This is a genomic window from Mycobacterium barrassiae (assembly GCF_025822765.1).
Lineage (GTDB): Bacteria > Actinomycetota > Actinomycetes > Mycobacteriales > Mycobacteriaceae > Mycobacterium > Mycobacterium barrassiae.
In genome coordinates this window covers 57025-113693 of sequence record NZ_JACKUK010000028.1, presented here as the reverse complement: position 1 = coordinate 113693, position 56669 = coordinate 57025, and the positions used below count along the sequence as shown (strand labels likewise).

Sequence of the window (56669 nt, the reverse complement as noted above, 5' to 3'; positions counted from 1 at the left end):
ACCCGGCCCCCAAACCCATGGTGAGCATTCCGTGGGCGATCACATCGGGTAGCCCGGCCACCTTGGCGATGGTCTCGTCCCAGTGGATCGGGTTGGCGTCACCGGCCACGCCCGCATAGTTCACCAGGTCACCGCGGGACAGCCGGGTGTGATGCACCGGTAGCTCGTAGCCGATCTGCACGTCGTCGAAGGACGGCGTCCCCGGCGTGCGGGCCATTCCACCGTCGGAGATGCGAAGCTCACCAGCGGGGCGAACTTCCTTCACATAGTTGCCATCGGCGCCGACGTCAAAAATGTTGATGTCGTGCATCATCGCGTTCTGGACGGCAACCTTGACCTCCGCACTGATGTCTTCGGAGGTCACGCCGACGACGGTGGTGTGCAGGGTGTGCACCACCTCGCCGGCGGTGTCGGTGAAGGTGTTGGTGACGGTGATGAAATCTCGGCCTGCGGTCCTGCGCACCGACGTCAGCTCGACGGCGACGGTCAATTCATCGCCCGCCACGATCGGGCGGTGCTGCTCGAATACCTCTTCTGTCTGCAGGTAGGTGTCGTAACCGACGACGATCTGCTCGAACATCCGGCGGTTGCAGCTCATACCCGGTGTCGAGGTGAACGTCAGCGGCGCGATGACGTCCGAGTAGCCCAGTTCAGCGGCGGCGGCGACATCCCAGTGCACAGGGTTGTAGTCCTGCACGGCACGCGCATACTCGCGCAGCTTCTCGCGGCCCACCAGGTAGGTGCCGTCCATCTGGTAGTAGTGGCCGACCCGTTCTTCGAGTAACGAGGAATCTGCTGGTGCAGTCATGAAAGTTCTCAACTTTTCTACCGGCCTGTTCACTGAGGCCGACGAGTGGACCTTAACGTGCGCAGGTAGTGGCCCGACACAGCGGTTCGACCGACCCGCGAGACTCGGTTGCGGCGTCACCCCTGGCGACTGCGCAGACGCCTACTCGCTGCGGCCGTCAGCCTGATATCGCGGACTCGAAGAACTGCACCTCCAGGCGCATCGCGCGCCGGTAGGCCATCGCGACGGCGGCGCGGTCGTCGGCGTGTTGATCGAGTAGGCCTTCGAGCTGGGATGCCAGGTCGCCGAAGTCCGGGTCGGCGTAGGTCTGCACCCATTCTGCGTACTGTCCGGCCTTATCGGCGTCCAATGAGGTCCCGAGCCACGCGTACAAGCGCATGCACGGAGTCATCGCCGCCAGAATCACGCCGAGGTCAGACGTGGCGGCGGTGGCCAGTAGGAAGTCGGTGTACGCCAGCGTTGCCGGCGAGGGTTCGACGCCCGCCATGTCGATGCCCCAGCGCGCGGCATACGAATTGTGCAGGTTCAACTCGTCGGCGACCCCGGCGATCAAGCCCGCCAGTGCGATCAGCGTCGGGGTGTCGTTGCTGCGGGCCAGCGCCAGAGCGTATGCGCGGGCAAAGGATTCGAGGAAGAACGCATCCTGCGCGACATAACCGGCGAAGATCTCGCGGTCCAGCGAGCCGTTGCCGAGTTGTTGGATGAACGGATGCGCCAGGGCGTCGTCGGCCAAGTCGCGGTTGTCGGACCACAGTCGGTGGGAAAGAGTCATGCCAGCGCCATCTCCCAGAACGCCACCTCGTGTTCGAGCACCTCGGCGACCAGTTCGGTGTGGACGTCGGGGGTCGCCAGTTCGCCGAGTGCGTCGACGTATGCGGCGAACTCCGGGGTGGTCCAGTGATCGACGAACTCGCGGAACGGCGACGTGTCCGACACGGCCGACGACCACGCGAGCAGGTACACCCGCTCGATGACCCAGAGCGCCGTGAGCGCCGCATCGGTGGGCATGCCGTCGAGCCGCTGCAGCAGCTCCCGGTACGCGATCGTGGCTGGGAGCGGCTGCTGATCCAGGTCGATGCCCCGTCGGGCGACCTGCACCTCGAACCAGTCCAACTCGTCGACCAAGGCGACGCATCCCCCTGCGAGCACACCCTGAGCCGGGCGCGGCGCTCGCGCGAGCAGCCGCGCCTGGAAGGTGAGCAGGTCGGCGACGAACAGCACGTCCTGGCTCAGCCACTGGTTGAAGGCCGCGTCGGCGATGGTGCCCTCGCGCACCGCATCGAGAAACGGGTGCCGGGTCGCGGCGGTCCACAAGTCATCGACCACGCCCGAAACACTAGTCATGGCGGTTCAGCGAGGCGGCAGCGGGACGAAGCGCTTGAGCTTGCCGCTGGCCTGATTGCGGCCGAGCGTCTCGACCGCGCTGATCCGGACCGACATCAGGTCCGGAACCAGTGATTGCACATCGTTCTTTGTGACGACCAGCATGTCGGCACCACGTTCGGTCTGTACCACCTGGTACTCGATGATGCGGGGATCGGTGGGAGGGCATGCCGAAAAGCGCTGGCGGGCACTGTGTGTGGTCCATAGGTGAAATCGTCGTCGTGACGGCCGCTGATGTCGGCCGCCCGCGCGAACGCGCTTCCGTGTAGAACGGCGAGCGCTCCTGGGCATAGGCGAGCATCGAGCGCAGCTCACGGTCGCGGTGCCGCCGAATCCGCTCGGCCGGCCAGTCGAGGCGGCCCACATGATCGTCGAGAGCAGCCTGAACCGCATGGAGACGAGCGCCGCGGATGCGTTCGTATTCCGACCGTTCCATCGCAGCTCCCGTGTGCCGTCAGATAGCGACCATCAACGGCCGCGCCACTGCGGCGCCCGCTTGTCCTGCCACGCCTTGATCCCCTCGGCGACGTCTTCGGTGGCGGCAGCCACCTTGCGCATCGTCTCGCCGAAGCGAACGGACTCGATCCAGCCCATGTTCGCGGTGCGCCACGCCACCTCTTTGGTGGCGCGTTGCGCCAGGGGAGCCGCCCGCGTGAGCGTCTGCGCCCATGAACGCGCCTGCGCCTGCAGCTCGTCGGGTTCCACCAGGCGCCACACCAACCCGATCTCCTTGGCGCGCTGAGCCGTCATCGGCGCGCCGGTTAGCAGCAACTCCATGGCGTCGGCCCACCGCACCCGCTCGGGTAGCCGGATCGCCCCGACGATGGTGGGTACGCCGAGCGACACCTCGGGGAAGGAGAAGGAGGCGGCGGTGGAGGCGATCACGAAGTCGCAGAACAGAACTCCGGTCAAGCCGTAACCGACACACGGACCGTGGACAGCTGCGATCGTCGGCTTGAACAGTTCCATCCCGCTTTCGAACGAGTTGATGGTCGGCTTCTCCCAGAACGTGCCACCAAAGGTGCCCACTGAACCCTCGCCGTCCTTGAGGTCGCCTCCCGCGCAGAACACGTCTCCGTTGGCGGTCAGAATCCCCACCCACGCGTCCTCGTCATCGCGGAACCGGTCCCAGGCCGCGTTCAGATCGCGACGGAGCGCACCGTTGATCGCATTGCGCGCCTTGGGGCGGTTGAGCGTGATCGTGGCGATGTGATCGTCGAGTTCGTAGGTGACGAGGCTCATGGCTGCACGATAACCACGCCGAAATGCGACCATTTCACCGCAACCCCCACCGGCCGAGGGAGACCCCAATGTCCGACCCGATCGAGACCCTGATGCTGGCGAACCTGCGCGAGGTGTTCAACGAACGCGACGAGACGAAGCGGCGCGCGGCGATCGAACGCACCTACGTGCAGGACGTGCGGTGGACCGACGCCGAGGGAGTGACAACGGGACGTGATGCTCTTGAGGCGAAATGTGTTGCACTACAACAGCAACTGGGTCCCCTGCAGTTCGTCACCGCCGGTCCGGTGCGGCAGCTACCGAACTTCGGCCATCTGGCCTGGAACCTCGTCGACGGCGACGGCAACGTCGCCATGTCCGGCTTCGATGTGGCGTTGGTCAACGACGGCGTGATCGCAGAGCTCTACACCGTGCTGCAGGAACAGTGATTTCGGCGTGCTGGGTCACGCTCAGCGAGACTTAGCACGCCGAAATCGCTTTAGACATACGGTCAGACAATGAACTTCGAGGAGTACCGGCGCTACGACGCCACCGGGCTGGCGAAACTGGTCGCGGACGGCGAGGTATCCCCGGGGGAGTTGCTGACCCTGGCGCGGGAGCGGGCCGCCGCGGTGAACCCGAGGATCAACGCGATCGTGCGCGACATCCCGGCGGCGCAACCTGCCGAACTCAGCGGTCCGTTCGCCGGCGTCCCCTTCCTGATCAAGGATCTGGGGCAGGACTACGCCGGGCTGCCGACGTCGGCCGGGTCGCGTGCGCTGATGTCGCTACCCGCCGCCGAGCACGCGACCGTTGTCCAGCGCTGGATCGACGCCGGGCTGGTCATCTTCGGCAAGACCAACACCCCGGAGTTCGGGGCGAAGGCGATCACCGAGCCCGTCGCCTGGGGGCCTGCACGGAATCCGTGGGGTCTTGGCCATACACCGGGTGGCTCATCCGGTGGGTCGGCTTCGGCCGTCGCGGCGGGAATCGTGCCGTGTGCCGGCGCCAACGACGGCGGCGGGTCGATCCGCATTCCCGCCGGGTGTTGCGGACTGGTCGGGCTGAAAGCCGGTCGCGGGTTGACGCCGATGGGTCCGGCCACCGGCGAGGCCATGCACGGAGCCGGTGTGCAGGGTGTCGTCTCGCGGACGGTGCGCGATACGGCCGCGATGCTCGATGTCATCAGCGGTGGCGAACCGTTCGGGCCGTACATGCCGGGTCTGCCGGATGCCCCGTTCGCGTTTTCCGTGGGAGCAGATCCGGGGAAGCTGCGCATCGGCGTGCGGGTGCCGTCGGCGATCACCCCGTCGCCACATCCCGAGGCCGTCGCTGCCGTGGAGGCGACCGCCGCGAAGCTGACCGAGCTGGGCCACCACGTCGACGAATTGCCGCAGGCGCCCTTCGACGATGCCGCACTCGCCAAGGATTTCCTGCTCGGCTGGTTCGTCTACGCCGCGTTCAACGTCGCCGAGGCCAAGCGCGTCACCGGTGCGGGCAACGAGTCGTTCGAGTTCGACACCTTGATCATGGCGGCGCTCGGTCGGGCGACGCGCGGCGTCGACTACGTGGCCGCCGTCCAGCGCCGCCACGACCACACCCGTCGGCTGACCACCTTCTTCGAGTCGTACGACCTGCTGATGACGCCTACGCTGGCGACCCCACCGCCGAAGATCGGTGAGTTCGAGCTGCCCGCCGCGTTGCAGGGTGGTGCAGAGCTGCTGATCAAGACGCGCACCGCCCGCGCGCTGCGCTTCACCAAGATCGTCGAAACCTTCGTGGACAAGAACCTGGGCTGGGTGCCGTACACGCAACTGGCGAATCTGACTGGGCGACCGGCGATTTCGCTGCCGCTGCACTGGACCGCGGCGGGTCTGCCGCTCGGTGTCCAGTTCGTCGCGCCGTTGGCGGGCGAGTCGCTGCTCATCCGGTTGGCGGCCCAACTCGAGCAGGCCATGCCGTGGGCCGACCGCTTGGCGCCGGTGTAGGGGTTTGACCGGCGGCGTCGGTGGAAATGAACCCACCATGCACCCGCCAAACAAGCCGGTACTCGCGTGCGTCCCGATCCTGACGGTCAGCGTCGCGGCCTTGGTCGGATGTTCGGCGTTCGCCAACCGCGCGGCGACCGAATCGTCGACCGCTAGTTCGCCGACCCCGGTGACCTCGCCCCGGACCGAGGCGACCGCGTCGCCCCACCCGATCCCCTCGACCGATCAGATTCCACCTATCGGAGACGTGTCGCTGGAACTGGACGACCGCGGCGATTTGGGGACGATCATCGTCGACGGGTCGGGCCGCGCCGTTTACGTGTTCAGCGCGGATCAGCTGAACAACCCCAGCTGTTATGACGTCTGCGCCGACACGTGGCTGCCGGTACTGGCCAAAGGCGACCCGTCGGGCGGCGTCGGCATCGACGCGGCGGCCGCGGCAACCGCGCCACGTCGCGACGGCAGCACTCAGGCGACCTACAAGGGACATCCGCTGTACCACTACGCCGGCGACAAGACCGACAAGGACGCCGCCGGGCAGGGCCTGGACCTGTTCGGTGGCGAGTGGCACATCTTGACCAAGGATGGGCAACCGCTGGCGTAACGGCGCACCCCCGGCTCGTAGGTAACGTCGATTGCGATGACCGATCCGGCAGACGTAGTAGAGGAAGCCTTCGACCCACCTCGGCGGCCGCGCAGGGATTGGCGGCGGATGGCCGTCGTCACCGCCATCCTCCTGGCGCTGTTCGGCGTGCCGTGGTGGACGCTGATCGTCGCGGGCGCGGCGTGGCCGCCGGCCGTGGTTGTGACCGGCACCCTGGTCTTCGTCGTGGCTGCGGCCGCTCTGCCGTTGCTGATGATGCTCGGCCACGGGAACAGGCACCTCGACTGGGCCGCCGTCACCGGTGATGCGCTGCTCGGGGTGGCCTGGGTGTTGTTCGTCTGGTCGGTGCTCGGCCTAGTGATCGGACTGCTGCTGTTCTTCGCGGGTGTCGAGGACCCGGTGCGATCGCGGGTGGTGGCCGCGGTCGTGCTGGCGGTGGCCTTGGCGCTTCTCGCGTGGGGCTTCTTCGAAGCGATGCGGGTACCGCGCATCAGGACGGTCGACGTCGAGATGCCCAGGCTCGGTGCCGGTCTCGACGGACTGCGCGTCGCGATCATCACCGACACGCATTACGGGCCGATCGATCGGGCCCGGTGGTCAGCCGCCGTGGTGAAGCGCGTCAACGAACTCGACGCCGACCTGGTTTGCCACGTCGGCGATCTCGCCGATGGGACGGTCGACATGCGCGAGGAGCAGGTCAGTCCGCTGGCGTCGGTACGGGCCGCCGAGGCGCGGGTGTACGTCACCGGCAACCACGAGTACTTCACCGAGGCGCAGGCCTGGCTCGACTACATGGAGAGCGTCGGGTGGACCGCCCTGCACAATCGGCACGTCATCGTCGAACGCGGCGGTGATCGGATCATCGTCGCCGGGGTCGACGATGCGACGGCCGAGGCGTCGCGTCAAGGACACCGAGCGGATCTCGACGCCGCCCTCGAGGGAGCCGACCGCACACTGCCGGTGCTGCTGCTCGCACATCAGCCCAAGCAGGTGGTGGACGCGGTGCGCGCCGGCGTCGATCTGCAAATCTCCGGGCACACCCACGGTGGTCAGATCTGGCCGTTCAATTTCCTTGTCCGACTGGACCAGCCGGTGGTGGCGGGATTGAGTCGCCACGGTGAGGTGACACAGCTCTACACGAGCCGCGGTACCGGCTTCTGGGGTCCACCCTTCCGGGTGTTCGCGCCCAGTGAGATCACTCTCATGACGCTTCGCCGACCGTAGCTATCGCGGGGCGGTGCGGCATGATGCCCGGGTGATATACCGCCCGCCGACGCTTGCCGAGGTCATCGCCACCCTCGATGTCGACCGTGTCGACGACCATCAGTTCCGCGCCACCCAACTGGACAACCCGGCACACCATATCGCCGGCGGGCACATCGCGGCCCAGGCGTTGATGGCGGCGAGCCGGACAGCGCCCGGCCGGACGCCGCACAGCGTGCACGTGTACTACATCCGCGCGGGCGATGCGCGTGAGCCCGTCGACATTCACGTCGACGTGGCCCGTGACGGCGGCACGCTGTCGACGCGCCAGATCACGGCGCGCCAGAACGGCCAGATCCTGCTCGAAGCGCTCGCATCGTTCACGACGCCCATCGAATCCCTCGACTACTACCAGCCGATGCCCGACGTCACCGACCCCGAGGCGCTGCCGCCGATCCAGGAGCAGTTGGCGGACTATGCCGACGAGCTCGGCGGCCACTGGGTGCGACCGCAACCGTTCGATCTGCGCTACGTCGACCCGCCCCCGCGCCTTGTCGTCGACTTGCCGGAGGCGCCTCCGCAGATGCGAATGTGGTGGCGCCCCAACGGTTCCGTCGCGCCCGACGAAGTACTGCACAGCTGCCTGCTGACCTACCTGTCGGGCACCACGATGGTCGAGGTCGCGCTCGCGCGACGGAAACAGACCCCCATCGGTACGTTCAACGCGCTGATCGACCATGCGCTGTGGTTTCACCGGCCCGTCGACCTGACGGACTGGGTGCTGTCCGACCAGGTGTCGCCGAGTGGCGTCGCCGGCCGGGGCCTGACGACGTCGACGATGTACAACCGGGCGGGCCAGCTGGTGTGCATTGCGACTCAGGAGCTGTACTTCGGCCGGGGTCGTGCCTAAGCAGGCGTGAGATCCGGGCGGCGGGGTACCCATGCGGGACTTGTTCCCTCGAGAAAGGTATCCATGACCGCGCCGCTACCCAGGCTTGACCAGCGGGATCTGGCCGAAGCCGAACGAGTGGTGGCGGCGATGTCGTCCGCCTTCTCGGCAAAGGTCGTCGGCCAGGATCGACTCCGGGAGTCGCTGCTGGTGACCCTTCTCGCGGGCGGGCACCTGTTGATCGAGAGCGTTCCGGGCCTGGCCAAGACGACGGCCGCCCGTGTCGTCGCCGAATCAATCCATGGCGTGTTTCGGCGCATCCAATGCACGCCCGACCTGTTGCCCAGCGACATCATCGGCACCCAGATCTACGAGGCCGCCACCAACTCCTTCGCCACCCAGCTCGGACCGGTGCACGCCAACATCGTCCTGCTCGACGAGATCAACCGGTCCAGCGCGAAAACGCAGAGCGCCATGCTCGAGGCGATGGAGGAGCGTCAGACCACCATCGCCGGGGTGGAATACCCGATACCGGAACCCTTCCTCGTCATCGCCACCCAGAACCCGGTCGAGCAGGAGGGCACCTACCCGCTGTCGGAGGCCCAGACCGACCGGTTCATGCTCAAGGACCTCGTCGAGTACCCGTCCGTCGACGACGAGGTCGAGGTCGTCATGCGGATGGACGCCGGACTCTACGAGAAGCACCACCGCGTGCCGCCCGCGGTGGGACTCGACGAGATCCGACGTGTGCAGAGTTTGGTGCAGACCGTGTACATGGACCGTCAGCTGATCGAGTACGCGAGTCGACTGGTGAACGTGACGCGGGCGCCGGAGCGGTATCTGCCGGCGAACCTCGCCCGGTTGATCGAATACGGCGCGAGCCCGAGAGCGACGATCGCGTTCTGCCGCACCGCGCGCGCTCTGGCGGTCGTCCGCAACCGTAACCACGTCGTGCCCGACGACATCGCGCGCCTCGCGCATCGCGTGCTGCGGCATCGGTTGATCCTCGGCTTCGAGGCAGCCAGTCTGCGCATTACACCCGACCTGGTGGTCGACGCGGTGCTGGACGCGGTGCGGGTGCCGTGAGGTCATGGGCAAGCATCTCGACAGCGCCAAGCGGTTTTTCGGCCGCGACACCACCGGGCTGCTCGACGGCGGCCGGTATGCACTGGTGCACACCCGCAGTCTCGAGTTCGACGACCTGCGGCCGTATGTGCCGGGTGACGACGTCCGCGACATCGACTGGAAGGCCACCGCGCGGTCCGGGCACGTCCTGATAAAGCGCTTCGTTTCGGAGAAACATCACAAGATCCTCGTGATCGCCGACGCCGGCAGGAACACGGTTGCCCAGGCGCCGTCAGGCGAGCGCAAGCGCGATGTGGCGTCGAACGTCATCGGCGCGATCGGCCTGATCACCCTCCGCCGGTCCGACGAGATCGGCATGGTCTTCGGCGACGTCCGCGGCTGCGTCGACATCAGACTGCGGCGCGGTGAGACGCACATCGAGAGCATGCTGCACCGGTTCCATCACCACACGACGACCGCGCCCGCGCCGAGCAGAGTGGTGACACAACTGAATTGGGTGGCAAGGCACTACCGACGACCATTGCTGATCTTCGTGGTGTCCGATGAGCCGGAGGTCGACGAGGGCCTCGGAGAGGTGTTGACCCGGCTTACTGCTCAGCACGACGTCATGTGGGCGATGGTCGCCGATATGGCCGCCATCGGGTCCGTCGACGACGAGGGCGACGGCTATGACGTGGCCGGAGGCCGCGTCGTGATGGGCGGCGCGACGCTCGGCCCGCACGTGATCGACGCCTATCGGCGAGCCGAATTCGAACGGCGGGAGCAGCTTTCGACGTTCCTGACGACACACGGGGTGCCCTGCGCGCGATTCACCGGCAGCAGGGGAATCAGAGCCGGACTGACTGCGATGACCGGAACATACGCCCGTGTCCGATGAGCTGATCCGCTTCGTCGGCGGTCCCACGCCGTACTCGTCGTGGTGGCTGTGGCTCGCAATCCTCCTGTCGGTGATCCTGATCGGCTGGTACGCAGCGGTTTACCTGTTCACCATGCCGGAGCGGCGGATCAGCAACCTGCCGGTCATCGGAGCCGCCCGCAGCGAACTGGTCAAGCGAAGGTCCGCCCGCACGGTGCGCGCGATCGGTGAGCGCTACCGCGCCGGCGAACTGGCCGCAGCCCCCGCTGCGGCGGCCGTCAGCCGGGAACTGCGCGCATTCCTCCACGCCGCCACCGGAACTCGCGCCGAATACATGCAGGTGGATGCCATCGCCGCGGGTGAGCTGGCGCCGGCCGCACCCGTTTTGACCGAGCTGAACGACGCGCAGTTCAACGCCGACTCGACTGTCGACGTCGGGGCTGCCACCGACTCCGCCGAGGAGCTGATCCACACGTGGAGCTGACCTGGTGGGTGGTCGCGATCGCCGGGTGCCTGGGCCTGGCGGCGTGTGTCGCGGCGGCGGCGCTGAAACCGATGAACGCCGAACGTCGGCGGTTGCGTCTGCTGGCCAATGTCGAGCGGCTGACCCGTCTGCCCGAGTACCGCCGCGCGGCCCGGCTGCGCACGCTGTCCACCATTGCGGCAATCATCCTGCTGACGGTGACCTTCGGCGCCGCCGTGGTCGCCGCGGCCCGTCCAACCGGATTACCTTCGACTGCACGGCAATCCGATGCCGCTCAGCCCGAGGACATCATGCTGTGCATGGGCGGCCCGCCGACCGACCCGGCCGTCCGCGCAACCCTGCGCTACTTCGCCGAGCGCGTGACCGGGTTCACCACCCAACGCATCGGATTGACCACAGCCAATCGCCGAATCGTGCCCATGACCCGCGACTACCAATATGCCGCAGAGCAGTTCAACGGTTTCGCGGCGGCATCCGAACAGGCGGGCGACGACGCCAGGTGGACGCCCGCGGTCTCGTACGTCAACCACGCCGGCGGCGTCGAAGACGTCATGGCACTGTGCCTCACCGGATTCCCGGAATTCGATGAAGAAGCGGCACAACGCCGCTCGCTCATCTACGTCGGACCCGGCTCGCTCCGCCAGCCCGGCGAGACCCGCCCCGCCCTGTTCACCGCGGACGCGGTCCGCGACCTGGTGGAGGCGGGCAGTGTTCAGGTCAACGTTCTGATGACCGGGCCCGGCGGCGGCGCGCTGGAGGCGCTGGCCCGCGAGAGCGACGGACGCGCGTTCCCGGCGAACTCCGCTACGGCGGCTGACCTTGCCGAGATCAGGGACCACCCGCCGCCACCGACTGCAACGGTCGCCGCGGTCGTCAAGGCCGCCGAAACCCCCGATGTGCTTTTGCTATTGGCGTTGGTGGCGTTGACGGGATTGACGCTCTGGCCACTGGTGGTGCGGCGATGACGCTGCATCCGGTCCTCCCGCCACTACTGCTCGTGACGGCGGCGCTGCTCGTCGGCGCGCAGTTCATCGCGCTGCGCCGGTGGCGCGCGTCGGGACGCAACCGGACAATGCTGTGGCGTTGGCTGCTTGTGACCTGCGCGGCACTTCTGCTCGTCTTCGCGGCTATGCGCGTGGTGATCACCGAAGGTGATGAATCGGCGCCGCGCAGCGCAGGCGACACCGAACCGACCGTCTTCCTGGTCGTCGACCGCTCACCGAACATGGCGGTAGAAGACATCGACGGCCGCAGCCGGATGGAGTTGGCGCGCGACGACATCGAGGCACTGATCGACCGGTATCCGCGGGCCAGATTCGCGGTGATCGGATTCTCGTCGGCCCCGTCGTTGGCGTGGCCGCTGTCGGCGGATACCTGGAGCCTGCGGCCGATCGCGCAGACCATCGACCCCTACGCCTACCGCCAGGACGACATCACCCAGACCAACGCCGGCGCAGCGAGCACCGTGGTGCGCTACCAGCTGATCAGCGCGGTCCAGCAGTATCCGCGGGCCACCACACTGGTCTTCTACCTCGGGGCGGGCGCTCCCGAGTCATCGCTTCCTGCAAGGGAATTCACTCTGCCTGCCGAATCGGTCGACGGCGGTGCTGTGCTCGGCTATGGCACCTCGGCGGGGGGCCCCATTCCCGGCACCGATATCGCACGGTCGCCTGTCGACGAAGCCACGCTGCGAACGGTCGCCGATCAGTTGGGGGTGCCGTACGTCGCGCGCTCCGGCGGCGCACTGCCGACCGCGGAGTTGCCCGAGGCGGGCGGGGCGACGGAGCCGACGGCGGTCGTAGCGTCCGCGGGCGGCCAGACCGAAACGTACTGGTTGCCAGCGCTGGGCGCCGCCGTCCTTGTCCTGATCGAGCTCTACCTGGTGCTGCGCGACGTCCGTCGCAGCAGGTACGTCGGCGGGGACGTGATGCCATGAGCGCAGGGGCACGATCGCCGCTACGCCGTCGCCTGCTGGTGGTCTCCGCGCCGGTGGCGTTGCTTCTCATCGTGGTGATCGTCAAGTCGCTGTCGGTCGTCGTCGCGGGAGAGTCCGCCGTGGCGGCGTATGCGGACCGGGACACCGCCCAACTGCGCCGCGCAGTCGACGCGCTGATGGTGTTCAACGTGATCGAGCCCGGCAGGTCACACTTCGCCGCGGGCGCCCTTGCGGTGCTCGAGAACGAGCTCGAAGAGGCAGACCGCCAGTTCAGCGAGAGCCTGGCCCGCTCGGAGTCCTGCGCGGCGCGGGTCAACCTCGAATTCGTCCGCGAGACGTTGGGTGACCGCGCGGCGGCGCAGTTCGATGGTCGATCCGCCGTCGCCCATTACCTCGATGCGCGAACCGTGGTCGAGCAAGCCCCGCCGGGCTGCTTCGCCGGAAACACCGACCCCGATCCGCAGCGACGCATGCTCCGCAACGACGCACTTGCACGGCTCGATCAGAAGATTCACGCCGCACGGGTGGCACCACCTCCGCCTCCGCCTGCACCTCCGCCGGAGGCAACCGCCCCTCCACCGATCCCGGCTGGCGGGCCAACCACTGACAGCGGTCAGCAACGGTGGCTCGACGCCGGTACACCACTGGAGCGGCTGCAGCAGATACTGCGTGACGCCGTTGCGTGAGATCCGTGTGACCTCGGAACACGTTGGCCGATCTTGAAATTCACACAATCGGTGCGGATTCCACCGTTTGCCTCACTCGACCCCGGGTAAGCGAGTGTCACCTCCGTCTACAGCCCAGCGGACCGAGGCCCTCAATTTCTATTCAGTCGGGAGATGTCGTGTTCACACATAACAAAGATCTGCAATTCGAGGTACGAGTGTCCGAGCCGGACCCACGCTTCGCGAGTCTTCTCATGGAGCAATTCGGTGGTGCCAACGGCGAACTCACCGCGGCTCTGCAGTACTTCACCCAGGCGTTCGTGCTGAGGGAGAAGAATCCCAAGATGTACGACCTGTTCATAGATATCGCCACCGAGGAACTCAGCCACCTCGAGATGGTCGGGTCGACGATCACGATGCTGCTCGACGGTCTCAACGACGACCTCAAGATCGCCAACCAGCGATGCGATTGGATGCCGGCGGTGGCCAGCAAGGACGGCCGTGAGCAGGCGATCCATCAGGTCGCGGTGAATCCGATGTTCCTGGTGCTCAGCGGCGGCGGCCCCGACGTCAAGGATTCCGCCGGTAACAACTGGACCGGCGCATTCATCGACGCCAACGGTGATCCCACCGTGGACCTGCGCAACAACCTCGCCGCCGAGTCGCGGGCGAAGGTGGTCTACGAGTACCTGAAACAGTTCACCGACGATCCCGGCGTTCAGGACACGCTGACGTTCCTGATGACCCGGGAGATCGCGCACTACCAACAGTTCACCGCCGCGCTCAACGAGCTCCCGGTGAACTTCCCGCCAGGCCAGCTGCCCGGCGATCCGCGGTTCCAGAACGTCGCGTTCAACATGAGCAACGGCGCCGGCTCGGTCCGTGGTCCGTGGAACCAAGGCCAGGGTCCGTGGCCCGAAGGTATCGAGTGGGACTACGTCGAGAAGCCGGAAGAGCAGTGGCTGGGAACGTCGTTGCGCGAGAACACCGGCGCCGAGGCCAATCCCGAAGGGGAGCCGGCGATCGACGCCGAGAAGCCCTTCACCCACGAGCAGCACACCGCCACGAGCTGAGTGTCGCTGCAACCGAAAGGACTCAAGCATGGACGCATTGACGTTTTTGCGGCAAGACCACAAGAGCGTGCTGGGCATGCTCGAGGTGCTTGACGGCGCGCCCAGCGGTAGCGGGGCCACAGAAAGCGGCCTGAGCACGATGGTGACGAATCTCGTGATCGCCGAGTCTCAGCACGAAGCGATCGAAGAGCAGTTCTTCTGGCCGGCGGTGCGCGAGCTGGTCGAGGATGGAGATGCGTTGGCCGACAAGGCGATCGAACAGGAGCAGGAGGGAAAGCGGCTCCTGCAGCTGCTCGAGGACGGCGTTCCGGGTGAACCCGAGTATCAGGAGGCCCTGAAGGAGTTCGTCAAGGCCGGACGTGAGCACATCGCCTTTGAGCAGGATGTGGTGTGGCCGGCTTTCGAGGCCGCGATCAGCCGCGAGGACCTGGTCAAGATGGGGGAGAAGTTGGAGGTGGCGAAGAAGATCGCCCCGACTCGCCCGCATCCCGACACCCCGCCGAGCCCGGGGGTGTTGAAGACGATGGGCATGGTCACCGCGACTGTCGATCACATCCGCGACGCGGCAACCGGCCGGGCCGCGGAAAATCCACCCGATCCGCAGATCCACTGAGGGGAAGGCGAAATGACCGCACCCGAACCAGAGTCCACGGAACCGGAAGACCACCAATCAGCTGATTCCGAACAGGTACCGCCGGTCAGCCCGGCGTATTCAACACCGCCGCCGGAGGGTCTGCCGGACGCAGAGCATTCGTGATCACTTGCGCCGGGCGCGTCGTCTATCGACCGCCCGGCCAAGTGTCACGAATGCCGCCGCAACCATGAGCCACGGTCCGGCGACGAGAACCGGATCCAACCAGCTGTGCGCGTTGTCGACCCGGGTGGTGCCGGTGCGCGCCTTCCACCCGCCATGGGTGAACTCGGTCTTGATGCCCGTCTCGGTGATCGGGTTGTCCGGTCGCAACTTCACGAGGGACTCCAGATGGCTCTCGATGGCGTCGATCCGGTCGGCACCGATCAGAAGGAGCCAGTGGGCGGCGCGGCCCTCGCTGTAGCGGTACGCGAACTTGCGCACAGCTCCCGACAACCAGCGCGGGGGTGTCGAGGTGCCGAATACCGGTGTGAGGCGGGCGTGTTCGATCGACCGCTCTCGCGGCCACTTCTCGGGTTGCTGTTCCGGGAGGTCCCAATGCGCGCCCGTGGCGGACGGGTCGAACCGCATTCGCGGCACCGCGGGACGGTCGGCGGGATCGAGATCGGCACCCCAGCCGGGGATACGGGCGCGCAACTCGTCGCTGCTCGGGGTTGGCGGATGCTCTGACGTGTACACCATGATCTGCTCCTTTCAGCTGGCCTGGGGGAGGACGATGGGCTTGATGCAGTCGTCCAACTTGGATGAGAAGATGTGGTAGGCCTCGGCGATGTGCTCCAACGGAATCCTGTGGGTCACAATGTCATTGGGCTTCAAATACCCGTTCTGAATGTGTGAGAAGAGGCGTGGCCACTGACGCTTGACCGGGCACTGGTTCATACGAAGCGTCAAACCCTTGTTCATCGCGTCGCCGAACTTGACCGCGCTGAACATAGGTCCATAGGCACCCATCACCGACACCGTTCCGCCCTTGCGCACCGAGTCGATGGCCCAGTTCAGTGCGACCGGAGAGCCGCCCTGGAGTTTCAGCTTCGTCGCCGTGACGTGCTGCAGGAAGTTCCCGTCGGCTTCAGCGCCGACGCAGTCGATCACCGAGTCGGCGCCGAGGTATCCGGTCGCCTTCTTCATCGTGACGACGATGTCGTCGTACTCGGCGAAGTTGTACGTCTCGGCGTGAGCGAAGCTGCGCGCCTTCGCCAATCGGTTCTCGAGGTGGTCGATCACCAGGACCCGGCCTGCGCCCATCAACCACGCCGACTTTGCGGCGTACAAGCCGACCGGTCCCGCGCCGAACACCGCGACGGTGTCACCTTCGGCGATGTCGGCGAGTTGGGCGCCGAAGTATCCCGTCGCCAGCGCGTCGGTGCACAGCAGTGCGTCCTCGTCGTCCATCCATTCCGGGATGAGCGCGGGGCCGACATCGGCGAACGGTACGCGCACGAACTCGGCCTGGCCGCCGTCGTACCCGCCGCAGGTGTGGGAGTAGCCGTAGATGCCGCCGACCGCGGTGGCGTTCGGATTCACGTTGTGGCAGTTGGAATACAAGCCACGCGCGCAGAAATAGCACGAGCCGCAGTAGACGTTGAAGGGCACCATCACGCGGTCGCCGCGTTTGAGGTTCTGCACCGACGGGCCGACTTCCTCGACCACCCCGATGAACTCGTGCCCGAACGTCATGCCGACGCGGGTGTCGGGCATCAGCCCGTGGTACAGGTGCAGGTCTGAGCCGCAGATCGCGGCCATGGTGACCCGGACGATGGCGTCGTTCGGATGCTCGATCGCCGGCATGTCCTTGTGCTCGACGCGGACTTTGTACGGTCCTCGATAGACCATTGCGCGCATGGTGTGCCTTCCCTAGGCGGTCACCGCGCGCTTACCCGGTGTGGCACCGCCCAAACGGCACGTGCCTGTCGGGCAGTCCAGAGATGTGTCTAGCCGCCGCCGGTGACGATGTTCGACGACAGCGTGAGGAACTGGCCGTTCTTCCAGACGCCCCAGCGGCCGCCCCACATGGACGTCCACACGACGGGCTCGCCGAGCCAGAAGTCGGTGGTCTTCGGCGGTGCGTTAGGCGGCGGAACTTCACCCTGGGCAGGAACCCCTGGGGGCGGTTGGGCAATCGCCACAGTCGTGCCCAGGCCGAGCGTTGTTGCCGCGAGGCCCGCGGCCACTGCGAACGCAGCCACAGTGTTCTTGATCGAAGGCATTCGGCATCACTCCAGAGTCGGGACCCATCCGGCTACTTAGTCCGAGTAACCACCCTACGTCATGGTGAAACGTCCGGGCGGCTCTGATACACCCGACCCGAAGACTGTAACGTCGCCACACTGCGTATACGGTCCACACATGACTCGAGTTTCGGTGATCACGGGCGGTGCGGGCGGCATGGGGCAGGCCACCGCGAAAGTCGTCGGCCAGGACCACACCATCGTGCTGTGCGATGTCAGGCAGGAGCGCCTCGACGCGGCCGCGGCGACGCTGAAGGACCTCGGGGTCACGGTGACGGCGGTGAATTGCGACGTCACCGTTCCCGACGCGGTCACCGGACTGTTCGACACCGCGTTGGGTCTCGGAACGCTCGCCTCGGTGATCCACACTGCCGGGGTCAGCCCCAGCATGGGCGACGCCGACTACGTCATGAGGACCAACGCCATCGGCACGCTCAACGTCAATGAGGTCTTCTACGCGGCCGCTCCCGAGGGCGCGGCGATCGTCAACGTGGCGTCGATGGCGGCCCACCTGCTGCCGGACGAATTCATCCCGGCGATGCACTTCCCGACGGCGTTCACCGACGAGTCCGCTTTCATGACGGCGATGCTGGCGGCCTGCGACATCGCCGGCGAGGAGGCGCGGTCCGGCATCGCGTACGCGGTGAGCAAGAGCTTCGTCCGGTGGTACGCCAGCGCGCAGTGCGAGAGGTTCAACGGTCGGGGGCTGCGCGTCGTGTCGGTCTCCCCCGGGTCCATCGACACCGAGATGGGCAGGCTCGAGGAGCAGGCGGGCGCGGGTGCGATGGTCACCGACGCCGCGGTCCCGCGATGGGGCAAGCCGGAGGAGATGGCCGCTCTGCTCGCGTTCTGCGCCAGCGACAAGGCCGGCTATCTCACCGGCACCGACATCCTCAACGACGGCGGAGTGGTCGCCTCGATGAAGGAGCGTGCCCGGGTGGCCGCCCAGAACGCGTGAGCCTGTTCAGCCCCGATAGTCCGCGACGTGCGCAGCAAGTTTGTCGAGAAGTCGCAACGACTCGTCCAGCGGCTTGGTGGGCAATAGCAGCGCCACCTGTCCGAACCCCAGATCCTCGACCGCGCGCCAGTAGTCGGGATCGTCGGGTGTGCCGAACTGAGCCAGCGGCACGTCATGATCCGCACCGTCGCGGATCTGACCGATGCGTTTGGCCAGATGGTCCACTGGAAGCGGATTGGCGATCCAGCCCGCTTCGTGCCGGATGATCCGCTTGACGGTGGCATCAGAGTCGCCGCCGATGTAGATCGGCGGATGCGGCTTCTGCACCGGCTTGGGCCGCTGGTACGACGAATCGAAGTCGACGAAGCGGCCGTGGTATTCGGCGGGTTCGGTGGTCCACAGCGCCTGGATGGCTTCGATGCGCTCGTCGAGCAGCGCGCCGCGTGTCTTCGGGTCGGTGCCGTGGTGGCGCAGCTCCTCGATGTTCCAGCCGGCACCCACCCCGAACACGAAGCGGCCGCCGGAGATCAGGTCGATGCTCGCGGCTTCCTTCGCGGTGATGATCGGATCGCGCTGGATCAGCAGCGCGATCCCGGTGAAGAGCTCGATCCGGGAGGTCACGGCGGCCGCGGCGGCGAGCGTGACAAACGGGTCCAGCGTCCGGTAGTAGATGGACGGCAGTTCGCCGCCCATCGGGTACGGCGACTCCCGGCTCGCCGGGATGTGCGTGTGCTCCGCGACGACCAGCGATTCGAAACCGCGCTCCTCGACGGCACGCGCCAGCGATACGGGGTCGATGCCGTCGTCAGTAACGAAGGTGGATATGCCGAACTTCATCGCGGCTCCCATCGTCGGCTACGTAAACCTCAAGTCCGTGCCGGGGCGGACCTATTCCTCCTACGGGTGACTACCAGACCTTCACCCAGTCGACGAGCATCTCCGCGGGGTAGGTGCCGCCGCTGGGATCGCCGCCGCCCGACCCGGCGACCGCGAGACCCAGGATCGGGAACAGCGTGTAGCCGGGCGTATTGAACTGGTAATTCGGCAGTTGGTCGGGCGTGACGGTGAAGTACGGCGCCGCACCGTCGGTGTGGTCCAGCCAGAACTTGAAGCCTTCCTCTGTCCACTGGGTGCGCCATCTGTGCCAAGCGCTGTCGGGTGCGATGGTGTGGCTGACGTGTTCACCGCCGTTGAGGTTGGCGTGGACGGTGGTTCCGGGAGCCCAGCTGCCGTTGCCGTACCACTCGATGATGTCGACTTCGCCGCCGTTGGTGGGACTGTTGTTGGCCAGGTACCAGGCCGGCCAGCATCCGGGGGTCAGGCAGTTGAACTTGACCCGGGCTTCCCAGGTGGTGTTGATGCCGCCCCGGTACCTGCCGAAGAGCTTGCCGCTGTAGTAGGTGTCGCCGTCCTTGGCAGCGCGGAGTACCAGGTTGGACTTGCCGTCGAGGAAGAGGTTCCTCCGGTCGTCGCGGTACTGGCCGACGTTCTCGGGCAGCTCCCAGAACGTGGGGTCCTCCATGGTTTCGCGCTCGTACGCGGGCTCCCATTTGGAGAAGTCGGGGGCCGAGCCGGCGGGACCGTCGAAGTCGTCGACGAAGCGATAGTCGCTGGTCGAGGGCTGAGCGTTGGCGGTGGGCAGGGACACAGAGGCGGCCAGGGCGCCGAGGCCGGCGATCTGCATGACGCGGCGACGATTCAGTTCAGGCATCCCATCAGGTAAGCGGTTCTGGCCGCCGAGCGCAAACCCCTTCGATCATGAGGCGCGCGCGGCTAGCGTCGCCTGGATGAGTGAGGCGATGCCGAAAACCGTGCAATCAGGGCCGACGCGTGCGCCGACGAGCACCCGCCGGGCGGTGCTCAACACCATCAAGGGTTCGGCGGGCAACCTCGTCGAGTGGTACGACGTCTACGTCTACACGGTCTTCGCGTCCTACTTCGAGGCCCAGTTCTTCGACAAGGACGACACCAACTCCACGGTGTACATCTACGCGATCTTCGCGGTCACGTTCGTCATGCGACCGGTCGGATCGTGGTTCTTCGGCCGGTTCGCCGACCGGCGGGGGCGTAAGGCGGCGCTGATGTTCAGCGTCACCGTCATGTCGGCCTGCTCGTTCGTCGTGGCGATCATGCCGACGCGCGAAACCCTCGGCTACTGGGCGGCCGTGGTCCTGATCCTGGCCCGGCTGGTGCAGGGCTTCGCCACCGGCGGGGAGTACGGGACGTCGGCGACATACATGTCGGAGGCGGCGACGGCGAACCGGCGCGGTTTCCTGTCGTCGTTCCAGTACGTCACGTTGATCGGCGGACACGTCCTGGCCCAGTTCACATTGCTGATCGCATTGCACTTCCTCGACGACGACGCGATGCACGACTGGGGTTGGCGGATAGGCTTTTTCATCGGTGGCGTCGCGGCATTGGTGGTGCTGTGGATTCGACGCTCGATGGACGAGTCGCTGAGCGACTCGCACCTGGAGGCCATCCGGGCGGGGAAGGACACCGACGCCGGCTCCTTGAAGACGTTGTTCACGACGCACTGGCGTCCACTGCTGCTCGTGTTCCTCATCACCGCGGGCGGCACGGTGGCGTTCTACACCTACAGCGTGAATGCGCCCGCAATCGTCAAGTCCACGTTCGGTTCCGACGGCGCGCTGACGGCCACGTGGGTGAACCTGCTGGGGCTGATCTTCCTGATGCTGCTGCAGCCGGTGGGTGGTCTCATCAGTGATCGCATCGGACGCAAGCCGCTGCTGGTGTTCTTCGGTGTCGCCGGCGTGCTCTACACCTACGTTCTGCTGACGTATCTGCCGAAGACGACGTCGGTCGTGATGGCGTTTCTCCTCCTGGCCGTCGGTTATGTCATCATCACCGGGTACACGTCGGTCAATGCGATCGTGAAGGCGGAGTTCTTCCCCGCTGACATCCGCGCGCTGGGAGTGGGTTTGGGCTACGCGCTGGCGAATTCCGCCTTCGGCGGAACGGCTCCGATGCTGTATCAGGCCTCTAAACCGGATCACGTCACCTTGTTCATCGTGTACGTCACGGTGATCATCGGGGTGAGCCTGTTGGTGTACATCTTCGCGTTGAAGAACAAGGGCGAGACGGTGCTCGATCGCGAGCAAGGCAGTGCGTGGACGGTGCCGGGTCCTTATCGATGACCAGAATGGGAGTGGGTATGGCGCGCTACGTGTTGGTCTCGACGTGCTTGGCGGTTGGGTTGGTGGTTGCGGGGTGCGGCGGGTCTGGCGAGTCGAGAACCACGACTGTCACCGAAACAGTTTCGGACACAGAGACTTCCACGTCAGCGTCTGCCGTGCCGACAACCGCAGGAACTGACCTGCCATCGTTGATCCCGGTACCTGCGAACAGTCAGCGAAAAGACGGGCCGGCGTGGATTCACGACGGTGGTGTCCGCAAGCACTTCCTGGTCACCGGATCGCCAACCGAGGTCATGGACGCGTACAAGACCACACTCGAGGACGCGGGATGGACCGTTGTCGTCGAAAGCGCCGGCGGCGGTGGCGGCGGTGGGGGTGCGACCTACACCGGCACCAACGGCGACGCCTATGGGGTGTTCGTCGGAGGGGGTCACGCTGACACGACTGATGTCAACTCGTGTGTGTGGCCAACCAGACCATCGAACACCAACTGCGGCAACTGATCCGGACGTGTTGTGACACCGGATATTCTGCAGAGCTCGATCCTGGCTGAAGAGATCCTCGAATCGCATCGTCATCGTGCCCACGGAGACGACGCCGGCTATGACGGCTACAAGGCGCATGTGTATCGGGTGATCAACTTCGCTCGCGCGCTCACGCCGGACCAACCAGACCGCGACGACAAGCTGGCAATCGCGTCGGCCTTCCACGATCTGGCGGCGTTCGACACGATCGATTACCTGGTTCCGTCGATCGAGGCACAGAACGCGTGGCTGGCCGACACCGGCCGTGAAAACTGGTCAGACGAGTTGGCGCTCATCGTCGCCGAGCATCACCGGCTGCTCACGTACGGCTCACGCCGACCGTACGCGGCGCTGGTCGAGGCGGTGCGTCGGGCGGATCTCATCGATGTCAGTCAGGGCAGGATCCGCTTCGGCCTGCCACGCTCCTACGTCGACGAGGTCCGTGCGACCTTTGACGCGGATGTCTTCTTCGAGCGTGTGATCCCGTCAGGGGCGCGGCGCGCCATTCGAGAGCTCCAGCAGCCCGGCTTCTTGCGACCCCGTAACGCACTGGTCCGCTCGGGTCATCGCGGAGCCGATCGATAGCTGCGAAACGGCGTCACAGGAGCGACGGCATTGTCGATTGTGCTTCCTATGGTCGAGATTGAACACAGGGTCGTTGGTTTACTCGCGCGTCGCCTGGCCGTCTGCGGTAGTAGATTGCCACGACATGCCCGCCCGTGTATCAATCGCGGTTGAACAGTCGACGTCGGCGACGCCGGTCTCGGTGTACGGCGCTCTGATGGATCTGGACCGATGGCCAGAATTCATGCCGGGTATCTCTGCTGCGTCATGGGAAGTGTCGGGAGAACCCGACACGGCTGTCGGCGGAATCCGGAGAATGCGGATTGGGCGCGGTGTGACCCGCGACCGGATCCTGGCCGGAACGAAACCGCATCATCATGCCTATGCTGCAGAGCTTCCGTGGTACCAGGCCATGCTCATAAAGGACTACCGAGGCGACATTCGTATCGAAGACCGACCGGATGGGTCGCTCATCATATGGACGGCATCGTGTACGCCTCGCCTGCCGGGGATAAGAAATCTGAGTCATACGCTCCGACAAAGCTATTCGGAGCTAGCGGCGGCATTGGTAGAAGAGGCTGAACGCAGATCTGCCCAGTGATATATCCAGACTCAAGCACTTGAGCCTCGGCGGAACATCACGCCGCGCCTTGTCGACTTGTCGGTGCCTGGGCGCAAGCTGGTCGCAACTCACTACAGAAAGGGCGCGGCCATGTGCTGGAAGTGCGACAACCCGAACGCCACCGCCGAGGACTACCTGGACGAGCTTCGCCGTACGGTGTGGGAACACGGATGGGCGGTGCAGTTCGTCGAGCACGACAAGAGACCGTTCGCGTACACCGTCGGATTGCATGACCGCGGTCTGCCCGAACTCTTGATCACAGGGCTCAATCCGCAGATTTCCGCTCGAGTTCTGAACTCGATCGCGCACCAGATGGTCGATGACGGCGAGACCCTGGAGCCGGCGATGCACATCGACTATCAGGACAGGTTCCTCATCGAGGTCGTCGAAGTCGAGCACCCCGACGTCCACCTGAAGTTCGCCGTGCGGATCTGCGGACCCGATGTGCGTGCCCTGCAGCTGGTGTGGGCGGATGATCGCGGACGGTTGCCCTGGGATCCCGGCTGGGGTCACGGCAGGCATCGACAACCGGTGCTCGGAGTGCGTGCACCGGTGGGCTAACTCGCCTCCGCGACGCGGAGCAACACGTCGGCGACCGCCGGCGGCCGGGACAGGAACGGCGAATGGCTGCCCGGCAGTTCGACGATGTCGGCGCCGATTTCACGGGCTGCGCGCCTCGACCAGACCGGGTTGACGATCCGATCGTCACTGCACACCACGGAGGTACACCGCACCGCGGGGTGCTGGGTCAGCGAGCACGGCAGTGTCCACGGGTACCCGGACTGGGGGCGAAGGTGGTCGAACGCGTCGGCGGCGGTGGCTTCGTCGCAGTCGGCGTAGAACACCTTGCGCGCGAAGTCGCGGTCGACCCATTGGGTTCGCAACTGCTCGTCGGGCTCACTCAACGCCCCGAGCCAGCCGTCGGAGAAGGTCGTCGCCACCATGTCGGGCTGGGCTTGCCACTGATCGAACAAGCCGACTTCACCTTGTGGGACTGCGGCGCACAAGTACACGAGATGCCGTACCGGGCGGCGGCCAGGAATCAACGCGCCCGTGGCGCCACCCAACGAGTGGGCCACTACCACCACATCGTCGTCACACCCTCGGAGGGTGGCACACACCAGATCCGCATAGCAGTCGAAGTCCGCCGAGCCGTCCTCGCTCGGCAACTCGGGGGTGACCACGTCGTGGCCGGCCTGCTGTAGGAGCGGTGTCACACGCTCCCAGCACCAGGCGCTGTGCCACGCGCCGTGGACCAGCGCGAACGTCGTCATGCGCAGAGCGTAAAGGCCCGCCAAACGGTTCGGGGGCGAATTCAGTCGAGCCGTCCCGCGTCGACGACGCGCAGCACCGCCGCGCCTTCTTCGTCGGAAGCTTCCAGATCCACCTCAGCCACGAAACCCCAATCATGCTCGCCCGCAGGGTCGTCGAGGATCTGCCGAACTCGCCACAGGCCCGGCTGCCGGTCGATGATCAGCAGCGCCGGGCCGCGCGCGTCCGCGCCCGTCAGCACCTGGTCGTGCTCGGCGAAGTACTCGTCGCCGACCTCCTCCCAGCGTTCGGACGTCCATCCCGACGCCGCGTCCAACTCACCGAGGTCGGACCAACGCCGGCGGGCGAACAGTTCGACCCGCCGAAAGAGCGCATTGCGGACCATCGCGGTGAACGCCCGCTCGTTTCCGGTCAGCGGACGCGGGCGGGCAGGTACCGCGACAGGTACATCCAGCGGCTGGTCCGGGCTGGTGAGCTGTTCCCATTCGTCGAGCAGGCTCGAATCGACCTGGCGCACAAGCTCACCCAGCCACTCGACGATGTCGGTGAGCTCCTCTGTGCGCGCCGCGGCGGGCACCCCGGACCGTAGTGCCTTGAATGCGCCGGACAGGTAGCGCAGCAGGGCTCCCTCGGAGCGCGTGAGCCCGTACACGCTGACGTACTCACGAAAGGTGAATGCCCGCTCCCACATCTCACGCACGATGGACTTCGGCGACAACCGCCCGTCCGCGGCCCACGGATTGCTCTGCAGATACACCTCGAAGGTGTGCTCCAGCAGCTCGGCGAGCGGTCGAGGGTAGGTGACCTCGTCGAGCAGTTCGATGCGCTCGTCGTACTCGATACCCTCGGCCTTCATCGCCGCGATGGCCTCGCCGCGCGCCTTGTTCAGCTGCGCCGCCAGGACCTGCCGGGGATCCTCGAGAGTCGCCTCGATAACCGAAACCACATCCAGCGCATACGTTTCCGATGCCGGATCCAGAACATCGACTGCCGCCAGCGCGAACGTCGACAGCGGCTGATTGAGGGCAAAATCGGGTGGCAGATCGAGCGTGAGCCGATAGCGCCGCCCGTCGGGTTCGGGTGTGCCGAGACGCTCGATCACGCCGGCTTGCAGCAGCGAACGCGCGATGCCGACCGCCTCACGGATGTGCTGTAGCTGTCGTTTGCGCGGCTCGTGGTTCTCGGTGAGGAGACGGCGCATCGCGGCGAACGGATCGCCTGGGCGGTCGACGACGTCGAGGATCATCGCCGTCGACACCCGCATATTGCTGGTCAGCGGCTCCGGTGGCGCATCGATCAGGCGTTTCTGGGTCGACTCGCTCCACGGCACCATGCCTTCGGGAGCTTTGCGGCGCAACAGCTTTCGACGCTTCTTCGGATCGTCGGCGACCTTGGCGAACTGCTTGAGGTTCTCCACCTCGTGGTCGGGTGCCTGCACGACGACGGTGCCCGCGGTGTCGTAGCCTGCTCGTCCGGCCCGCCCGGCGATCTGATGGAACTCGCGGGCGGTCAGCAGGCGCGTGCGGGTGCCGTCGTACTTCGAGAGGGCGGAGAAGACGACGGTCCGGATCGGCACGTTGATGCCTACGCCGAGAGTGTCGGTGCCGCAGATGACTTTGAGCAGACCGGCCTGGGCCAGTTGTTCCACCAGCCGCCGATATTTGGGCAGCATGCCCGCGTGATGAACGCCTATGCCATGGCGCACCAGCCGCGACAGCGTCGACCCGAACGCCGACGTAAACCGGAATCCGCCTATCAGCTCGGCGATCGCCTTCTTCTCCTCCTTGGTGCACACGTTGACGCTCATCAGTGCCTGCGCGCGTTCCTGTGCCGAGGCCTGGGTGAAGTGGACGACGTAGATCGGCGCCTGCTTCGTCTCCAATAGATCGGTGATCGTCTCGTGCATCGGTGTCGTCGCGTAGTAGTGATGCAGAGGAACCGGGCGTTCGGCGTTGGCGACCAGCGCCGTCGGCCTGCCGGTACGGCGCGTCAGATCTTCGCGTAGAAACGTGACGTCGCCGAGTGTGGCTGACATCAAAAGGAATTGGGCCTTGGGCAACTCCAGCAGCGGCACCTGCCAGGCCCAGCCGCGGTCCGGATCACCGTAGAAGTGGAACTCGTCCATGACCACCAGGCCGATGTCCGCGTCGGCGCCCTCACGCAGCGCGATGTTGGCGAGGACCTCTGCCGTGCACGTGATGATCGGAGCGCCCGCGTTCACCGCCGCGTCTCCGGTGAGCATGCCGACGTTCGTCGCACCGAAGACATCGCACAGCGCGAAGAACTTCTCGCTCACCAGGGCCTTGATCGGGGCGGTGTAGTAGCTGCGTCGGCTCCCAGCCAGTGCGGCGTACAGCGCGCCGGTGGCCACCAGCGACTTGCCCGAGCCGGTCGGCGTGGCCAGCACCACGTTCGCGCCGCTGACCAGCTCGATCAACGCCTCCTCCTGCGCGGGGTAGAGCGTGGTGCCCTGGGACTCGGCCCATGCGGCGAAAGAGGCGAACAACTCGTCGGCGTCGCCGCCCTTGGCGCGCAGCGCGGACAGGTCGCTGGGATCGCGGAGCAGTGCCGCGGCGGAGTCGGGGGGCGGACGGGTCATCGTTGACACCAGCCTGCCTTATGTCCTTACGGCCGCTGTGCTGCCCTGGCGCGTCAGTTCGGCCGCAGCCCATCGACGAGTAGATCGACCATGCGGGCGGCACGGTCGGCGTCAGGCGACGCGCAGAGATGGGCGATGGCGTGGAGCAGATCTGCCGGATCGGCGTCCGCGCGTATTTCACCCGCAGCCACCGCGGCTTGGACCAACGTCTGTAGCGCCGGCGTCAAGCGTTGCTCGAAGTAGGTCGGCAGCGCGTCGAAGGCCGGATCGCCGGAGTGCAGGGCCGCAGCGAGCCCCCGCTTGGTACCGAGCAACTCGGTGTAGCGGTGAATCCACTTGGTGAGCGCCTCGCCAGGAGTGTTGGTCTCGGCCAGGGCAGGTGCTGCTGCGGCGCATTCGTCGATCTCGCGCTCGAAAACGGCGACCACCAGGTCAGCTCGGCGCGGGAAGTGCCGGTACAACGTTCCGACGCCGACACCCGCCCTCGCGGCGATCTCGCGGACCGGGGCGTCGACGCCGGACTCGGCGAACACTGCCTTGGCCGCCTCGACCACCGCGCCGAGGTTGCGTTGCGCATCCGCCCGTACGCGGCGTACTTGCGCTTTTTCCACCATAACCGTCCCAATTTGGCCTAAGCGGAACAATGCTCCACTTCACCTAGTTATACGGAGCATCGTTCCACTTAACCGATAGTACTGGGAGGACAGCCATGACCGATCTGCAACGCCCACTGGGTTCCGGGTTCACCGCGGCGTCGACCGCCGACGATGTCCTGCGTGGCCTCGACCTGTCCGGCAAGAACATCATCGTCACCGCCGGTCATGTCGGACTCGGCCTCGAGACCACCCGCGCACTGAGCAAGGCAGGCGCGGCGGTCACCGTCGCCGCCCGCAACCCGGACCGTGCGGCCGCCGCCGTGGATGGACTGACACACGTCGACGTCGATCAACTGGACCTGCTGGATCCGGAATCGATCGACGCCTTCGCCGGTCGGTATCTCGCGTCGGGGCGGCCGTTGCATGTGCTGCTCAACAACGCCGGGATCATGGGCGGCGACCTCGTGCGCGATGCCCGCGGATACGAAGCGCAGTTCGCGACCAATCATCTCGGCCACTTCCAACTGACGCTGCGTCTCCTGCCCGCGCTGCAAGCGGCCAACGGGGCGCGAGTCGTCAACGTCTCGTCGGGCGGCCACATGCTCACCGACATCCGTTGGGACGACCCGCACTTCACCACGGGATACGACGGCATGCTCGGTTACGGTCAGTCCAAGACGGCCAATATTCTGTTCGCCGTCGAGCTGGATCGACGCTGGCGCGGTGACGGTATCCGCGGCTACGCCCTGCACCCGGGTGTCGCTTACGGGACACAACTCGGTCCGTCGATCACCGAGGACGAACTGCGCGCAATGGGAGTCATAGACAACGACGGGAATGCGATCATCGACCCCGACCGCGAATTCAAAACCATTCAGCAGGCGGCCAGCACCTCGGTGTTCGCCGCGACCAGTCCCCTGCTCGACGACATCGGCGGGGTCTATCTGAAAGACAACGATGTTGCTCCGCTTGACCATTCGTCGCAGCCCTTCGACTGGGGTGTCGAGCCGATCGAAATGAAGGGCGTCGCACCGCATGCGGTGAACCCCGAGTCGGCGCGACGGCTGTGGGAACTCAGTGAACGTCTGATCGCCTGAGCATGGTCGGTCACGCGCTGCGGCGGACCGGCCCCAGTGCGTCGGCAATCCGGTCCACCGTGGATTCGATCTCAGCGGCCCTGTCTCGAAGCCGTTCGGGTACCCAGGCCAGCCCGAGTTCAATTGGTGCCCAGGTGCTTTCGTCGACCGGGATCAACTTGAACTCCGGCGGCGAGAACATCTTTCCGATGAACGAATCGGGCGCGTAGCTGACCACCGCGACGAGGTGGCGATTGAACACCTGGGTCGCCATCTCGACCTCGCCGCCACGCTGGTTCGTCGTACGGACAATGCGGTGGACGCCCCTGCGGTTCAGTTGACGCGTCAATCCGGCCAGTACCACCGGGTTGGGACGGGCGACGTCGATGACCACTTCCCGATCGCAGAGCTCCTCGATCGCCACCAGATCCCTGGCGGCCAACGGGTCGTCGAAGCGAACGGCGATCGCGCCCTGATATTGGGCGACGACCTTGTACCGCAAGCGTTTGTCGCTGGCGGGCAGGTGGATCAAACCCAACTCGGCTTGGCCGGCGATCAACTTGGCGGTGACCTCTGCCGCGGACCCCGGCACGCTGAACTCGGTCGGAGCCGGCAGGTTCGCGAGCACCCCCTCCAGCGCGGCGATCAGATCCGACGGGGCATACGCGGTGGCGCTCACCCGGATCGGCAGCTGGCCCTTGACGGTCTGCGCGGCCGTGGCCTTGAAGTCCTCGACCTGCCGCAGAATCTCGCGGGCCGGACCAAGTAGGCGTTGCCCGAGGGGTGTCAGCCGCACATCGTGGTAGCCGCGCTCGAACAGCGGCCCACCGAGTTCCTTTTCCAGCAGCTTGATCTGCTTGCTCAGCGGCGGCGGCGTGATCATCAACTTGTCGGCACCCCGCTTGAAGTGCAGCTCGTCTGCGACAGCCACGAAGTACCGGAGCCTGGTGAAGTCGATGTCCATCCCTGCCGCACTCGAAGGTGGTAGTGCTAACCACCTCGAATGCTACGAGACGGTCGGGGTCTCCAACACGCCGCGCTCGTGCAGCTCCTCGATCTGCGCAGCGTCGAGGCCGAGCAACTCGGTGGCGATCTCAGCGGTCTGCTCACCCAACAGCGGCGCCTGGCCCAGCGGCGGATCCGCCACATGGTCGCAGTGGATCTGGACGTTCTCCATCATGAACGGGACGTCGCCGTGCGGATGCAGCTCTTCGCGGAACGCGCGTCGCTGCTCGTAATAACCCCAGCTGGGCAGCTCGTTGGCATGCATCACGGCGCCCGCGGGCACACCCGCATCCTGCAGGATCTCCATCGCCTCGATCTTCGAGTGTCGCGTCGTCCAGGCGCGCACGGCGTCCAGATCGACTGCGCCGACCACCGTGCGTAACGCTTCGCGGTCGGCCTCGTCTCTCACGGTGATCGCGATCCAGCTGTCCTCACCTGCAGTCGGGAACAGTCTCCAGACGGCGTCGCCAGTCGGTGCGTCGTCCCCGGTGTGTCCGCCTCCTTGCAGCGCGTCGGCGGCGATATCGGCCGCGAGGTGGCTGAGCATGACCTCTGCCTGGGAGATGCTCGCCGACCCGCCTGCACCGGTGCGCTCTCTGCGCAACAGCAGCGCGATTGCCGACAGCGCACCGATCCTGGCGGCGACGTGGTCGGGGTAGACGGTGACGGTGTCGCAGAACGTTTCCGGGTCGTCCGGGTACGTCCACAAGTTGGTGAATCCGACGGCAGCGCGAACCAGCGGACCGTATCCGAGGCGCTTGGCCCACGGGCCGTTCGGGCCGAACGCGGAACTGTCGACGACGACGATGCCGGGGTTGATCTCCTTCAGCGTCGCGTAGTCCATGCCGAGCGCCTCGGCCACGCCCGGCTTGTAATTCGTCAGCACGACATCGGAAAGCTTCACCAGCCGGTGCGCGTACTCCCGGCCCTCCGCGGTGCGCATATCGATGCCGATCGACCGCTTGTTGCGGTGGCCGGCGGCGAACGGCTGAGTCATGGACGTCGGCTTGCCGATCCGCAAGCCGTCGGGATGTGCGGAGTGTTCGATCTTGACGACGTCGGCACCCAGATCTCCGAACAGCCTGCCGGTGTCGGCGCCAACGACGATGACACCCAGATCCAGCACGCGGATACCCTCCAGCGGCAGTCCTTCTCCGGGTCGTTCGCGTGCCTTCAACAGCGGCGCGCCGGCGGGCCGGTCAGCTTCCGCCGGGTCCGGTGCGTTGAGCGCGCTGGCGCGATGACCGTCGATCTCGCTGACGCCCACGGGCATCGGGGCCACCACACCGGACGCCAGCTCGACATCGCGGAAAAAGCCACGCGCAGTGAAGTGTTCGGCGTTCAACGCCTCGGACAGCGTCAACACCGCAGCCGTGGGCACGCCGTGCGCCTGCCCTTGTGCTTCCAACTCCGCGCGGGTCTTGTCCGCGCAGAAGTGCTGGATCGCAGCCAGCAATTCCGGTGACCTGAAACGCTTTCCGAGCTTGTCGTAGGACGGGTCGGCGAACTCCTCGGGACTACCCATCCAGGCGAACATGCCCTGCCACTGCCGCTTGGCCAGGATGCACATGCGGACGTGGCCGTCCTTGCACGCGATGATGGGGTAGCGCTGTTGTTCGGCGTTGAAGTCACGCTGCTGCGCGCTGACCGCGACCCCTGCCGACGCGCTTCCGGCCGAGCCGAACGGCGGGTCGAGGGTCTGCATTGCGCCGTCGAGCACCGAGAAGTCGATCAGATCGCCCTCGCCAGTACGCAACCGGTCCAGATAGACGGCCGTGGTCATCACAGCGGCCTGCGCGGCAGCGACGTGATAAGGCAACTCGGCTGGCGGTATCAGCGGCTCCCGGCCCGGGATGCCGGACCTGGACAGCTCGCTCGAGAGTGCGTGAAAGACGGGCGTCGTCCCCTGCCAACTGCGGTAGTCGTTGTCGCGGCCGAAGTCGCTGATCGACAGGATCACCAGCGCCGGATACCGCTCGCGGAGGCGACGCACCGACAATTCCGTTTCCGCGGCCGATCCCGGTCGGGTGTTCTCGATCAGGATGTCGGCACCGGCGAGCAGACCCTCGAACGCCGCCGGGTCGTCGACGTGGAGTACCGCGATGCCGTGGCGGTTGATGGCCGTCTGGATGGGCACATCGTCGATGTGCGGGCCCACGACGTCGTCGTGGGTGATGCCGGGCACCCGGAGCACCGTGACGTGGGCGCCGAGATCGGCGAAGAGGCGTCCGACGGCGGTCATCGGCCCCGAGGTCAGGTCCAGGATTCGGGTGCCACGCAGTGGTGGATCGTAGGTATCAGTCATGTAGGTCAGCTCCGGCGGGCCTGCCGGAACGGGATGTCGCGGTCGGCCTCGGGTTCCTTGGGCAGTCCCAGTACGCGCTCGCCGATGATGTTGCGCTGGATCTGGTCGGTGCCGCCGCCGATCGAGGTGAAGAACGCGTTCAGCGTCAGGAAGTTGACGTCGTCGGCCACCGGATTGTCGGGCCCGGCCAGCAGCGCCTCGGCGCCGATGATCTGAGTCTTCATCGCCGCCTCGGTGTGCAGGATCTTCGACATCGCGAGCTTGCCGAGCGACATGATCGAGCTCGACGTGCCCACTGACGTACTGGCTTTGGCGCGAGCGTTGTTGAGTTTGTTGAGCTCCCGCATGGCAAGCACCTTGGCCAGGGGATAACGCACGGCGGGGTCGTCGAGCTTGCCGTGTTCGCGGGCCAGCTCGATCAGGCTGTCGGCCTTGCGGTTTCGCGAGCCGCGACCGCTGTCACCCATGATGGAGCGCTCGTAGGCCAGAGCGGTCTGCAGCGCCCGCCAACCGTTGCCCTCGCCGCCGAGGAGGTATTCGTCAGACACTGTGGCGTCGTTGATGAACACCTCGTTGAAGTGGGACTCACTGGTGATCTGCACCAGCGGCCGCACCTCGATGCCCGGCTGCTTCATCGGCATGATGAACAGGCTCAGGCCCTTGTGCTTTGGCACATCCCAGTCGGTGCGGGCGAGCAGCAGCGCGTAGTCGGCGGTCTGCGCGCCCGACGTCCACACCTTCTGCCCGTTGACCACCCACTGATCGCCTTCTCGCACAGCGGTCGTGCGCACGCTGGCGAGGTCGGAGCCGGCGCCCGGCTCGCTGTAGAGCAGGCAGGTGCGGGCCTTCTCAACAAGGAAGCTGCGCAGCAGATCGTCCTTGAGCTTGCCGCTGCCGAGCGCAAGGACGGTGTTGGCGGGGATGTTGTACTTGTCCTGGCGTGAGCCCGGCGCCTTGATGGCGGCGAACTCCTGCCCGATGACGTTGGCCAACTTGTTGGGATATCCGCGGCCGAACCACTCGGTGGGATAGGTGGGCACCGCATAACCGGCCTCGAGCACCTTCTCCAGCCAGGCGATCCGTTCGGGAGACGAGGCCCAGGGGTCGTCTGATTTGGGCAGGGGAGTCCAGTTGTCGCGCAGCCAGTCTCGGACCTCGGCGCGGAGTTCGTCGGGGGTCGGCAGGGCTGGGGTGGTCATGTCAGGCACCTTTCGAGGTGAGGTAGCGCTCGCGATGCAGCCGCGGGCCGCCGAACAAGTGCAGTCCGGTGCGCGCCCGGCGCAGGAAGAGGTGGGCGGGATGCTCCCACGTGAAGCCGATACCACCGTGCATCTGGATGGCGTTCATGGTGATGGTCTCGTACGCCTCGGCACACGCAAACCCAGCCAATGCCGTTGCTCCGTCAGATGTTTCGGTGTCCGACGCCTTCTCGGCGGCCGCGTGCTGGGCGGCCGAGGTGGCGTTCTCGACCTCGAGAAGTAGATCGGCGGCCATGTGCTTGAGTGCCTGGAAGCTGCCGATCTGCCTGCCGAATTGGACGCGGGTCTTGAGGTACTCGACGGTCATGTCGAAGATCTTGCGGGCGCCGCCGACCTGCTCACCTGCCGACGCGATGACCGCGTAGTCGAGCGCCGTCTGGACGGCGTCCCAGCCCGCGGTGCCGAGCCGACGCGCAGGGGTGTTCGCGAACGTGAAGGTGGACAGACGCACCGTCGGATCGAAAACGGTTGCGGCCGTGCGTTCGAAACCACCGGTGACTTCGTAGACACCGATGCCGTCTGCGGTGCGCGCCACCACGAGCACCACGTTCGCCACCTGGCCCCAGGTGACGTAGTGGGCGCTACCGGTGAGCGTGCCGTCGGCGTCGGCCTGCACGTCGACGCCGTCGGCGGTCCATGTACCGGACTTGCCTGTGATCGCAACAGTGCCGATCGAGGTGCCGTCGGCCAGACCGGGCAGCAGCCGATGCTTGTCGTCGTCCGAGCCGGCGGCCTGGATGAGTGCGACGGTCAGCACCGCGCTGGAGATGAAGGGTGCGGGCAGCAGGGCGGCACCGGTTTCCTCGGCCACGGCTTCGAGCTCCAGGGCGCCGAATCCGAGACCACCATGGTCGTCATCGACGAGCATGCCGAGAACGCCCTGCTCGGCGAGGCGGCTCCACAGGTCGCGATCGAAGCCGTCGTCACTGCTCATCACGCGGCGCACGTCGTCTTCGGTGCACTTATCGGCCAGCAGCTCACCCACGGCTGTGCGCAGTTCTGCGCGCTCGGCCACACTGATCGTCATTCCCAAACCGCCTCTCCTAGCGGCATCCATGCTTGGGCCTGCATGGCCCGGTGTCCATCACGAATTTCGACACCGGTGGGTTTCCGATTGCGACATGAGCTCAGGTCAGGTCACATTTGAGACTCCCGCGAGGCCGGTCGCAGCCGGAGGCGGCGACCCAGGTCGAGCTCTCATCGGGTTGGCCCTGGTGACCGGCGGCGACGTCGGCCGACAGTAAGTCCTTGGCCCAGCCGTAGATGTCGCGTGAGACAACAATCGTCGGGATCTGGCCATACCGGGCGACGGTAAAGTTGATGCGGTGACCGATCTGGTTCTGGGCGCGACGTGTTACTGCTGATTCTCAAAATCGCACTCCTGACGTTCATCGTGTGCGGGGCGGTTGCGATTGTGACTGTGTACGCGATTCGCAGACCGAAGATTCACTACCGCGATCTGATCGATGTAGACCCGCTACTGCCGGATACCCGCGGGGTGCCGCCGACTCCGCTTCCGGCGTGGGCGCATTGGGACGAACTGAACTCAGAAGATCCTGACGAGGCGCCGTCTGCCCGGCGCTAGGTCACCGCGGTCTTGTCATGATCGGTGGCGATGGGGGGAGACCACTCTGGCCACCCATCGGAACGCCGCCCTGATACGTGAACTGACCTCCGCAGCCATCGGGTAGGTAGTAGGTGACGGCCGCATTCTTGGCCGACAACGACGCAATCTCGTTCAGGCCGATGGGTTTCCACTCGAAATCCAGGAACGGCGTTGATAGGGCGGCGAGATCACTCTCGCGTCGGTGGTGCACGTCGCCGCCGAACGTGATCTGGGTATGCCGCTGGTATTCGTAAACGTTCTGAATCCAGCGCTGCTGCTGCCAGCGCCCATTCTCGTGAACCATCCGTGTGTAGGTCGTTGCTTCCCGTCCGGCCAGCCGAAACCGGTATTGCTCCTCTAGCCGCACCAACGGTGGGTCGGCGGCCCAGTTTCTGCCCGGCGTGTACCAACCCGTCGTGCCGCCAACTTTCAACGGTGTTCCTTCGGGAAACGGGTGATACTGCTGCGTCGGCGGGGGCGGGGTCGTTCCGGTGTAGGGCAGGGGGATCACGTTCTCCCAGTGACCGAACCGTTGGTCGCCGATGAAGGGATTCGCGGGATCGATCGGCTGGCCCGGCATGAGGGGTGGGGGATCGTCGGGAGTGTCGGTCTTGAAGTCGACAGCCCTGATCGCGGATTGATCCTCGAGTGTCTCTTGGATATCCAAGGCCGTGTATTCGTCGCCAAGGCCGCGGATTCTCCCGGCGATATCGCGGGATTCGGCGATCGAGCGCTGGACGATTTCGCGAAGCTGTTCGAGCCCCCTCTGAGCGATCGCAAGCTTCAGGCGCTCACCGGCTTGACCCTGAGGAGTGGTGGCGACAGCGTCGATCACTTGCTTGCGGACGGTGTCAAGATTGCGTCGCCCGATATCGGTGACGTCGGCGGACCGATCGACTTCTGAGCGGAGTCGATGGTCGACCGCAGCGAACTGGCCAATTATGCGGTGGTGCTTAGTATTTGCCACGTCGTACTCAGTGGCGGCTGAGCCGGACCAGTGTTCGCCTGGCGTTGCCGATGCGAGGACGGTCTCGGCGCTGTTTAGAAGGTCACTGCCGTCGTACTGTGCACCGCCCGCCGGTGCGCCGGTACCGAAAGTCCGGCGCGTGTGCGACCAGGTGGACAAGAACGCGTTGAGAATGCTCATACGGTGGCCTCGGTGTTCATAGCGTCGGACATCAGCACACTCAGGTGCTGCCAGTAGATCCAATCGGCAATGGCGGCACGCTGATCGGCGGGATCGACGGCGATGTGAGCGCGGTGTAAGGCGAGTTCCTGCGCGTGGTCGGCATAGCTCACGAACGCGGCGAGTTGCACGGCGGCGCGTTCGGGAACGTTGCTCAAGAGAGGACGAAACACCTCGAACCACAGCTGAGATCGCCGATCTTCGGGCGCGTTGGCATCGGTTGAGGGTGGAGGTAGGAGGTCGGCCAAGCCGGTGTCGCTCACAGCCGCCAGCTTCATCGCGGCCTCCGGGGCGATCACCTGCAGTCGACGCCGCCCATCGATGGTCCCGTTCTCGGGGATGTCATCCGGTCGTAGGAGGATCTTGGGGGCGCCGGGGTCGAAGCCCTTGAACTGGTCCTCGGTAGCGATGACCGCGCGCAGGTCGGTGTTGTGGTGTTGGGCCCAACCATGAAGGGCGAGAATCGGATACGTGGTCCATGTGGCACGGACGGCGGCGGGGATGGCTTCGTCGGCGGTGGCCATCTTGACGTGGTCGGGCAGGTTCACACCTTCGGGTATGTAGGCGAGCCCGTAGTTGTTGGCGACGACGATCGTGCCGTCCTTCGCCAGGCCGGTGATCCAGAAGAATCCCACGTCGGTGATACCGACATTGAGGGCGGCAGCGATGCGCTGGGCCAACATCGCGGGATCGCTGCCGGAGGCTCGACGCCGCAGAGCGCCTGCTGTCGCTGCTGCGGCCGTGGCTTCACGATGAGCACGGGCAGCCGAAACCGGTACTGGTGCAGGGGCTCCGACGGAGCTGGAACCGGCGGCCGCTGCTGGTGGTGTCGAGGCGACAGGTCCGGCTGGCGCGACGGGCGCTGCGGGCGGGGGTGTCGAAGGCGGACCCAGGGGCATCGATGGGCCTGGCACGGGTGCCGAGGTGCTGGGTGGCGGTGCGACTGGCGCTGCGGCGCCGGCAGGTGGACCCGCAGCGGTGGGAGTTTGGGCTGGGGCTGATGGCACGTCGAGTACCGACGGAGGAGTCGGTGCCGGTGTAACAGGAGCGGGACCCAGCGATGCTGCCGGTTGTGTTGGCAGGATGGGTGTTTGGACGGCCCTTGCCGTTGCCTCGGCCATCGCTCTGTGGAACTCGGTCAGCTGCTGTTGTGGTGTGGCGGGTGACGCATTGGCGGTGCTCGGCACGCTGGGTGCGGATGTCGAGGGCGTCGACGGAGTCGATAGCGGGCTCGAAGGCACGCCGACGCTCGGAGCCGACGGCCCACTGGGAGTCCGAGGCGCGCTGGGCATTCCGGATACTCGGGGGGCACCGGGGGCTGCCGGCCCTGGGGCAGGCGGTGGTGCGACAGGAGGAGGAGCAGCGCTTGGTGGAGGGGGCACCTGTCTACCTTCGCCTTCGGCGCCCAACGTGCTATCTGTCGCATCGATAAGTTGTTCGTCAGCAGGTGATGGCGGTGCTGATTGTCGGTCCAGTGCGGCTGCCCCTGGAGAATTCTGCGGGAGCACTGGTTCGAGAGGCGCGTGATTCGAGACTAGTTGGATTGCCGGATCACCCTCGGATGTCTGCGGTGCATCATGTGCGACTTCACCTGTTAGCGCGAACCGTTCGTGGCCGATCACACCGATATTGTCAGCGCGTGTGCTTCTTACAACGGCCTGAATATCCGTCAACTTTGAATCTGGTGCAGTCTCAGAGTTGTTCCGGATATCGCTGATGCTCTGATTGGCTTCAATGGTGTTGTCGGTGATCGCGTTCTTGGCACGTACTATTGCGTCCCTGCAGTCCTTGAACAGTTGTGCTGACGCCGCAAGACTGTTCACTAGCGAATCAAGGTCTGAAATTTGTTGATCAAGTTTGCGTGCAGCGGCGGTAGAGCCTGCACCAGACCAAGTTCCAACAGCACCGAATAATTCTGCGCGCTCGCCCTTCGCCGATTCCCTTTGGTCTGCAACCAAGTTAGCTGCAGCATCGAATACGTCGGCGCGGGCTTCGAGCATGTCTTCGTCGACATCTGGCCACGCTGGGGGATCCGTCATCCCATAGGGGTCATATGGCCGGCCAAGACCCATCCCTAACCCCCGACTGCCTTACACGCTTCCCAAATAGCGGATGTAGTGGACGACGACACACCGGACAGGTATGAATCAGCTGCGGTGTAACTCGGCAGAGCCTGCGCATAGGCGCGACGGTATTGAGCGGCGAAGAGGGCGAACTCCCGAAACACGACGTTCGCACTGGACTGGCCCAACTCCTCTATGTCGTCAGCGAGCGTTTTCATGATCGGTATCGCGGCGTCCGCGACAGCTCTCTGGCTAGCGTTCCATTTGCTTGCGGGAAGTGCTGGATCGAGTTCTTGCCAGTCGGTCGTATCCAATGCGAATTTGTCTAGTAGCCGTGTCCAGTCTGCGCATACGGGGTCGATGGACCTCATGAATCTGATTGGGCTGTTTGGGTCTTGAAGCGGGGGCACGTTCGACGGTTGTCCAGTCGGTGGGATTAGCGGCCCCCGGGATGCTGCAGATCCGTACTTGATAGCTGAACAGACGTGCGCGATTGCACTACCTATCGAAGTGAAAACCCGGGCCATGTGGTCGTCGGCAGGCGTATAAGTTGCAATCGAGTCGCTATACGCCCTGGCGTAAGCGATGTATTGCTCGTACAACTCACGCATCACGCGGTGCGGCGTCAACTTGGCAACATCGACGGTTTGATCGGCTGCGTTTCGAGCTGCTCGACCAACTTGCTCAAACTGCGCCCGTTGCTCAGGCGTCCAATCGGATGCTGCCACATCAGGATCTCGATCACCCCAGCTGGCGCCATCCTGTACATCCACGAACGTCTGGGCGATCGGTGACCACGCCGCGCAGCTCGGGTCTTCGGTGATTATGTTGGCCGGCCCCTTGTCGTCGGCACTAGCCAGACCGAAGGTCTCACCATTCGGTGTCGAACCTTCGCTGCGATCCTTGGTCACCGAGATCGTCACTGCTGCAGTCACTCCGATGACGACCAGCAGCGCCAGCACGCCCAGTCCCCACTTCCAACCGTTACCGCGCTTCTTCGGCAGCGCCGCAGCACCCCATGGCTGCTGCGGCGGCCACGGCTGCTGAGGACCCGGATAGCCTTGCGGCGGAATGTTATTCCCCGGCGGGGGACCGCCAGGCGGGGGTGTACCGCCGGGCGGCTGAAAGCTCACAGTGCGCCCCTGGTCGTCTCAGCCGGACGCGTCGGCGCGGGTGCGGCAGGGGCCTCGGGTTCGGAATCTTCCGGCGCAGGTTCGGGTACGCGCTCGCCACTGACGCCGCCAGGCGCCGCTTCACCGGAGGTGGGCTCCGACGTCTCCTCGGACGGCTCGTCGACAACACCTTCCGCAAGTTCGGCGTCTTCGTCGTCCAGGGGCTCTTCTGCTGACAACTCCGACATCTGACTTGCCTGCTGCACGGCGCTTTGCACGCCTTGCATCATCGCTTGGGGAATCGCCGCCGCCATACTCGCCAACTGCATCGGGATCTGCGCGGCCTGCTGAGCCAACTGCATCGGCATTTGCATCAGCTGACCCATCTGGTCGGCCTGCCCCGCTCCGGCCGCGGGCGCCCCGGCCCGTTGAGCGCCGCCCGCAGACAAGGGCGCACCCGGCGCACCGCCGCTGGCACTTGTCACCTCGTCGAGCAGACCCAGCCGCCTGAGAATGTCCTCTGCGATCTGGCGATCGGTCGCGTCGTAGCGGTCCGCGGCTGCCATCACATTCTGGGCGTAGCGGGTCAACTCTTCTTTGGTGATCGGCATCTGCGCGATCACCGGGTCGACCACCTCGGCCACCTTGCCCGCAATCGCCGTCGACAGCGCATCGGTGCCCGCCGGACTGAACGTCGCGGGGGGCTCGGGGAGCAATCCGGCGATCGTCTGCAACTTGCTGCCGGACTGACGGACCAACGCGGTATCGACCCGCAAATCCTCAGTCACAATCGCTCCGCTCGGCATTCAGCTCCCCACTGAATGCTCGCCGAGCCCCCTCAGGCGTCACGCGGAAAATGCTACCGGACCTGTCGTGTCACCAAATGCACTAAATCCACCGACCCGACGTCGACAAATGCGCCGTCAGACACCGCGTTTACCAGGCACGTGACCGTCAAACACGGCCCACCGACAGACCGTCCGTCGAAGCTTCGCCATGCCGGCCAGAGCAGCATCGGCGGCCGCCGAGCAAACCGACGGTCACCGCCGCATCGGAGGTTGTGTCGCACGAATCGCGACCCCGAGGATGCCTCAACCTCCCACTTGCGCAACGAGCAAACGCGAGCAAAATACGTCGCGCGGGGAGCCCACAACGCCGAGATTTCGGGCGGTTCAATTTCAACGGACATGGGTAGGTTTGAAGACTGTATGGACGTTAGCGACCACGACCCCACGGAAGGCAGCCACGTCGAGGACGGCGTGGTCGAGCACCCGACCGCCGATGACTTCGAACATGCGCGGGCGCTGCCTGAGGACCGCACCTGGTTCAAGCATGCGGTTTTCTACGAGGTGCTGGTGCGCGCCTTCCACGACTCCAATGCCGACGGCATCGGTGACCTGCGCGGGTTGACGGAACGCCTTGACTACCTGAAATGGCTTGGGGTCGATTGCCTTTGGCTGCCACCCTTCTACGACTCCCCGCTGCGCGACGGCGGCTACGACATCCGGGACTTCTACAAGGTGCTCCCCGAGTTCGGCACCGTCGAAGACTTCGTCGAACTCCTGGACGCGGCGCACCGTCGCGGCATCCGCATCATCACCGACCTGGTCATGAACCACACGTCGGATTCACACGAGTGGTTCCAGGAGTCGCGCCGCAATCCAGACGGCCCCTACGGCGACTTCTACGTCTGGAGCGACACCAGCGAGAAGTACCAGGACGCGCGCATCATCTTCGTCGACACCGAGGAGTCCAACTGGACCTACGACCCGGTGCGGCGGCAGTTCTACTGGCACCGCTTCTTCTCGCATCAGCCCGACCTGAACTACGACAACCCTGCGGTTCAGGAAGCCATGATCGACGTGCTGCGATTCTGGCTCGACCTCGGCATCGACGGCTTCCGGCTCGACGCGGTGCCCTACCTGTTCGAGCGGGAGGGCACCAACTGCGAGAACCTGCCCGAGACGCACGCGTTCCTCCGGCACTGCCGCAAGGTCATCGACGATGAGTACCCCGGTCGCGTGCTGCTGGCCGAGGCCAACCAGTGGCCGGCTGACGTGGTCGAGTACTTCGGCAACCCTGACACCGGCGGCGACGAATGCCACATGGCGTTCCACTTTCCGCTGATGCCAAGGATTTTCATGGCGGTTCGGCGTGAATCGCGGTTCCCGATCTCCGAGATCCTGGCGCAGACCCCGCCGATCCCGGAGATGGCGCAGTGGGGCATCTTCCTGCGCAACCACGACGAGCTGACGCTCGAGATGGTCACCGACGAAGAGCGCGACTACATGTACGCCGAGTATGCCAAGGACCCCCGGATGAAGGCCAACGTCGGCATCCGGCGGCGACTGGCGCCCCTGCTCGAGAACGACCGCAACCAGATGCAGCTGTTCACGGCGTTGTTGCTGTCGCTTCCCGGCTCGCCGGTGCTCTACTACGGCGACGAAATCGGGATGGGCGACATCATCTGGCTCGGCGACCGCGACGGGGTCCGCACCCCGATGCAGTGGACCCCCGACCGCAACGCGGGCTTCTCCACCGCCAACCCCGGCCGGCTGTATCTGCCGCCCAACCAGGACCCGATCTACGGCTACCAGTCGGTGAACGTCGAGGCGCAACGCGACAGCTCGACGTCGCTGCTGAACTGGACCCGCACGATGCTGGCCGTGCGCCGCCGCCACGACGCGTTCGCCGTCGGCACTTTCCGCGAGCTTGGCGGGTCGAACCCCTCCGTCTTGACGTACGTTCGCGAGATGGAAAGCGAGGAACAGGGCGGCACCGTGCTGTGTGTCAACAACCTGTCGCGCTTCCCGCAGCCCATTGAGCTGAATCTGCAGCACTGGAACGGCTACACGCCTATCGAGATGACCGGGCATGTGGAGTTCCCGCGCATCGGTCAGTTGCCGTACCTGCTCACCCTGCCCGGCCATGGGTTCTATTGGTTCGCGCTGCGTGAACCCGAGCCGGAACCTGGAGTTACGCCGTGAATCTCCCCTTCGACCAATGGTTACCGCTACAACGCTGGTACGCGGGGCGCAGCCGTGAGCTCGCCTCGGCCGAACCGGCCGTCACCGTCCCGTTGCGCGACGACTTGGACCTCGTCCTGGTCGACGTGTCGTACACCGACGGCTCGTCGGAGCGCTATCAGGTGATCGTGCAGTGGAACGACGCCGGACCCATCGAGGAGTACGCCGACGTCGCAACGATCGGCAGAGACGGTGACCGCACCGCCTACGACGCGCTTTACGATCCGACGGCCGGGCAGTACCTGCTGTCGCTGATCGACTCGTCGGCGACCGTCGGCCCTGCGGAGACGACAGTCCGTTTCGTCAAGGAACCCGACGTCACCCTGCCGCTCGACATCGCGCCGCGGTTGATGGGCGCCGAACAGAGCAACACCAGCGTTGTGTTCGAGCAGGAAGCCGTCCTCAAGATCTTCCGGCGCATCACGCCCGGCATCAATCCGGACATCGAACTCAACCGGGTCTTGGCGCGGGCGGGTAACCCGCACGTGGCACGGCTGCTCGGCTCCTTCGAGACGACGACATCGACTGACGAACCGTCCGCGCTGGGCATGGTCACTGAGTTCGCGGCCAACTCCGCCGAAGGTTGGGACATGGCGCTGGCCAGCACTCGCGATCTGTTCGCCGAAGGCGACCTGTACGCCGACGAGGTCGGCGGCGACTTCGCGGGTGAGTCGTTCCGACTCGGCGAAGCGGTCGCCGCGGTGCACGCGACGCTGGCCGACAGCCTGGAGACGTCGACCATCGTGTTTCCGACCGACACCATGCTGGAGCGGTTGGCGGCGGTTGCGAAGGCGGTGCCCGAACTCGAGGAATTCGTCGAGTTGATCGAGGAGCGGTATCGCAAGCTCGCCGAGGAGCGGATCGTCGTGCAGCGCATCCACGGCGACCTGCACCTCGGCCAGGTCCTGCGCACCCCGGAGTCCTGGCTGCTGATCGACTTCGAGGGCGAGCCCGGCCAACCGCTCGACGAACGCAGGCAACCCGACTCGACGCTGCGTGACGTGGCCGGAATGCTGCGGTCCTATGAATACGCGGCCTACCAACGACTGATCGACCAGTCCACCGACTCCCGAGACGAGGATCGCGACCGCCAGCTCGCCGCGCGCGCCCGCGAATGGGTCGACCGCAACGCCGGATCCTTCTGCGAGGGCTACGCCGAGGTGTCGGGCACCGATCCACGCGACGCGGGTGACCTGCTCCTCGCGTACGAGCTCGACAAAGCGGTGTACGAAGCCGGCTACGAGGCCAGGCACCGGCCCAGTTGGCTGCCGATCCCGTTGAAATCGATCGCCCGTATCGTCGGCTGACGTCGACTTTGGCGTGCTAAGTCAACCTGAGCGAGACCCAACACGCCGAAATCGCAAATGAAGTAACGGTCGCGGCGGATCGAAGCACTACCGCTATATGACCACACGACAGATCGACTCCACGTATACGAACACCATCGACAAGGCCGCTGGCCTGATCGTGCGCTACTCCCTGGTCATCGTGCTCTTGTGGTACGGCGGCCTGAAATTCATGAGGTACGAGGCCGAGGGCATCGTGTCGCTGGTTTCGGATAGCCCGTTCATGAGTTGGGTGTACGACATCTTCTCGGTGTCCACGTTCTCGGCCCTGCTCGGCGTCTTCGAGATCACCGCCGCGGTGTTGCTCGCGGTCAAGCCATGGTCGCCGAAGCTGTCCATCGGCGGCAGCCTGCTCGCCATCGTCCTGTTCCTGTCAACGCTAAGTTTCATGTTCACCACGACCGGGGTATTCGAGGCTGCACAGGGCGGGTTCCCGGCACTGTCGCTGACGGGTGGCTTCCTGATGAAAGACATTGCGCTGCTGGGTATCTCTGTCTGGACCCTGGCCGATGCCACGCGGGAGCTGCGTCGGTAGAGAGGAGCGCGCAGGCCATGGCGAAGTACACACTCAACGACGACGCCGTGGCCAAGGCGCGCGAACTGATCGACGCCCGCCAGTACGTCCTCGACAGCGACTGGGGCGACGTGCAACCGCGCGCCGAGGCCCAGAACTCCTACCTCGAATCGCATTCCTGGGAGGAATACGCGCAGTGGCACCTCGGCCTGACCGAGGGCGCCACCGACGGCACCAAAGCGCGCTACGCGTTCGTCTACGGCGACTTCCGCAGGCTCCACCGCACGGGGCTGATCGCGTGCGTCTACCGCGCAGCTGAATGGCGGCACAAGGACATCGAGCTCGCCGCCCACTATCTGCTGCAGTACCTCGACAAGAAGACGGGATTGGAGCCGACGAGGCCTATCGACGGAGCATGAGATCGAGGATGCGTCCGTCCAGCGGTGCGGTCGCCGCCTCGCCGACGGGCGTCTCGTGCACCAGGCCCATGCCGGTGGCGAACAGCACCGACGAGCGCCAGGCCGCCTCTTCATCGTCGAATCCGCAGTCGAGGAACGCCTGCCGGACTTCGGACAGGACCCGCTCATCGCTCAGTCGGACACTGCGCAGGATCGTCTCGTCGGTCAGTGCCCACATCCGCATCGCCCGCTCGAGCGCCCAATGGTCGGGCCGCAGCAGCCCCTGAACCATTTCCTCCAGCCGCTCGCGGCCCTTGGCGCCACGTAAGGCCTCGAATCGCCGGCGCCATTGGTCGTGCAGGCCGGCCCACGCGTCGGCCAGCGCGGTGCGGTAGGCGCACATGTCGGCGAAATGCCAGTAGAAGCTGCCTTTGGTGACTTGGAGGCGTTCGCAGAGCCGACCGATTTTCAGCGCGCTCGGGCCGCCCTCGGTGAGGAGAGCGAACCCCGCCTGGACCCAGTCGTCGACCGTCAGCGGGCTGCGCGCCTGCGTCATGGAGCGCAGCATACGGCGTCGTTTACGCTCGCGAAAATTGAACTGGCGAGTAGTTTGCACGTCTTATCGGCCCCGACGGCTGGGAAAGACTCAGCAACCGCGGCCGCGGGGAGGTGCCGCCGCTCATCGGCTCCTTCTCCGGCCCGCCCGGCCGGCGGCACAGAAAAACACTCTGCGCCGACCCAGCGGCCGCGGTTGCTGATAGGACGTGACCGTACCATACGGATCGGTACGGTATGGGGAACTTGGACGGGAAGAATGCTGGCGCGCAACGCTTCTGCGATGCTTTCGTGATTCGTCGGCTTTCGGTTTAGCCGCGCGCCACGTCGGGCACCATGGCAGACATGGCACGCGACGTATCCGACGACAACCCCCTCACACCCGAGGAGCAGCTCGACTCCGACGAGGTGCGCAACGACGACGGCGACGCGGTGGTCGACCCGCCGGAGAAGTGGATCGACGCCAAAGAGGACGAGACACTCGACGAGCGCCTCGCCGATGAGGTCCCCGACATCGGACCCGACGACATCGACCCCCGCGATGCCGACGACACCGACCAGGAAACCGTCGAACTGTCCGACGACGCGCTCGATCGCATCGATCCGGAGCGACACGGCAGCGAGCAGGGGCAGATCGACGGCGCCCCAGAGGACGGCGAGTCGTTCTTCGACGTCGAGCGCTGACTACTTCTCGTCGACCGGAGCCGACTGCAGCACCAACACCGACCTGGCGTCGACGGACACCTTCGCGGCGGCGCCGTGGCTCTCGGCCTCCTCGTCGCCGTCCGCCGCGGTGTCGATCACCGGAATCCATGCGGTGCCGAACTGTTCTGCGGGCAGCACGAACTCGATCGGCTCGTAGTGGGCGTTGAAGCACAGCACGAACGAATCATCGATGATCCGCTGACCACGCACGTCGAGGTCCGGTATGCCGTGGCCGTTGAGGTACACCGCAATCGATTTGGCGAATCCGGACTCCCAGTCCTCATCGCTCATCTCCGAACCGTCCGGGGCGAACCAGGCGATGTCGGGCAGCTTCTCGCCCCCACGCTGACGGACCGGGCGGCCGGAGAAGAACCGACGGCGCCGGAAGACCGGGTGCGCGGCACGCAGCCCTGACACCGACCGGGTGAACTCGATGAGGTCGGAATCGGCGTTCGCCCAGTCGATCCAGGACAACTCGTTGTCCTGGCAGTACACGTTGTTGTTGCCCTGCTGGGTGCGGCCGAGCTCATCGCCGTGGGCGATCATCGGCACCCCCTGCGACAGCAGCAGCGTGGTCAGGAAGTTGCGTTGCTGACGGGAGCGCAGCGCATTGATCTCGGGATCATCGGTGGGGCCCTCGACACCGCAGTTCCACGATCGGTTGTGGCTCTCTCCGTCGTTGTTGTCCTCGCCGTTGGCCTCGTTGTGTTTCTCGTTGTAGGACACCAGATCCCGCAGCGTGAACCCGTCGTGGGCGACAACGAAGTTGATCGACGCCACCGGTCGGCGGGCAGTGTTCTCGTACAGATCGGCCGAGCCGGTGAGCCGGGACGCGAACTCGTCGAGCGTTGCCGGTTCGCCGCGCCAGTAGTCGCGCACGGTGTCGCGATACTTGCCGTTCCACTCGGTCCATTGCGGCGGAAAGTTGCCGACCTGGTAACCGCCGGGTCCGACATCCCACGGTTCGGCGATCAACTTCACCTGGCTGACCGTCGGATCCTGTTGCACGAGTTCGAAGAAGGCCGACAGGCGGTCCACGTCGTAGAACTCCCGCGCCAGCGTCGACGCCAGGTCGAACCGGAAGCCGTCGACGTGCATCTCGGTCACCCAATAGCGCAGTGAGTCCATGATCAGTTGCAGCGTGTGCGGGTGGCCGACGTTGAGGCTGTTGCCGGTGCCGGTGTAGTCCATGTAGTACTGCTTGTCGTCATCGACAAGGCGGTAGTAGGCGGCATTGTCGATGCCGCGCATGGACAGCGTTGGACCGAGGTGGTTGCCCTCGGCGGTGTGGTTGTAGACGACGTCGAGGATGACTTCGATGTCGGCCTCGTGCAAAGCCCTGACCATCGCCTTGAACTCCTGCACCTGCCCACCGGGATTCGGGCTGGAGCTGTACTTGGAATCCGGCGCCAGGAAGCCGATCGTGTTGTAGCCCCAGTAGTTGGACAGGCCCTTGTCGATGAGAGTGGAGTCGTTGGCGAAGTGGTGCACCGGCATCAACTCGATGGCGTTGACACCCAACGATTTCAGATGCTCGATGATGACCGGGTGGGCCACGGCGGCGTAGGTTCCGCGAATCTGCTCAGGGATGTCCGGGTGCGTCTGCGTGAGGCCCTTGACGTGGGCCTCGTAGATGACGGTGTCGGCGTACTCGTGGCCCGGCGGGCGGTCGACGCCCCAGTCGAAGTACGGGTTGATGACGACGCACTTGGGCATGCTGGCTGCCGAGTCGTCGTCGTTGCGGCTGTCGGGGTCGCCGAAGTTGTAGCCGAACAGCGACTGGTTCCAGTCGAACGTGCCCTCGATGGCCTTGGCGTACGGGTCGAGCAGCAGCTTGTTCGGGTTGCACCGGGCGCCTGCGGCGGGATCGTAGGCGCCGTGCACGCGGTAGCCGTAGCGCTGGCCGGGCTCGATGTTGGGCACGAACGCGTGCCAGACGAAACCGTCGACCTCGGGCAGGGTCAGCCGGGTTTCTCGCAGGTTGCCCGAGCCATCGTCATCGAACAGGCACAGTTCCACCCGCTCGGCGGCCTCGCTGAACAGCGCGAAGTTCGTGCCGGTGCCGTCGTAGGTCGCGCCCAGCGGGTAGGCCTTACCTGGCCAGACCTCGAGCTGGGTGCTGACCTGCGGATTCGCGGCTTGAGTCAAGGTTTCGGCCTCCATAGATTCCCATAGATGTAGACACGGACGACACGGATACGCACGAAGGCGACGTTAGGGAATGCCCAATGCGACAGCATTGCAACCAATGAGTTCCTCACCCGGATACCGGACGTTGCTGCTGGCCATTGATGGTGGTGTGGCAACCATCACGCTGCACCGCCCGAAGCAGCGCAACGCCGTCGGCGACGGGATGCGCGACGAACTCGCGGACGCCTACCGGACCTGCGACCGCGACGACGACGTCCGCGTCATCGTGCTGACGGGCGCACCGCCCGCCTTCTGCGCGGGCGCCGACCTCGGCGGGGGCGAGGACACGTTCGCCGCGCCAGGGCCCGGGTTCACCGCGGCCGGTATCGACGTGCCCGCCTGGACGCTTTCCAAACCGGTGATCGCCGCGGTCAACGGCCATGCCATCGGGCTGGGTCTGACGCTGGCGCTGCAGTGCGACATCCGGATCTTCGCCGCCGACGCGCGCTACGGCGTCGTCCAGGTGCGGCGCGGCGTCGTCGGCGACGCCTACTCACATTGGGTGCTGCCGCGCCTGGTCGGAACCGCCAACGCCGCCGAAATCCTGTTGACCGGTGCGACATTCGACGGCCGCCGTGCGGCGGAGCTGGGTCTGGGCAGCCGCGTGCTCGACGCGGACGATGTGCTTCCCGCCGCCCTGGAAATGGCGCATGACATCGCCGAGAACACCGCGCCGATGTCGGTCGCCGCCAGCAAGCGGCTGCTGTGGGATTCGTTCGATCTCGACCGCGCCGCCGTGGGTCGTCGGGAAACCGAGATCCATCTCGCGCTCATGGGACACGACGACGCGAAGGAGGGGGTGCGCGCCCATCTGGCCCGTCGCCCACCGCAGTGGTCGGGCCGCCCGACGGACCCCACCCGCACTTAGGCGACGTCGACCCCGACGGCGCGCATCGTGTCGACGGCCTTCGCTGTCGACTCCGGCGCGACGCCCGCCGTGAGGTCGAGCAGCACCCGGGTGCGGAAGCCGTTCTTTGCGGCGTCCAGGGCCGTCGCCTGTACGCAGTAGTCCGTCGCGATGCCGACGACGTCGACCTCGTCGACGTCGTGCTGGCGCAGCCATTCGGCCAGCGGTGTGCCGCTGTCGTCGGCGCCTTCGAACCCGCTGTAGGCCGCCGCGTAGTGGCCCTTGCGGAAGACGGCCTCGACCGCGGTGGTGTCGAGGTGCGGATGGAAGTCGGCGCCAGGAGTCTCCGCCACACAGTGGCGCGGCCACGACGCCACGTAGTCGGGGTGGTCGGAGAAATGGTCGCCGGGATCGATGTGGAAGTCCTTGGTGGCCACAACGTGTGCGTATCCGTGGTCACCCTGCAGCAACTCGCTGATGCCGCTGGCGACCGCGGCGCCGCGACGAACCTCCAGAGACCCGCCTTCGCAGAAGTCGTTCTGAACGTCAACGATGATCAGCGCCCGCATGAGCAGAAATTTACCCGCCGAACAACAGGTAGAGCCCGGTGAATGTGTAACCGACCATCACCAGCATCATCGCGAGCTGACCCGTCAGCTGGTGTGCCTTGGGTAGCAGTCGAAGCGCGCGGTCGTGCGCGGCGACCACCCCCGCGATGTGGCCGGCCACCACGCATCCGACCTTGATGCTCGCCAGCAGCGAAGGGTGAAGAGAGAGAAAGTAGTTCACCTCGGCGTCCATACCGACCATCAGGTAGACGGTCTGCTGCCCCCGCTCTATCAGGTAGGTCAGGTAGTGGGCGAATACATAACCCACGACGATCGGAATGAGCGAATGCGCCATCTGTCCCGGCAGTTGGCGACGCTGCTCGCGATCGACTCCTCCCGTCGCCCTGGCGGCCAGCCAGAACGTGCCCGCGACGACGCCGGCGAAGACGACCAGACCCGCGGTGTTGATCAGCGTGGCGGTGGTGGCGGAACTGGCGGTCTCCTCGATGAAGGTGCGCCATTGCGGCCGTGCGGAGAAGCTGTCGAAGGCCGTCGACCCCAACAGCACCGACAGCACCGCGACGACGCCTGGGCGCACCGGCAGCGACGGCAGATGGTCGAACGGATTGCCGATCGCGATTCGACCGTCGCGGTTGCGCCGCAGCGCCGACAGCCGTGACACCACGATGCTGTACACCTCGAACGGATCGGCGCGGGCGCACCACCGTGTACCGCAGCACAGCGCTCCCGCGAGGGTGACTGCCAGATAGATCAGCAGCCAAAGCCGTATCGCGGCAAGCGATCCCGGATCGGGGCTGGCGAGCTCGAGCCACACGAACGCGAACAGGCCCAGGGCTGCGGGCCAGTAACCCAGCGCTTCCGGGTAGCCGCGCAGCGACTTGCCGCCGAGCAGCCGGTGCACCGTGCGCACCGGCGACACGACGCGCCACACCGGTCCCAGCAGCAGCGACGCTGCCACCAGGCCGACCCACAGCAGCACGTAGAACACGCCGGGCAGCGGATTGTCGGCGTTCTGCGGGCCGAAGAACGCGGCCAGACCCACCCACACCGCGAGAGCAAGGCCAAGGAGGCCGACGGTCCAGCGGGTGGCGGGGGCGTCGACCACCGTGGTCACCGAGGCGGGCAGTTCGTGGCCGGGCTTGTCCTGATCGAATTTCGGTGTGCGCCAGGCCAGCGCGACGACGGCGAATGTGAACGTGAGTGCCCAGGCGGCGCCGATCAGCGCGTATGTAAACGGGATCGGAAGGTCGGTCGAGCCGCCCAGGCCATGGGCGAGTACGGCGATCGACCGGTCCGCGTTCACTGCACAGTGATGGTTGCGATCGTTTTCTTCAGCTGGTGCAACTCCACGTCGACCTTTCCGGGCACGTTCACGCTGAACTGGAACGACTGGCCCGGCTTCGGCTCGTTCTTGAATGTGTGCTCGGGGTTCGAGTGCACATGCAGCTCATCGGCGACGTCGCTGTTGACGCGGAGGATGATCGGCTGATCGACCGAGGCCTCCAGCTGCTCGTTGACCGGAGTCACGTTGCCGCCCTCGATCATCACGTTGACGACGACGCGGGCGGGCGGTGCCTGCTGATCGGCCATCTCCGACGGGTTGACCGCCGTCGCCGACGGACCGGCCTCCGTGGACTCCTGGCCCTCGTTACCGCCGCAGCCGGCGGTGAGCAGCGTGGCGGTCATCAGCACGGGGAGAATCGTTGTCTTCCTCACGGTGCACCATCTTCGCTTGCCGCGGCCGTCCCGTCGCCGCGAGGTGTGTCACCCTTCCGCCGGTTCCGTAGCGCGATGTAGATGACGACACCGGCGACGACGAAGGCGGGGGCGAAGGCCGGCACAGCGATCCACACCGAGTGATCGGCGAGGATGACGACGCTCGGTTCGGTTGTCATGCCTGCGCGGTCGGTTCCAGCTTGGCGTCGCTGGCGTGCGGCTCACTGTTGTTGATACGCCCCGCTCCCCAAGTGATTCCGCCGATCATCAGCAGGCTGCAGACCAGCACCACCAGACAGCCGATGAGCCACAGCGACGCCGGGATGTCGGGGCTGCGCTCACGCTGAAGGATGGTGATCTCCGCGACGAACGGGCGGGTTGTCGATGCCTCGGCAGGCACCTCCTCTGCGCCGATGCCGGGATCGCCGGCCAGATAGATCGGCACCGCGGCCAGAGTTTTGCCGTCGTGCACCCGCAGCAGCGTCTTCCACGTACCGGACACCGGCATCGGCTCGGTCGACCGGAAGTGTCCCGGGCCCACGTTTTCGAGGCGGTCGATGAAGATCCCGCGTTCATATTGCAGGCCACCCTGCCAGCCGAGCACCGCCACCCAATTCGGATCGTCGCTGATCAGGTTGGCCGGAGTGATCTGCACATCGGCTGTCGCGTGACGTTGACCGTCGCTGCTGGGTACATCGGTGAGAGTGATGGTGGCCGTGGCACTTTCGGGAACCTCGTAGCGCAGGCCGTTGGCGGCCGCCGCGCCGATCGCCAACACCGTCAGCGCGACAAGGCCGACGCCGATGGCACGGCTGGGCAAGCGCTGCGCCGTCAGCACCATCCCGATCATCGCGCCGCATGCGCCGGTGAGCGTCGCAACCGGAGCCGACATAGCCAGTGCTTCCGGCCAGATGCTCGTCGGCCATGGTAGGTGGTAGACGGCGTCGATCCACAACGACTCCAGCCACACTCCCACGGTGCCGACTCCGAGGCCGGCGACCAGCCCAAAAACGATGGGGCGCTTCAGCAGTGGAGTCAGCGCCACCAACTCGACGACGATGGCGGGTCCGAGGTAGAGGGGGAACCAGTTGACCGGCGCGTCCAGTACGGGAGCGACGAGGAATGCGACGATCCCCCGCAGACCGATGGCCACCACCGCGGCGATGAGTGCCGCGCCGCGGCCCATGAAGATCCGCGCTGCGACGAGGGCCAGCGCGGCCGCCGCGGCGATCAGCATCGGCTCGAACACCTGCCGGAACTGCGGCACGCCGAAGTCGAATTCGATCTGATACACCGAAGCGCCGATCAGCACGCCGGCGAATGCGAGGTACTGGACGAACTTGAGGCCGATGCCATCCGGCGGGGTGTCGTCGGTCCTGACCTTGCGGCCCTCGTATTCGAGGTACAGCGCGGCGAGCGTGGAGAAGCCGGCACCGCCGATCATCATCAAGTGGGTCGGACCCCACAGCGTGACGTCCTGACCGAAGATGCGATGCCACACGTCGTCAAGCGGAAAGCCCATGAGCGCGTACAGGCCGCAGCCGGCCATCACGAGGCCGCCGACCGGTGCGTACCAGTCGTCGGTGATGCGGACGGCTGCCGGACCGGGCCGTTCGGCCTCGCCTCTGGGCAGGACCACGGCCGTGCACCCGGCCACGAAGATGCCGAACAGACCGATGAGGATGAAGTAGTGCGCCGGGTTGGCTAGCGCGCCGTCGTCGCGGCCGTTGCCGATGTGCAGGCTGACGTCCCAGATGAAGCCGAACAGTGCGCAGATGATGGACGCGATGAACAGTGCGATCGGCAGCGCCACCCACGACGGCCGTTTGAACCTTCGTCCCGACCACTCGGCCAGGCCCGCCAGCCACGAAATCTTGTGATTGCGGTGCATCCAGCCCACCCACAGCAGAATCGCCGCGACGATCCCGGCGGCGACCGTCAAACCGATGATCTCGTTGAGTGCGGCGCCACCGCCCTCGTCGCCCTGAGCAAGGAACTCCATTGTCATCCCACCCGTCGAGTGCCAGCCGAAAGGAACTTACCCGTCGGTAATGTTGCCAAAACTCCGTGTACTGAAACCAGGGGTATCACCTACCGGAGACGCGAAAAGTCTGCAGTGAGGTATCGGCCGCGTCGGGGACGTTCATCCCGGCTTTCAGCCCGTCGCGCAGGTAGTCGATCACCGCGTCGTTGAGGCGCTCACCGGGGACGACGGCCGGTATGCCCGGCGGATACGGGGTGATCTGCTCGGCCGAGATGCGACCGCACGCCTCGGCGGCCGGGACCTCCTCGACACGTCCGAAGAAGGCGTCGCGCGGAGACTGCACGGTCTCCAGCTGAATCTCCGACGGCGACGGCAGCCGGATCGGCGCAGACGGTTCGAATTCGTTGGCGGCCTTCCGCCACGCCCACAAGGAGTCGAGCAACCGCTCCGCGGTGGCCTTGTCATCGGCGAACGACATGGTCGCCAGCACGCGGCGGTGGTCGCTCATCCCGAGGTCGATGTGCCGGTTCTGCCGCAACCAGTCGGCCGTCTGATAGCCCGACACCCCGGTGGCCGAGACGTCCATCAGGATCTGCAATCGGTCGAGGTCGTGGGAGGCCTCGACCCCGAGCAGCTCGTCGTCGAGCACCTCGATATCGGGGATCAACTCGATGTCGGCGCGTAATCCATGGACGAGTTCCAGTGCAGCCCCGAGTAATTCGCGGCCGCTGTCGACCATGTGGCGGCGCCATCCGTCGATCCCGGCGTACACCATCGCATTCGGACTCGTCGTCATCAGCAGGTCGGCACATGCTGACAGGCGGTCCTTGTCGACCAGGTCGCCCTGCAGGTGGAAGACCGACCCCTGTTCGAATCCGGCGCCCATTTTGTGCACGCTGACGACGCAGACGTCGGCACCAGCGTCCATCGCCCACGTAGGCAGGTCCTCATGGAAGGGCAGATGGGCGCCCCACGCCTCGTCGACGATGAGTCGTTTGTCGCGGTCGTGGCATACCTGCGCGATGCCTTCCAGGTCGGTGCAGGTGCCGTACGGACTCGGACTGACAACCAGCGCCCCTGCCGCGTCCGGGTGGCGGTCCCACGCGTCCGCGAAATCCTGGGCCGACGGCGGATGGGAGAAGTGCCGCTCGGCGTCCCAGCGAGGTGTGACCCAATACGGCTGAACGCCGGAGAAGATCAGCCCGGCCACGATCGACTTGTGGCTGTCGCGCGGAACGAGCAATCCGCCATCCCCGCCGGCGACTGCCATCATTGCGGCCTTCACAGAAAGTGAACTGCCGCAGGTGGAGAACCACGCGATGTCTGCGCCGACGGCCTCCGCCATCAGAGCCTCCGCGCGCTTGAGGTACTCGTTGCGCATCCGGCGGTCGTCGAGACCGCCGCTGACCAAGACATCGTTGGCGAACGGCTGGTCGCCGAGGACAGCCAGCACGCGGTCATCAACACCGCGTCCCTGCCGGTGGCCGGGTGGCGTGTATCCGTAGCGGTTGCTTCGCCGATAGTCGACCAGGCCGTCCAGTATCGGCGCCTCGGATTGGTCCATCAGGGTGTCAGGACCACCTTGACCATGCCGTCCTCCTTCTTCTGGAATGTCTCGTAGGCGTCGGGCGCGGCCGAGAGCGGAAGCCGGTGCGTGGCGAACTGCTCAACGCCGAGCGGATCGTCGTCGGTGAGCAGCGGCATGATGTCCGGGATCCACTTCTTGACATTGGCCTGTCCCATGCGCAGCTGAATCTGCTTGTCGAACAACGTCATCAGGTTGACCGGGCTTGCGGCGCCGCCGTAAACCCCGGACAGCGAGATGGTGCCGCCCCGGCGCACCAGCGCGATCGCCATGTTGAACGCGGCGAGGCGATCCACCCCGGCGTGCTTCATCACGACGCGACCCACCGGCGACGGCAGAAAACCGCTGGCGGTCTGCGCGGCCTCGGCCACCGGCGAGCCGTGCGCCTCCATGCCGACGGCGTCGATGACCGCGTCGGCACCACGGCCCTCGGTGTAGCTCTGCACCACCTCTTCGGCGTCCTCGCGGCGGAGGTCGACGACCTCCGAGCAGTACTGGCGGACGCGGTCCAACCGCTCGGGGACCAGATCGACACCGATCACCGTCGCCTTCTTGCGGTGCGCCGCGATGCGGCAGGCCATCGCACCGATCGGACCCAGGCCGAGCACCACGAGCGTGCCGCCGTCGGGCACGTCGGCGTACTCGACCGCCTGCCACGCGGTGGGCAGCACATCGGAGAGATAGACATAGCGTTCGTCGGGTGCGTCGTCGGGCACCTTGATGTGGGTGTACTGCGCTTGCGGCACTCGCAGGTATTCGGCCTGCCCGCCGGCGACCTCGCCGTAGAGCTTCGAATACCCGAACAGTGCCGCACCCGTGCCCTGGTCGCGATTCTGAGTCGTCTCGCACTGGCTCTGTAGGCCGTGATCGCACATGAAGCACTGCCCGCAGCTGATGTTGAACGGGATCACGATGCGGTCGCCGACGGCGAGGTTGTCGACGTCGCGGCCGACTTCTTCGACCACGCCCATCGCCTCGTGTCCGAGGATGTCGCCGGGATTCATGAACGCGCCGAGCACCTCGTAGAGGTGCAGATCGGACCCGCAGATGTTCGTGCTCGTCACCCGGATGATCGCGTCGTTGGGTTCCTTGATCACCGGATCGGGCACAGTGTCGACGGAAACCTTCCGCCGCCCCTGCCACGTAACTGCTCGCATCGCATCCTCCTGGAGATTGATGAGCCTCCTGTGGCGTGCCCGCTGGAACATCTGCCAAACCTCGCGCCACCATTGAGAGATGGCCGAGGGCGGCACCGTCGTCGAACTCCGGGTGCACGGCGTATCCGGAACACCGCCGGAGGCCCTGCTGGGCTGCCCCGCCGAATTCCTCGACCAGCGGGCCGGCGACAAGTCGGCCGGGTTCTACCGCAGACAGCCGTGGATCGACGACGCCCAGCGCACCGAGGGCGGATCGGCATGGCACCGCGTGGTCGAGGCGTATTCGTGGGGCGGACTGACCTCCGGACGGGCGAGCCGAGCGGTGTGGCTGCTGTTCCTGCCGTTCATCTTCATCAACCTCGCGCATTGGATGCTGCCGCCCGTCGCCGGGCAGCGCCGCGCCGCGTCGATCGCGGTGGCGCTGCTGAGGTTGATCGCGCTGTCGTTCACCCTGACGTTGATGCTGGCGACCGCCGTCGCGGTCATGGACGTGACGGTGTGGCAGTGCGTCGCCCTACCGCAGTGCGCGGCGCAGTGGGGCCCGATTTCGTGGCTCGCGACGATGCCGCGCGGGACGCAGGTGGCGCTGAGCGCGGTGCCGCTGGTCCTGGTGATCATCGCGTTGTGGCGGCTCGGTAAGGAAAACACGAGAGAGGTTGGCAGGCCGCCGAATCCGGCGGTGTCGGCCGACGAGGTGCCGCTGGAATCGGACACGTTCTGGTGCATCGATCCGTCGGTGCTGCGGTTGCGTGCCTGCCATGTGATGGCGTGGACGGCCGGGGTCGCCGCGCTGACCCTCGCGGCGCCGCTGAGCACGACCCCTGCCGGGGTCGGGACGGCACTGCTGGTCGCCAACGGCCTCATCCTCGCGATCGCGGTGCTGGCCACGGCCTGGAACCGGGCGACCGCCCGCGGCGGCAGCGGCGCCGACAGGCTGACGCGCCCGCTTCTGCTGTTGCGCTGGATCTCGTTGGGGCTGTTGATCGTAACGCTGGTGTGGGTGGCGATCGCCGACGTCGAGTATCCGAAAGCGCCCACCCACTTCCCGGGGTTGCGCGGGGCGATCTACGTTCTGCTCGGTGTCCACGTGGCGCTG

At 65.9% G+C, this 56669-nt stretch carries 58 protein-coding genes (2 of these 58 only partly in view); 28 read left to right on the top strand and 30 right to left on the bottom strand.

Annotated elements, in window-relative coordinates; translation table 11 throughout:
• The 5 genes from H7J93_RS19530 to H7J93_RS19510 form a co-directional block, all read right to left on the bottom strand.
• Positions 1 to 808: the 5' portion of a fused (3R)-hydroxyacyl-ACP dehydratase subunits HadA/HadB gene (locus H7J93_RS19530; RefSeq protein WP_267307960.1), read on the bottom strand. Its footprint begins 221 nt before the window's first position; 808 of the gene's 1029 nt are visible here — the first part of the coding sequence; it begins with the start codon at positions 806 to 808; the stop codon falls past the left edge of the window.
• A gap of 157 nt (positions 809 to 965) precedes the next feature.
• Complete coding sequence (locus tag H7J93_RS19525; RefSeq protein ID WP_267307959.1) at positions 966 to 1580, bottom strand: TenA family protein; 615 nt, start codon at positions 1578 to 1580, stop codon at positions 966 to 968.
• The gene (locus H7J93_RS19520; RefSeq protein WP_267307958.1) at positions 1577 to 2134 is read right to left on the bottom strand and encodes a TenA family protein; all 558 of its coding nucleotides are present in this window, start codon (positions 2132 to 2134) and stop codon (positions 1577 to 1579) included. Before H7J93_RS19520 ends, H7J93_RS19525 begins: the two co-directional genes overlap by 4 nt.
• Before the next feature lie 24 nt (positions 2135 to 2158).
• Positions 2159 to 2296 carry a hypothetical protein gene (locus H7J93_RS19515; RefSeq protein ID WP_267307957.1) on the bottom strand — a complete coding sequence of 46 codons (138 nt, stop codon included), beginning with the start codon at positions 2294 to 2296 and terminating at the stop codon, positions 2159 to 2161.
• A 363-nt stretch (positions 2297 to 2659) separates the two neighbouring features.
• Positions 2660 to 3433, bottom strand: a complete 774-nt coding sequence (locus tag H7J93_RS19510) for an enoyl-CoA hydratase/isomerase family protein (protein ID WP_267307956.1) — start codon at positions 3431 to 3433, stop codon at positions 2660 to 2662.
• 68 nt (positions 3434 to 3501) lie between these two features.
• Here H7J93_RS19510 and H7J93_RS19505 point away from each other — a divergent pair, with 68 nt between their 5' ends.
• The 13 genes from H7J93_RS19505 to H7J93_RS19445 all read left to right on the top strand — a co-directional run bounded on the left by H7J93_RS19505 (position 3502) and on the right by H7J93_RS19445 (position 14809).
• Entirely contained in the window at positions 3502 to 3861 is a 360-nt protein-coding gene (locus H7J93_RS19505) for a nuclear transport factor 2 family protein (RefSeq protein WP_267307955.1), read from the top strand.
• Positions 3862 to 3930: 69 nt separating this feature from the next.
• A complete protein-coding gene (locus H7J93_RS19500) occupies positions 3931 to 5400 on the top strand; it encodes an amidase (RefSeq protein WP_267307954.1) in 1470 nt (489 codons plus the stop codon).
• Positions 5401 to 5437: 37 nt separating this feature from the next.
• Positions 5438 to 6004 carry a COG4315 family predicted lipoprotein gene (locus H7J93_RS19495; RefSeq protein ID WP_267307953.1) on the top strand — a complete coding sequence of 189 codons (567 nt, stop codon included), beginning with the start codon at positions 5438 to 5440 and terminating at the stop codon, positions 6002 to 6004.
• A gap of 36 nt (positions 6005 to 6040) precedes the next feature.
• Positions 6041 to 7228, top strand: a complete 1188-nt coding sequence (locus tag H7J93_RS19490; RefSeq protein ID WP_267307952.1) for a metallophosphoesterase — start codon at positions 6041 to 6043, stop codon at positions 7226 to 7228.
• A gap of 31 nt (positions 7229 to 7259) precedes the next feature.
• Positions 7260 to 8117, top strand: a complete 858-nt coding sequence (locus H7J93_RS19485) for an acyl-CoA thioesterase (RefSeq protein ID WP_267307951.1) — start codon at positions 7260 to 7262, stop codon at positions 8115 to 8117.
• A 63-nt stretch (positions 8118 to 8180) separates the two neighbouring features.
• Positions 8181 to 9182 (top strand): AAA family ATPase, encoded by a 1002-nt coding sequence (locus tag H7J93_RS19480; protein WP_267307950.1) that lies wholly within the window; start codon positions 8181 to 8183, stop codon positions 9180 to 9182.
• 4 nt (positions 9183 to 9186) lie between these two features.
• Positions 9187 to 10059 carry a DUF58 domain-containing protein gene (locus H7J93_RS19475; RefSeq protein ID WP_267307949.1) on the top strand — a complete coding sequence of 291 codons (873 nt, stop codon included), beginning with the start codon at positions 9187 to 9189 and terminating at the stop codon, positions 10057 to 10059.
• Positions 10049 to 10522, top strand: coding sequence for a hypothetical protein (locus H7J93_RS19470; protein ID WP_267307948.1), 474 nt, complete (start codon positions 10049 to 10051; stop codon positions 10520 to 10522). The genes H7J93_RS19475 and H7J93_RS19470 overlap by 11 nt, the downstream gene beginning before the upstream one ends.
• Positions 10513 to 11487: a hypothetical protein gene (locus tag H7J93_RS19465; protein WP_267307947.1), complete on the top strand. Its 975-nt coding sequence runs from the start codon at positions 10513 to 10515 to the stop codon at positions 11485 to 11487. Before H7J93_RS19470 ends, H7J93_RS19465 begins: the two co-directional genes overlap by 10 nt.
• Positions 11484 to 12458, top strand: a complete 975-nt coding sequence (locus H7J93_RS19460) for a VWA domain-containing protein (protein ID WP_267307946.1) — start codon at positions 11484 to 11486, stop codon at positions 12456 to 12458. The genes H7J93_RS19465 and H7J93_RS19460 overlap by 4 nt, the downstream gene beginning before the upstream one ends.
• Entirely contained in the window at positions 12455 to 13144 is a 690-nt protein-coding gene (locus H7J93_RS19455) for a hypothetical protein (protein ID WP_267307945.1), read from the top strand. Before H7J93_RS19460 ends, H7J93_RS19455 begins: the two co-directional genes overlap by 4 nt.
• Positions 13145 to 13302: 158 nt before the next feature.
• Positions 13303 to 14196 (top strand): manganese catalase family protein, encoded by an 894-nt coding sequence (locus H7J93_RS19450; RefSeq protein ID WP_267307944.1) that lies wholly within the window; start codon positions 13303 to 13305, stop codon positions 14194 to 14196.
• 28 nt (positions 14197 to 14224) lie between these two features.
• Positions 14225 to 14809: a hemerythrin domain-containing protein gene (locus tag H7J93_RS19445; protein ID WP_267307943.1), complete on the top strand. Its 585-nt coding sequence runs from the start codon at positions 14225 to 14227 to the stop codon at positions 14807 to 14809.
• Between the two features lie 144 nt (positions 14810 to 14953).
• On the opposite strand, the gene H7J93_RS19440 is transcribed toward H7J93_RS19445, so the two are convergent.
• The 3 genes from H7J93_RS19440 to H7J93_RS19430 all read right to left on the bottom strand — a co-directional run bounded on the left by H7J93_RS19440 (position 14954) and on the right by H7J93_RS19430 (position 17055).
• On the bottom strand, positions 14954 to 15529 hold the full coding sequence (locus tag H7J93_RS19440) for a hypothetical protein (RefSeq protein ID WP_267307942.1): 576 nt from the start codon (positions 15527 to 15529) through the stop codon (positions 14954 to 14956).
• A gap of 12 nt (positions 15530 to 15541) precedes the next feature.
• Complete coding sequence (locus tag H7J93_RS19435) at positions 15542 to 16690, bottom strand: zinc-dependent alcohol dehydrogenase (protein WP_267307941.1); 1149 nt, start codon at positions 16688 to 16690, stop codon at positions 15542 to 15544.
• Positions 16691 to 16779: 89 nt separating this feature from the next.
• Positions 16780 to 17055 (bottom strand): hypothetical protein, encoded by a 276-nt coding sequence (locus H7J93_RS19430; protein ID WP_267307940.1) that lies wholly within the window; start codon positions 17053 to 17055, stop codon positions 16780 to 16782.
• Between the two features lie 139 nt (positions 17056 to 17194).
• Between H7J93_RS19430 and H7J93_RS19425 the strand changes: the two genes are divergently transcribed.
• Complete coding sequence (locus tag H7J93_RS19425) at positions 17195 to 18034, top strand: SDR family oxidoreductase (protein WP_267307939.1); 840 nt, start codon at positions 17195 to 17197, stop codon at positions 18032 to 18034.
• Between the two features lie 6 nt (positions 18035 to 18040).
• Here the strand turns inward: H7J93_RS19425 and H7J93_RS19420 are convergent, their stop codons facing one another.
• Positions 18041 to 18871, bottom strand: coding sequence for an LLM class F420-dependent oxidoreductase (locus H7J93_RS19420; protein ID WP_267307938.1), 831 nt, complete (start codon positions 18869 to 18871; stop codon positions 18041 to 18043).
• A gap of 70 nt (positions 18872 to 18941) precedes the next feature.
• Complete coding sequence (locus H7J93_RS19415; RefSeq protein WP_267307937.1) at positions 18942 to 19745, bottom strand: glycoside hydrolase family 16 protein; 804 nt, start codon at positions 19743 to 19745, stop codon at positions 18942 to 18944.
• An 88-nt stretch (positions 19746 to 19833) separates the two neighbouring features.
• Between H7J93_RS19415 and H7J93_RS19410 the strand changes: the two genes are divergently transcribed.
• The 5 genes from H7J93_RS19410 (at position 19834) to H7J93_RS19395 (ending at position 23463) form a co-directional block, all read left to right on the top strand.
• Entirely contained in the window at positions 19834 to 21192 is a 1359-nt protein-coding gene (locus H7J93_RS19410) for an MFS transporter (RefSeq protein ID WP_372507959.1), read from the top strand.
• A gap of 155 nt (positions 21193 to 21347) precedes the next feature.
• Positions 21348 to 21695 carry a hypothetical protein gene (locus tag H7J93_RS19405; RefSeq protein ID WP_267307935.1) on the top strand — a complete coding sequence of 116 codons (348 nt, stop codon included), beginning with the start codon at positions 21348 to 21350 and terminating at the stop codon, positions 21693 to 21695.
• Between the two features lie 12 nt (positions 21696 to 21707).
• Positions 21708 to 22301, top strand: a complete 594-nt coding sequence (locus tag H7J93_RS19400; RefSeq protein ID WP_267307934.1) for an HD family phosphohydrolase — start codon at positions 21708 to 21710, stop codon at positions 22299 to 22301.
• A 124-nt stretch (positions 22302 to 22425) separates the two neighbouring features.
• Complete coding sequence (locus tag H7J93_RS29465; RefSeq protein ID WP_372507948.1) at positions 22426 to 22881, top strand: SRPBCC family protein; 456 nt, start codon at positions 22426 to 22428, stop codon at positions 22879 to 22881.
• Between the two features lie 111 nt (positions 22882 to 22992).
• Positions 22993 to 23463 carry a DUF4262 domain-containing protein gene (locus H7J93_RS19395; RefSeq protein WP_267307933.1) on the top strand — a complete coding sequence of 157 codons (471 nt, stop codon included), beginning with the start codon at positions 22993 to 22995 and terminating at the stop codon, positions 23461 to 23463.
• On the opposite strand, the gene H7J93_RS19390 is transcribed toward H7J93_RS19395, so the two are convergent.
• The 3 genes from H7J93_RS19390 to H7J93_RS19380 are packed head-to-tail and all read right to left on the bottom strand — an operon-like array spanning position 23460 to position 27387.
• Positions 23460 to 24176: an alpha/beta fold hydrolase gene (locus tag H7J93_RS19390; RefSeq protein ID WP_267307932.1), complete on the bottom strand. Its 717-nt coding sequence runs from the start codon at positions 24174 to 24176 to the stop codon at positions 23460 to 23462. The two genes, H7J93_RS19395 and H7J93_RS19390, sit on opposite strands and share 4 nt — an antisense overlap.
• Positions 24177 to 24217: 41 nt before the next feature.
• Positions 24218 to 26773: a DEAD/DEAH box helicase gene (locus tag H7J93_RS19385; RefSeq protein WP_267307931.1), complete on the bottom strand. Its 2556-nt coding sequence runs from the start codon at positions 26771 to 26773 to the stop codon at positions 24218 to 24220.
• A gap of 53 nt (positions 26774 to 26826) precedes the next feature.
• Entirely contained in the window at positions 26827 to 27387 is a 561-nt protein-coding gene (locus H7J93_RS19380) for a TetR/AcrR family transcriptional regulator (protein WP_267307930.1), read from the bottom strand.
• A gap of 95 nt (positions 27388 to 27482) precedes the next feature.
• On the opposite strand from H7J93_RS19380, the gene H7J93_RS19375 reads away from it, so the two are divergent.
• On the top strand, positions 27483 to 28466 hold the full coding sequence (locus tag H7J93_RS19375) for an SDR family NAD(P)-dependent oxidoreductase (protein ID WP_267307929.1): 984 nt from the start codon (positions 27483 to 27485) through the stop codon (positions 28464 to 28466).
• 10 nt (positions 28467 to 28476) lie between these two features.
• Here H7J93_RS19375 and H7J93_RS19370 read toward each other — a convergent pair whose 3' ends face one another.
• From H7J93_RS19370 to H7J93_RS19345, 6 genes are all read right to left on the bottom strand, one after another.
• On the bottom strand, positions 28477 to 29409 hold the full coding sequence (locus H7J93_RS19370; protein WP_267307928.1) for a LysR family transcriptional regulator: 933 nt from the start codon (positions 29407 to 29409) through the stop codon (positions 28477 to 28479).
• A gap of 42 nt (positions 29410 to 29451) precedes the next feature.
• A complete protein-coding gene (locus tag H7J93_RS19365; protein ID WP_267307927.1) occupies positions 29452 to 31755 on the bottom strand; it encodes a CaiB/BaiF CoA-transferase family protein in 2304 nt (767 codons plus the stop codon).
• A 5-nt stretch (positions 31756 to 31760) separates the two neighbouring features.
• Positions 31761 to 32954 carry an acyl-CoA dehydrogenase family protein gene (locus H7J93_RS19360; RefSeq protein ID WP_267307926.1) on the bottom strand — a complete coding sequence of 398 codons (1194 nt, stop codon included), beginning with the start codon at positions 32952 to 32954 and terminating at the stop codon, positions 31761 to 31763.
• Position 32955: 1 nt separating this feature from the next.
• The gene (locus tag H7J93_RS19355) at positions 32956 to 34041 is read right to left on the bottom strand and encodes an acyl-CoA dehydrogenase family protein (protein ID WP_267307925.1); all 1086 of its coding nucleotides are present in this window, start codon (positions 34039 to 34041) and stop codon (positions 32956 to 32958) included.
• Between the two features lie 559 nt (positions 34042 to 34600).
• The gene (locus H7J93_RS19350; protein WP_267307924.1) at positions 34601 to 35767 is read right to left on the bottom strand and encodes an EspA/EspE family type VII secretion system effector; all 1167 of its coding nucleotides are present in this window, start codon (positions 35765 to 35767) and stop codon (positions 34601 to 34603) included.
• A complete protein-coding gene (locus H7J93_RS19345; RefSeq protein WP_267307923.1) occupies positions 35764 to 36489 on the bottom strand; it encodes an EspK C-terminal domain-containing protein in 726 nt (241 codons plus the stop codon). Before H7J93_RS19345 ends, H7J93_RS19350 begins: the two co-directional genes overlap by 4 nt.
• Before the next feature lie 143 nt (positions 36490 to 36632).
• On the opposite strand from H7J93_RS19345, the gene H7J93_RS19340 reads away from it, so the two are divergent.
• On the top strand, positions 36633 to 36848 hold the full coding sequence (locus H7J93_RS19340) for a hypothetical protein (RefSeq protein ID WP_267307922.1): 216 nt from the start codon (positions 36633 to 36635) through the stop codon (positions 36846 to 36848).
• A gap of 1032 nt (positions 36849 to 37880) precedes the next feature.
• Here H7J93_RS19340 and H7J93_RS19335 read toward each other — a convergent pair.
• Complete coding sequence (locus H7J93_RS19335; RefSeq protein WP_267307921.1) at positions 37881 to 38831, bottom strand: ESX-1 system-associated protein; 951 nt, start codon at positions 38829 to 38831, stop codon at positions 37881 to 37883.
• 167 nt (positions 38832 to 38998) lie between these two features.
• Complete coding sequence (locus tag H7J93_RS19330) at positions 38999 to 39769, bottom strand: WXG100 family type VII secretion target (protein ID WP_267307920.1); 771 nt, start codon at positions 39767 to 39769, stop codon at positions 38999 to 39001.
• A 420-nt stretch (positions 39770 to 40189) separates the two neighbouring features.
• Here H7J93_RS19330 and treS point away from each other — a divergent pair, with 420 nt between their 5' ends.
• The 4 genes from treS (at position 40190) to H7J93_RS19310 (ending at position 44286) form a co-directional block, all read left to right on the top strand.
• Positions 40190 to 41968: a maltose alpha-D-glucosyltransferase gene (gene treS, locus H7J93_RS19325; RefSeq protein WP_267307919.1), complete on the top strand. Its 1779-nt coding sequence runs from the start codon at positions 40190 to 40192 to the stop codon at positions 41966 to 41968.
• Complete coding sequence (locus H7J93_RS19320) at positions 41965 to 43314, top strand: maltokinase N-terminal cap-like domain-containing protein (protein ID WP_267307918.1); 1350 nt, start codon at positions 41965 to 41967, stop codon at positions 43312 to 43314. Before treS ends, H7J93_RS19320 begins: the two co-directional genes overlap by 4 nt.
• Before the next feature lie 97 nt (positions 43315 to 43411).
• Complete coding sequence (locus H7J93_RS19315) at positions 43412 to 43888, top strand: YkgB family protein (RefSeq protein WP_267307917.1); 477 nt, start codon at positions 43412 to 43414, stop codon at positions 43886 to 43888.
• 17 nt (positions 43889 to 43905) lie between these two features.
• Positions 43906 to 44286, top strand: a complete 381-nt coding sequence (locus H7J93_RS19310; RefSeq protein WP_267307916.1) for a hypothetical protein — start codon at positions 43906 to 43908, stop codon at positions 44284 to 44286.
• On the opposite strand, the gene H7J93_RS19305 is transcribed toward H7J93_RS19310, so the two are convergent.
• On the bottom strand, positions 44270 to 44821 hold the full coding sequence (locus H7J93_RS19305; protein ID WP_267307915.1) for a TetR/AcrR family transcriptional regulator: 552 nt from the start codon (positions 44819 to 44821) through the stop codon (positions 44270 to 44272). The genes H7J93_RS19310 and H7J93_RS19305 overlap by 17 nt on opposite strands.
• A 335-nt stretch (positions 44822 to 45156) precedes the next feature.
• On the opposite strand from H7J93_RS19305, the gene H7J93_RS19300 reads away from it, so the two are divergent.
• Entirely contained in the window at positions 45157 to 45504 is a 348-nt protein-coding gene (locus H7J93_RS19300) for a hypothetical protein (protein ID WP_267307914.1), read from the top strand.
• Here the strand turns inward: H7J93_RS19300 and glgX are convergent, their stop codons facing one another.
• The gene (glgX, locus tag H7J93_RS19295) at positions 45505 to 47688 is read right to left on the bottom strand and encodes a glycogen debranching protein GlgX (protein ID WP_267307913.1); all 2184 of its coding nucleotides are present in this window, start codon (positions 47686 to 47688) and stop codon (positions 45505 to 45507) included.
• A gap of 85 nt (positions 47689 to 47773) precedes the next feature.
• Between glgX and H7J93_RS19290 the strand changes: the two genes are divergently transcribed.
• Complete coding sequence (locus H7J93_RS19290) at positions 47774 to 48583, top strand: enoyl-CoA hydratase/isomerase family protein (RefSeq protein ID WP_267307912.1); 810 nt, start codon at positions 47774 to 47776, stop codon at positions 48581 to 48583.
• Here the strand turns inward: H7J93_RS19290 and H7J93_RS19285 are convergent.
• The 7 genes from H7J93_RS19285 to H7J93_RS19255 all read right to left on the bottom strand — a co-directional run bounded on the left by H7J93_RS19285 (position 48580) and on the right by H7J93_RS19255 (position 55573).
• Entirely contained in the window at positions 48580 to 49131 is a 552-nt protein-coding gene (locus tag H7J93_RS19285; RefSeq protein ID WP_267307911.1) for a nicotinamidase, read from the bottom strand. The genes H7J93_RS19290 and H7J93_RS19285 overlap by 4 nt on opposite strands.
• 10 nt (positions 49132 to 49141) lie before the next feature.
• Complete coding sequence (locus H7J93_RS19280) at positions 49142 to 50434, bottom strand: hypothetical protein (protein ID WP_267307910.1); 1293 nt, start codon at positions 50432 to 50434, stop codon at positions 49142 to 49144.
• A complete protein-coding gene (locus H7J93_RS19275; RefSeq protein ID WP_267307909.1) occupies positions 50431 to 50847 on the bottom strand; it encodes a hypothetical protein in 417 nt (138 codons plus the stop codon). Before H7J93_RS19275 ends, H7J93_RS19280 begins: the two co-directional genes overlap by 4 nt.
• Positions 50844 to 51026 carry a hypothetical protein gene (locus H7J93_RS19270; protein ID WP_267307908.1) on the bottom strand — a complete coding sequence of 61 codons (183 nt, stop codon included), beginning with the start codon at positions 51024 to 51026 and terminating at the stop codon, positions 50844 to 50846. The genes H7J93_RS19275 and H7J93_RS19270 overlap by 4 nt, the downstream gene beginning before the upstream one ends.
• Positions 51023 to 52855: a hypothetical protein gene (locus tag H7J93_RS19265; protein WP_267307907.1), complete on the bottom strand. Its 1833-nt coding sequence runs from the start codon at positions 52853 to 52855 to the stop codon at positions 51023 to 51025. Before H7J93_RS19265 ends, H7J93_RS19270 begins: the two co-directional genes overlap by 4 nt.
• A 79-nt stretch (positions 52856 to 52934) precedes the next feature.
• Positions 52935 to 54395, bottom strand: coding sequence for an aminotransferase class I/II-fold pyridoxal phosphate-dependent enzyme (locus tag H7J93_RS19260; RefSeq protein WP_267307906.1), 1461 nt, complete (start codon positions 54393 to 54395; stop codon positions 52935 to 52937).
• The gene (locus H7J93_RS19255) at positions 54395 to 55573 is read right to left on the bottom strand and encodes a zinc-dependent alcohol dehydrogenase (RefSeq protein ID WP_267307905.1); all 1179 of its coding nucleotides are present in this window, start codon (positions 55571 to 55573) and stop codon (positions 54395 to 54397) included. Before H7J93_RS19255 ends, H7J93_RS19260 begins: the two co-directional genes overlap by 1 nt.
• A 79-nt stretch (positions 55574 to 55652) precedes the next feature.
• Between H7J93_RS19255 and H7J93_RS19250 the strand changes: the two genes are divergently transcribed.
• Positions 55653 to 56669, top strand: partial view of a hypothetical protein gene (locus tag H7J93_RS19250; protein ID WP_267307904.1) — the beginning only. The gene runs 1338 nt beyond the window's last position; the window shows 1017 of its 2355 coding nt (coding positions 1-1017); its start codon is at positions 55653 to 55655; the stop codon falls past the right edge of the window.

Coding starts and splice junctions, on each gene's coding strand:
- H7J93_RS19525 (WP_267307959.1), bottom strand. CDS start 1,580: ATGACTCTTTCCCACCGACTGTGGTCCGACAACCGCGACTTGGCCGAC.
- H7J93_RS19515 (WP_267307957.1), bottom strand. CDS start 2,296: ATGCTGGTCGTCACAAAGAACGATGTGCAATCACTGGTTCCGGACCTG.
- H7J93_RS19510 (WP_267307956.1), bottom strand. CDS start 3,433: ATGAGCCTCGTCACCTACGAACTCGACGATCACATCGCCACGATCACG.
- H7J93_RS19505 (WP_267307955.1), top strand. CDS start 3,502: ATGTCCGACCCGATCGAGACCCTGATGCTGGCGAACCTGCGCGAGGTG.
- H7J93_RS19500 (WP_267307954.1), top strand. CDS start 3,931: ATGAACTTCGAGGAGTACCGGCGCTACGACGCCACCGGGCTGGCGAAA.
- H7J93_RS19495 (WP_267307953.1), top strand. CDS start 5,438: ATGCACCCGCCAAACAAGCCGGTACTCGCGTGCGTCCCGATCCTGACG.
- H7J93_RS19490 (WP_267307952.1), top strand. CDS start 6,041: ATGACCGATCCGGCAGACGTAGTAGAGGAAGCCTTCGACCCACCTCGG.
- H7J93_RS19480 (WP_267307950.1), top strand. CDS start 8,181: ATGACCGCGCCGCTACCCAGGCTTGACCAGCGGGATCTGGCCGAAGCC.
- H7J93_RS19475 (WP_267307949.1), top strand. CDS start 9,187: ATGGGCAAGCATCTCGACAGCGCCAAGCGGTTTTTCGGCCGCGACACC.
- H7J93_RS19460 (WP_267307946.1), top strand. CDS start 11,484: ATGACGCTGCATCCGGTCCTCCCGCCACTACTGCTCGTGACGGCGGCG.
- H7J93_RS19455 (WP_267307945.1), top strand. CDS start 12,455: ATGAGCGCAGGGGCACGATCGCCGCTACGCCGTCGCCTGCTGGTGGTC.
- H7J93_RS19445 (WP_267307943.1), top strand. CDS start 14,225: ATGGACGCATTGACGTTTTTGCGGCAAGACCACAAGAGCGTGCTGGGC.
- H7J93_RS19440 (WP_267307942.1), bottom strand. CDS start 15,529: ATGGTGTACACGTCAGAGCATCCGCCAACCCCGAGCAGCGACGAGTTG.
- H7J93_RS19435 (WP_267307941.1), bottom strand. CDS start 16,690: ATGCGCGCAATGGTCTATCGAGGACCGTACAAAGTCCGCGTCGAGCAC.
- H7J93_RS19430 (WP_267307940.1), bottom strand. CDS start 17,055: ATGCCTTCGATCAAGAACACTGTGGCTGCGTTCGCAGTGGCCGCGGGC.
- H7J93_RS19425 (WP_267307939.1), top strand. CDS start 17,195: ATGACTCGAGTTTCGGTGATCACGGGCGGTGCGGGCGGCATGGGGCAG.
- H7J93_RS19420 (WP_267307938.1), bottom strand. CDS start 18,871: ATGAAGTTCGGCATATCCACCTTCGTTACTGACGACGGCATCGACCCC.
- H7J93_RS19415 (WP_267307937.1), bottom strand. CDS start 19,745: ATGCCTGAACTGAATCGTCGCCGCGTCATGCAGATCGCCGGCCTCGGC.
- H7J93_RS19410 (WP_372507959.1), top strand. CDS start 19,834: ATGCCGAAAACCGTGCAATCAGGGCCGACGCGTGCGCCGACGAGCACC.
- H7J93_RS29465 (WP_372507948.1), top strand. CDS start 22,426: ATGCCCGCCCGTGTATCAATCGCGGTTGAACAGTCGACGTCGGCGACG.
- H7J93_RS19395 (WP_267307933.1), top strand. CDS start 22,993: ATGTGCTGGAAGTGCGACAACCCGAACGCCACCGCCGAGGACTACCTG.
- H7J93_RS19390 (WP_267307932.1), bottom strand. CDS start 24,176: ATGACGACGTTCGCGCTGGTCCACGGCGCGTGGCACAGCGCCTGGTGC.
- H7J93_RS19385 (WP_267307931.1), bottom strand. CDS start 26,773: ATGACCCGTCCGCCCCCCGACTCCGCCGCGGCACTGCTCCGCGATCCC.
- H7J93_RS19380 (WP_267307930.1), bottom strand. CDS start 27,387: ATGGTGGAAAAAGCGCAAGTACGCCGCGTACGGGCGGATGCGCAACGC.
- H7J93_RS19375 (WP_267307929.1), top strand. CDS start 27,483: ATGACCGATCTGCAACGCCCACTGGGTTCCGGGTTCACCGCGGCGTCG.
- H7J93_RS19370 (WP_267307928.1), bottom strand. CDS start 29,409: ATGGACATCGACTTCACCAGGCTCCGGTACTTCGTGGCTGTCGCAGAC.
- H7J93_RS19365 (WP_267307927.1), bottom strand. CDS start 31,755: ATGACTGATACCTACGATCCACCACTGCGTGGCACCCGAATCCTGGAC.
- H7J93_RS19360 (WP_267307926.1), bottom strand. CDS start 32,954: ATGACCACCCCAGCCCTGCCGACCCCCGACGAACTCCGCGCCGAGGTC.
- H7J93_RS19355 (WP_267307925.1), bottom strand. CDS start 34,041: ATGACGATCAGTGTGGCCGAGCGCGCAGAACTGCGCACAGCCGTGGGT.
- H7J93_RS19350 (WP_267307924.1), bottom strand. CDS start 35,767: ATGAGCATTCTCAACGCGTTCTTGTCCACCTGGTCGCACACGCGCCGG.
- H7J93_RS19345 (WP_267307923.1), bottom strand. CDS start 36,489: ATGTTGGCCCAGCGCATCGCTGCCGCCCTCAATGTCGGTATCACCGAC.
- treS (WP_267307919.1), top strand. CDS start 40,190: ATGGACGTTAGCGACCACGACCCCACGGAAGGCAGCCACGTCGAGGAC.
- H7J93_RS19315 (WP_267307917.1), top strand. CDS start 43,412: ATGACCACACGACAGATCGACTCCACGTATACGAACACCATCGACAAG.
- H7J93_RS19310 (WP_267307916.1), top strand. CDS start 43,906: ATGGCGAAGTACACACTCAACGACGACGCCGTGGCCAAGGCGCGCGAA.
- H7J93_RS19305 (WP_267307915.1), bottom strand. CDS start 44,821: ATGACGCAGGCGCGCAGCCCGCTGACGGTCGACGACTGGGTCCAGGCG.
- H7J93_RS19300 (WP_267307914.1), top strand. CDS start 45,157: ATGGCAGACATGGCACGCGACGTATCCGACGACAACCCCCTCACACCC.
- glgX (WP_267307913.1), bottom strand. CDS start 47,688: ATGGAGGCCGAAACCTTGACTCAAGCCGCGAATCCGCAGGTCAGCACC.
- H7J93_RS19290 (WP_267307912.1), top strand. CDS start 47,774: ATGAGTTCCTCACCCGGATACCGGACGTTGCTGCTGGCCATTGATGGT.
- H7J93_RS19285 (WP_267307911.1), bottom strand. CDS start 49,131: ATGCGGGCGCTGATCATCGTTGACGTTCAGAACGACTTCTGCGAAGGC.
- H7J93_RS19270 (WP_267307908.1), bottom strand. CDS start 51,026: ATGACAACCGAACCGAGCGTCGTCATCCTCGCCGATCACTCGGTGTGG.
- H7J93_RS19265 (WP_267307907.1), bottom strand. CDS start 52,855: ATGACAATGGAGTTCCTTGCTCAGGGCGACGAGGGCGGTGGCGCCGCA.
- H7J93_RS19260 (WP_267307906.1), bottom strand. CDS start 54,395: ATGGACCAATCCGAGGCGCCGATACTGGACGGCCTGGTCGACTATCGG.
- H7J93_RS19255 (WP_267307905.1), bottom strand. CDS start 55,573: ATGCGAGCAGTTACGTGGCAGGGGCGGCGGAAGGTTTCCGTCGACACT.